Raw genomic sequence first — 54,245 nt, 5'->3', positions numbered from 1 at the left:
CGTAGCGATGGATCGGCCCCTCGACCGTGCGCGTCACCACCTCCCGCTGCGGGTGGTAGAGCGCCGCGTACTCCAGGATCGAGGGCAGCGTCAACGCCCGGTCCATCATCAGCGCCCGCATGGCGCGTCCTCCCTGAACTTGGTCAGGGAAAGGCTAGGCCGCCATCCGGGCCTTGAACACCCCGTCGGGCAGGCGCGCGGCGCGGGCGGGATGGATGAAGAAGTAGTCCTTCCACGGCAGGTCGGGGACCACGGAGTCCCGCTCCTCCAGCCGGCCGCCGTCGAGGGCGAACATGCGGTAGCCGCGGCTGCGGAACAGCTCGACCACGGCTTCCGCCGAACCGCCGAAACGGGCCTGGAGCATGGTGGGGTGGATCTCTATCAGCACGTGCGGCCGGTCGCGGTCGAGGATGCCCTTGGCGCCCTCCAGCGCCCGCAGCTCGGCGCCTTCGATGTCCATGCGGATGAAGTCGACGCGGCCGATCCCGTTCTGGGCGCAGTAGTCGTCGAGGGTGACCACCGGCGTCGGCTGGAGGTCCGCGCCCTTGTCCTGCAGGTCCGGGCGCGCCGCGCCCTCCGGCGCCTGTTCGGCCACGAAGGCGTAGGCGCGGCCCATTCGGCCGGACATCTTCTTCGGGGTGACCAGCAGCAGCTCGCCGGGCTTGTCGGCGACCGCGGCGTGGACCGGCGTCACCTGCCGCGCGATCCCGTGCCAGGCCATGCAGGTCCTCAGCACCTGGAAGGTGAAGGCCGACGGCTCGAAGGCGTGGATCGTCGCGTCCGGCGCCACCTGGGTCATGACATAGGTGTGCCGCCCGTCGCTGGCCCCCACGTGCAGGCAGACCGGCGCGCCGGACAGGAGGTCGGCCAGATACGGCGTCTCGGGCTCGTGCTTCGCCCACCTCAGGTTCCGCCGCCAGGCCCGGAAGGCGTGACCCAGCACGCGTAGCGAAGCCATAGAAAACCCTCTTCGGCGCCCCCGCGCCTGTCACACCCTTCTTAAGCGGGGTCGCGCACCACCGTCATCATGTAGTTGACGTCCGTGTCCGTGGACTGCGACCACCGGCCGCTGAGCGGGTCGAACGCCACGCCGTAGGGACCGTCCACCTTCACCGGCTCGCCGATGAGGAATTCCCGGATCTCCTCGGGCTTCAGGAACTTCTTCCAGTCGTGGGTGCCGGCCGGCAGCCAGCGCAGCACGTACTCGGCCCCGACCTTGGCCAGCGCGAAGGCCTTCAGGGTGCGGTTGAGGGTGGCCACGATCATCAGCCCGCCCGGCTTCAGCAGCCGCGCGCAGCTGCGCAGGTACTCGCCCGGGTCGGCCACGTGCTCGATCACCTCCATGTTGAGGATCACGTCGAACGGCGGCTCGCCGGCCTCCAGCAGCGCCTCGGCCGTGGAGCAGCGGTAGTCGATGTCGAGGCCCTGCTCGGCGGCGTGCGCCGAGGCCGTGCCGATGTTGCGCTCCGAGGCGTCGACGCCGGTGACCTCGAAGCCCAGCCGGCGCATGGGCTCCGACAGCAGGCCGCCGCCGCAGCCGATGTCCAGCAGGCGCAGGCCCTCGAACGGCTTGCGAAGCGACCCGTCGCGGCCGAAGCGGTAGAGGGCGTGGTCGCGGATGAAGGCCAGGCGGACCGGATTGAACTTGTGCAGGGGCGCGAACTTGCCCCGCGGGTCCCACCATTCGGCGGCGATGCGCGAGAACCGCTCGACCTCGGCAGGATCGATGCTCGAACGGACGGAGGCGGAGGAAGTCATGCCCCGTCATACCCTTGCGCGGCCTCCACATGAAGCATTTGTGCCCGTTGCGGACCCCTTATCGCGCCGCTAGAAGGTCCCGCTCTTTGCTGAGGGGGTTCGGCGCGGCGTGTCCCGGCTGGTGATGAAATTCGGCGGCACGTCGGTGGCCGACCTGGAGCGCATCCGCCGCGTGGCGAGGCTCGTGAACGCCGAGGTGGAGGCGGGCCACAAGGTGGCCGTCGTCGTCTCCGCCATGGCCGGCAAGACCAACGAACTGGTCGCCTGGACCGACGGCGCGGGCTCCGCCGCCCAGGGCCTGCCCGCCTCGGACGACGAATACGACGTGGTGGTGGCCTCCGGCGAACAGGTGACCGCCGGCCTGCTGGCCATGACCCTGCGCAACATGGGCGTGGCGGCCAGGTCCTGGCTCGGCTGGCAGATCCCAATCATCGCCGACGACGCTCACGGACGGGCGCGCATCGACGACATCCCGCCGGAGAAGCTGGCCGCCGCCATGGACGGCGGCGAGGTGGCCGTGGTCGCCGGCTTCCAGGGCGTCACCCGCGACGGCCGCATCGCCACCCTGGGCCGCGGCGGCTCCGACACCAGCGCGGTGGCCATCGCCGCGGCGCTGAAGGCGATCCGCTGCGACATCTATACGGACGTCGACGGCGTCTACACCACCGACCCGCGCATCGAGGCCAAGGCCCGGCGCCTCGGCAAGATCTCCTACGAGGAGATGCTGGAGATGGCGTCGCTCGGGGCCAAGGTCCTGCAGACCCGTTCGGTCGAGCTGGCCATGTCCCAGAACGTGCCGGTGCGGGTGCTTTCAAGTTTCGTCGAGCCGGGCGAAGCCCCCGGACAGGGCACCATCGTCTGCGACGAGGAGGAGATCGTGGAAAAGCGGATCGTGAGCGGGGTGGCCTACAGCCGCGACGAGGCGAAGATCAGCCTCTTCGGCCTGCCCGACCATCCCGGCGTCTCCTCGGAGATCTTCGGCGCCCTGGCCGACGCCAACGTCAACGTCGACATGATCGTCCAGAGCCATGCCCGCACCGCGGACACGGCGAACATGGAGTTCACCGTCGGCAAGCGCGACGCCCAGCGGGCCGTCGACATCGTCCGCGCCGCCCAGCCGAAGATCGGCTTCGACGACGTGCAGGTGAACGAGGACGTGGCCAAGGTCTCTGTGATCGGGGTCGGCATGCGCAGCCACGCCGGCGTCGCCAAGACCATGTTCTCGGCGCTCGCCGCCAAGGGCGTGAACATCCAGGTGATCTCCACCTCGGAGATCAAGATCAGCGTGCTGATCGACGCCGCCTACACCGAACTCGCCGTGCGCGCCCTGCACGCCGCCTACGGGCTCGACCAGCTCTAGCCGCGCGCCCGGCGGGCCGCCGCCGGCTTCCCCTGGCGGCGGGTCCGGGGGCAAGCTCGCCCCATGACGCCCCGCATCGTCCCGTTCGAGACGCTCACGCCCGGCCAGCGGGCCGAGGCCGCGCGGATCCTGCGCGAGGCCTTCGCGCACATGCCTTCGGCCTACGGCGGCCCCGGCGAGGCTGAGGACGAGGTCGCCACCTTCTTCGCGGACCCGGAACGGGAGGCGTTCGGCGCGCTCGACGGGGACCGGCTGCTGGGCTGGATCGGCCGGGTCGCCGCCTACTCCCACGCCTGGGAGCTCCATCCGCTGGTCGTCGACCCATCCGTCCAGCGGCGCGGGGTCGGCGCGGCGCTCGTGTCGGCCCTGGAGGGGGACGCCGCCGCGCACGGGGTGCTCACCCTCTACCTCGGCACGGACGACGACTTCGGCGGCACCAACCTGTTCGGCCGCGACCTCTTCCCCGACGTCGCCGGCAAGATCGCCGGCCTGGCGCCGACCCGCGGCCACCCCTTCGCCTTCTACCGGCGGCTCGGCTACGAGGTCGTGGGCCTCGTCCCCGACGCCAATGGGCCGGGACGGCCCGACATCCTCATGGCGAAGCGGCTCGCGCCGAGCCGGTGAGCCGCCAGGACGCCCAGGTCCCGATCAGCGCCAGCGGGATCACCGCGGCGAACACCCAGACCGAGGCGCCGCGGGCGCTCTCGGCGGTGAGGCCGTGGTGGAAGCCCGCCAGGTTGGCCGCGGCCCCGGAGATCGCCGCCCCCACCGCGGCCCCGGTCTGGCGCACCGCGGTGATCGCCGATGAGCCGATCGCACGGTCATCCTCCGACAGGGCCGCCATCACGCGCCGCCCCATGAAGCTCCACGAGAAGCCGAAGGCCGCCCCCATCAGGGCGCCGCCGGCCAGGACCCAGGCGAGCGGTCCATCGGCTGTGGCCCAGGCCAGGATCACCAGGCTCACCACCAGGCAGACGGCGCCGATGCGCACCCAGCGGGCGTCCCAGGTCCCGCTCACGTGGGCCACGGCCAGGGCCGCGAAGGTCCAGGCCAGGGACTCCACCCCAATCACATAGCCGGCCCACAGCGGCGACATGCCCCGCAGTTCCTGGAAGATCGGCGGCCCGTAGATGGCGAAGCCCATGGACGCCGCGGTCAGCCAGAACATCGCCTGGTAGCCCGAGCCCACCACGGTGCCGAGGTCGCCGGCCCGGTGCGGCAGGAGGCGCACCTTCGAGCGGTGGTCGATCCGGAAGACCAGGCCCAGCACGACCAGGCCCGCCGCGATCAGGGCGATGGAGAGGCCCGGACTCGGCAGCACGTCGGCCACGGCGATGGCGCCGACCCCCACGGCCAGCACGCCCAACTGCAGCCAGGGAACGCCGGGCCCGCCCGCGCCCCTGGACGTCCCGCTCAGCAGGAACGGCGCGGCCAGGCTGAAGCCCGCCGCCTGCAGGGCGAAAAGCCAGAAGACGTTCCGCCAGTCGCCGGTCTCGGCGAACACGCCCCCGACCAGCGGCCCGAGCAGGGTGGCGATCCCCCAGACGCCGGAGACGGAGGCGAACACCCGCGCCAGGTGCCGCTCGGGGAACATGAGCGCGATGGCCACCATGGCGAAGCCGGAGATCCAGCCCGAGCCCAGACCCTGGACCAGCCGGCCCGCGAGGAAGGTGCCGACGTCCGGCGCCATGGCGCTCATCACGCAGCCGGCGGTCATCACCAGGCCCGCCAGCCCCGTCGCCGCCCGCAGGCCGAACAGCTCCGACAGCCGCCCCGCGCTCGCCCCGGCCAGGATCGCGCCCACCAGGAAGCCCGCCGTGGCCCAGGCGAAGTATTGGTAGCCGCCAAGCTCCGCGCCGACGCTCGGCATGATGGTGGCGGTGACCAGGCTGTCGGCGGCGTTCAGCCAGACGCCCAGGCAGATGAGGGCGAAGCGCGGCAGCCGGCCCTCCGCGAGGAGGTCGCCCCAGCCCTTCGGATTCGGGATCGCCGCGTCCATTCGACCGTCTTCGCCTCGCCGTCACCCACGCCAGCGGGGGCGGCGTTGTGCAGCGCGCCGCGCCGGAAATCCAGACCCGTCCCCCGGCCCGCATCTCGCACGGCGGCCCCTGCTGCGGTCATGTGACCGCGGTCACGGCGCGCGGCGGCGCGGCGCCTCAGCGCGAGCGACTCGCGGCCGGCTGCGGCAGCTTGAAGTCCGGCGTCCAGTGGGTCGCCGTCCCGGCCGTGACGTACCAGCCGATCACCAGGGCGCAGATCAGGGCGCCGGGGACGTAGGAGCTGGTGCGCCGGTAGGTCCAGGCGCCGATCGCCCCGACCAGGGCCAGCAGCGGGACGAACTGGATCGCCACGATGGTGTTCAGCGGCTCGGACGGGGTGGCCAGGAAGCCCGTGGCGAACAGGGTCGCGTACTGGACCCCCACCAGCGCCAGGAAGCCCAGGCTCATGGCCAGCTTGCCGGTCGTCACCTGGCTCAGGAAGCCCTCGCCGCGCACCGCGAGGTCCGCCGCCAGCCCGCGGATCGCCACCAGGAAGAACAGGGTCCAGAGGACCACATAGGGGACCAGCGTCGCCCAGTCCTCGGCCCCCAGGGTCGGCAGCCCCAGCACCCAGAAACGGTAGTCGGTCTGGAACACCGCCTCGACCGCGACCAGCGACAGGTAGCCTACCCCCACCGTCACCAGCGCCGCGCCGGCCGACAGCAGCCAGCGGTTCACGAACACGGGCTTCCGTTTCCGGAACCTGCCGAGCACCAGGAAGATCAGCCCGTTCGCCAGCGCCCAGACCAGCAGCTGGTTCTGGATCCATTGTGGGAACAGCCGCATGGGGAAGAACACCTGCCCAAGCTTCATCGCCGGGTAGTAGGTCAGGGCCGGGATCAGGGCGGTGAGCGCGAACGCCAGCCACCAGCGCCCGTCCCGCCGCGCCGCCACCGGCTCGGCCGGACGGTTCAGCCCGGCGAAAAGCGGTGTCCGCAGCAGGATCTCGAAGGTCCCGAGCAGCAGCCAGGCGAAGCCCACGAAGGCGATCCCCGTGCCGACCTCCTTCCAGAGCCACACCTGCTCGCCGGCCGGCGGTCCCGCGGCCTCCCCGTCGAGGGTCTGCTGGAACCAGGCCACGGCCGGCGCCACCCCCGCCTTCGAGAAGTGCTCCCACGGATGGGTGATCGGCGGATTGTGCAGGACCCGCGCCCTGCCGTCCGCGATCGCGCCGTAGACCCGGCCCTCGACCACCGGCGCCGTCGTGCCGAACAGCGCCATCAGCCGCGGGGAGCGCTCGACGTCGGAGCCCTTCGGGACCTGCCACATCAGTTCCGCGAACTCGTCGTAGCCGCCGAACACCACGGCCAGGTTGCGCGGGCTCTCCGGCGCCTTCGCGCCGAGCAGGCCGGGCGTCGAGCCCTCCAGCACGATGGACCGGTAGCCGTCCGGCTGGGCCACCGCCGCGGCCAGGATCGGCCCGCCCCCCATGGAGTGGCCCTCCAGCCCGATGTTCTCCCGGTCCACGAACGGCAGGCCCTGCAGGTAGCGCAGGGCGGCGGGCCCGCCGAAGTCGGCCTGCGCCACCCCGCCCTGGGAGCGGCCGTGGCCGGTCATGTCCATGGCCAGCACCACGAAACCGCGCCGGGCCAGCTCGATGGCGAACGGGCTCTGCATCTCGCGGGTGTTGATGTAGCCGTGGCTGGCCAGCACCGCCGGCGCGGGATCCAGCGCCGTGGCGCTCTTGGGCACGTACAGCAGCCCGCTCTGGACGAGGCCGCCATCGCCCGCGAACCGTACGTCGCGCACCTCCACCTGGCCGCCCGCCGTCTGCACCCGATGGGCCAGGAAGCTCCCGCCCAGGATCAGCGCGAGGCCGAGCAGGAAGAAGCCGCATGTCCTGAGCATGGCGTGTCCCCCCGAACACGTGTTTTGTTGGCCGCGACGATGGGCCCGCGCGGCGGAAAGCTCAAGCGGGCGGGAGGACGGGGCGATGCGGGTGATGGTCTTGGGCGGCACGGGCTTCATCGGCCCGGCCGTGACGGAGCAGCTGGCCGGACTCGGGCACGAGGTCACGGCGGTCTCCCGGCGCGGCGGCTCGGGCGGCGGGGCGACCCATGTCGCGGCCGACCGTGGCGACGTCGGCAAGATCGCCGGGCTCGCCTCCGACCGCCGGGTCGAGGTGGTGATCGACCTGCTGGCCATGGCCCGGTCGTCCACCCAGCCCCTGCTCGACGCCCTCTCCGGCGTGGTCCGGCGCTATGTCCTCGCCAGCTCTGGCGACGTCTACCGCCAGTACGGCGCCCTGCACCGGCTGGAGACCACCCCGATCCGCGAGCGTCTGGACGAGGACGCGCCGCTGCGCACCCACCTGCATCCCTACCGTGGGGCCCAGCCCCGCGCCCCCGGCGATCCCGAAGCCTGGCTCGACCGTTACGACAAGGTGCCCATCGAGGCGGCCGTGCGCATGCAGGCGGGCCTGGAGCACGCGGTGGTCCGCCTGCCCATGGTCTATGGGCCGCGCGACCGCCAGCGGCGGTTCTCCTGGGCGCTCAGGCCAATGACCTCCGGCGAGCCGGTGCTGGAGCTGGACGCCGCCTGGGCCGACTGGCGGACGAGCTACGGCTATGTGGACGACGTGGCCTACGGCCTCGCCCTGGCGGCCACGCACCCCGCCGCCGCCGGCCGCACCTACAACCTGGGTCCCGTCGAGGCGCTCGATCACGCCGCCTGGGCGGCCCGTTTCGCCGAGGCCACCGGCTGGGACGGGGAGGTCCGCCGCCTGCCCCGCTCGGCGGCGCCCGAGAGCGTGCGCGCCGCGCTCGACGCGCTCGATCTCTCCGTGCCGATGGTCCTGGACAGCGGCCGCATCCGGACCGAGCTGGACTACGCCGAGCCCACCTCCCCGCAGGAGGCGATCGCCCGAACCCTGGCCGACGAGATCAAGCGAAGCCGGGCTTAACCGCGATCGCCCTATCCTCGCCATGCTCACGGCCCAGGCAGACGGGCCAATCGACGCAACGCGCCTCTTTCCGTCTCCGTCCGGACACGTAAAGCTGGTAGGGACGCCGCGCCGAAGCGGGAGAGGGAGGACGACGCCGCCAGATGGCGATTCCTGGGGTAGCCATACGGGGTCAGCGCAGCCTGCTGCGCCAGATCCGCGAAGCCCTCGCGGGCGGCGGCCCGGCGCAGGTGCGCCTGGACATGGTCGTGCGCATCATCGCGCGCTCCATGGTCGCCGAGGTATGTTCGCTCTACATGCGCCGCGCCAGCGGCGAGATGGAGCTGTTCGCCACCGAGGGCCTCGACCCCGGCGCCGTCCACCTCACCCGCATGCGGCCCGGCGAGGGCCTGGTCGGCGAGATCATGAAGGCCGGCCGGCCGCTGAACCTGGCCGACGCCCCCGAGCACCCGGCCTTCTCCTACCGGCCGGAGACCGGCGAAGACCCCTACCACGCCTTCCTCGGCGTCCCCCTGCTGCGCGGCGGCCGGTCCATCGGCGTGCTCGTGGTCCAGAACCGCACCGAGCGGGTCTACACCGAGGACGAGGTCGAGGACCTGCAGATCATCGCCATGGTGCTGGCCGAGATGGTGGCCGGCGGCGAGCTGATCGCCGAGGACGAGCTCAAGGGCGTCGAGATCGCGCCCCACCGGCCCGAGCGTCTCAAGGGCGCCAAGTTCGCGGACGGCCTGGCCTACGGCGTCGCCGTCCTGCACGAGCCGCCGGTCGCCCCCTCGCAGCTGCTGTCGGACGACGTGGCGGCCGAGGAGATCCGGCTGAAGACCGCGGTCGCCGCCCTGCAGGCCCAGATCGACACCATGCTGGAGGGCCAGCACGGCCTGGTGGAGGCCTCCTACGAGGTCCTCGAGACCTACCGCATGTTCGCCCACGACCGCGGCTGGAACCGCAGCCTCGAGGACGCGGTGCGCAACGGCCTGACCGCCGAGGCCGCCGTCGAGCGCGTGCGCTCCGAGCACCGGGCCCGCCTGGGCCAGGCCCGCGACCCGTATCTGCGCGAGCGCCTCCACGACCTCGAGGACCTCAACGACCGCCTGCTGCGCCACCTCTCCGGCGATGGCCACGTGGCCCGCGACCTGCCCGAGAACGCGGTCCTGATCGCCCGCAACCTCGGCCCCGCCGACCTGCTGGAATACGATCGCACCAAGCTGCGCGGCCTGCTGCTCGAGGAGGGCTCGGCCGCCAGCCACGCCGCGATCATCGCCCGGTCCCTCGACATCCCCTGCGTCGGTCGTCTGCCCGGCCTGCGCGACCGGGTGAGCGAGGGCGACCCGGTGATCGTCGACGCCGAGACCGGCGAGGCCTACCTGCGTCCGCGGCCGGACGTGGTGAAGGCCATCCAGGCGCGCATCGACGTGCGCCGGCAGCGCCGGGCCGAGTTCGCCAAGCTGCGCGAGACGCCCGCCTTCACCCGCGACGGCGCCAAGGTCACGCTGCTGATGAACGCCGGCCTCGACGTCGACCTCGACATCCTCGGCGAGACGGGCGCGGAGGGCATCGGCCTGTTCCGCACCGAGTTCCAGTTCATGGTCGCCGAGGAGATGCCGCGTCTGGACGCCCAGGCCGCCCTCTATGCCCGGGTGATGGACGCCGCCGGCGACCTGCCGGTGACCTTCCGCACCCTCGACCTCGGCGGCGACAAGGTGCTGCCCTACCTGGAGGCCGAGCGGGAGGACAATCCGGCGCTCGGCTGGCGGGCGATCCGCATGGGCCTCGACCGGCCGTCCCTGCTGCGCCTGCAGCTGCGCGCCCTGATCACCGCCGCCAAGGGCCGGGCGCTCCGGATCATGTTCCCGCTGGTGGCCAGCGTCGACGAGTTCCGCGCCGCCCGGGCCCTGGTGGACACAGAGATCGCCTGGGCCCTGCGGCGCGGCCGCAAGGCGCCGTCCCGCCTGGACGTGGGCGCCATGATCGAGGCGCCCTCGATCGTCTGGCACCTCGACGCCCTGCTGCCGATGACCGACTTCGTCAGCGTCGGGACCAACGACCTGATGCAGTACATGTTCGCCGCCGACCGCGGGAACCCGCGGGTCTCCGACCGTTTCGATCCGCTGTCGCCGCCCTTCCTCCGGGCCATGGAGCAGATCCAGCGCGGCTGCGCCGAGACCGGAACCCCGGTCAGCGTCTGCGGCGAGATGGCCGGCCGCCCGCTGGAGGCCTTCGCCCTTGTGGCCCTGGGCTTCGAGCGCCTCTCCATGCCGCCGGCCGGCGTCGGCCCGGTGAAGCAGATGGTGCTTTCCTGCGACCGCGAGGCAGCGCGACGCGGGGTTTCTGCGTTGCTGAAGAGCGGAGCCGGTTCCGTTCGCAACGAAATCGAAACTCTCGCGCGCAAAATCTATCTGGCGGTCTGAGGAGAGCCCGACCGACGTGACCGAATACCGCATTGAGCACAACCCCGACGCGTGGTACGCAAAGTTCTTCTCTAGAACTTCCGCGAGTCTTGGGTTCGAACGCCGCCGCGGTGAGATCACCGCTGCGCATGTCCGGGGGTGAGAGTGGCCATGCCGCTCGATACTGGTCGCATCGCCGATCTTGAAGTCGAACCGGTGAACGGCGGCGATCCTGGTCTTGTGGACTCCTACGCGCCCACGCTCCACTCCGGGGCGGATATTGGCGAGGCGCTGCGCACCGTCCGCGAATTCAGGGGCCTCTCTCTGGAGGAGCTGGCCGAGCGCACGCGGGTGCGGCGCAGCTACCTGTCGGCCATAGAGGAGATGCGGCTGGAGCAGCTGCCCTCGCGGCCCTTCACCATCGGCTACATCCGCTCCTACGCCCAGGCCCTGGGTCTCGACCCCGAGGAGGCCGTCTACCGCTTCAAGGCCGACGAGCCGGTGCTCGACGAGCCGCTTCGCGCTCCCGTCGGCGTGCAGGAGGACCGCGATCCGCGCCTCTCCGCCCTGATCGCCGGCGGCTGCGTGATCGTCGCGGCCATCTTCATGTGGAACATCGCCCAGCGGGCCATGATCGACGCCGCCCCGCCGCCGCCGCTGGCTCCGGAGAAGGCCGTGATCGAGGCGCTGACGGCGCAGCGGGACGGTCCGGTGACGCTCGGCGCGCCCCTGCCGGCGCCGGTCGAGTCCACCACGCCCCCGCTCTACGAGACGCCCGGCCTCGCCAAGGCCGGCGAGGACGGCATGGGCAACCTCGCCCCGCCGGCCATCCTGGGCGTCACCTCGGCGGACGCGCCGCCCCCGGACACTTCGCAGCTCGCCCCGGTGTTCAAGCCGGACGGCCGGATCTACGGCGCGCCGGTCGGCCAGCCGTCGTTCGTGACGCTGAAGGCGCTGAAATCGGGCGCCCTGATCATCCGCGGCGCCGACGGCTCGGTCTATTTCGCCCGCCAGCTCGACAAGGGCGAGGCCTACCGCATCCCGGCCATCAATGGGCTGATGGTGGACGTCTCCGAGCCGCAGGCCTTCCAGGTGTTCGCCGGCGGCCAGTCCCGCGGCTTCCTCCCCGCCGCCCTCTCCTCCGCCAGCAAGCTCGGCGGGTAGCGGCCGCCGCCCGACCGGCGGGTGTGATCGTGTGTCCGCTTGGGTTCTCTCCGGAAAGCCCCTATTTTCCGCGCGGCATGAGCACCCAGGACCACACCTCCGTCCGCCCCTGGCGGCAGATCCAGCGCCGGCCCAGCCGGAAGATCCGCGTGGGGTCCGTGGAGGTGGGCGGCGACGCGCCGATCACCGTCCAGTCGATGACCAACACCGTGACCGCGGACGCGGCCGCGACCATCGACCAGATCCGCCAGCTGGAGGAGGCCGGCGCCGACATCGTCCGGGTCTCCTGCCCCGACGAGGACTCCACCGCCGCGTTCCGAACCATCGCCCGGGCGGCGAAGGTCCCGCTGGTCGCCGACATCCACTTCCACTACCGCCGCGGCATCGAGGCGGCGGAAGCCGGCGCGGCCTGCCTGCGCATCAATCCGGGCAACATCGGCAGCCCCGACCGGGTGCGCGAGGTCATCCAGGCGGCCCGCGACAACGGCTGCTCCATGCGGATCGGCGTCAACGCCGGCAGCCTCGAGCGCGACCTCCTGGAGAAGTACGGCGAGCCCTGCCCCGACGCCATGGTCGAGAGCGCGCTGAACCACGCCCGCATCCTGCAGGACCACGACTTCCACGAGTTCAAGATCAGCGTGAAGGCGTCCGACCCGTTCATGACGGTGGCCGCCTACCAGATGCTGGCCGAGGCCATCGACTGCCCGCTGCACCTGGGCGTCACCGAGGCGGGCGCGCTGCGCACCGGCACGGTGAAGTCCTCCATCGGTCTCGGCGCCCTGCTCTGGGCCGGCATTGGCGACACCATCCGCGTCAGTCTCGCCGCCGATCCGGTGGAGGAGGTGAAGGTCGGCTTCGACATCCTGAAGTCGCTGGGCCTGCGCCATCGCGGCGTGAACATCATCGCCTGTCCGTCCTGCGCCCGGCAGGGTTTCAATGTGATCAAGACGGTGGAGACCCTGGAGGAGCGCCTGGCGCACATCTCCACGCCGCTGTCGCTGTCGATCATCGGCTGCGTGGTCAACGGCCCCGGCGAGGCGCTGATGACCGACCTGGGTTTCACCGGCGGCGGCAAGGGCTCGGGCATGGTCTATGTGGCCGGGCGGCCCGACCACAAGATGGACAACGAGGCCATGGTCGACCACATCGTCGGCCTCGTGGAGGCCAGGGCCGCCGAGATCGAGGCGGCGAGGTCGGCCGCCCTCGAAGCCGCCGAGTAGAAATCTGCGAAGTTGACGCCGGCGTCACCCTTGCACGTGCAACGCAACCGCTGTTAGCTGCGCGCCGACCTAAACGGGAGGGACAGATGTCCTCGGCTGACGGCAACTGGAAGATCACCATCAACACGCCCATGGGCGCGCAGGAAGTGAACGCTTCGATCACGACCAGCGGCGACACCTTCACCGGCAAGACTGAGGGCCGCATGGGCTCGCAGGAAGTCTCCGGCAAGGTGAACGGCGACACCCTCACCTGGAGCTCGGCGATCACGAGCCCGATGCCGATGACCCTGGAGTTCGAAGCCAAGGTCGACGGCGACAAGATGACCGGGAACGTCAAGCTCGGCGCCTTCGGCAACGCCCCGCTCTCGGGCGTCCGCGTCTAAGGCTCCACGCCGGACCGAAACAGGAAGGCCCGCTGCGGACACCGCAGCGGGCCTTTTCTTTGCCTCTCCGCAGGGCGGAAGGCGTAAGTCTAGTTGGCCGGGTTCACCGCATTGGCGGCGTCGCCCACCGCGTTGGCGGCGCCCGCGGCGCTGTCGGCCACGCTGGAGGCCGCGCTGGTCACGGCGTCGGTGCGGATCGCCTCCTGGCGGTTCGCGCTCAGCAGGAAGAAGGCGACGATCGCCACCAGCGCGAGCACGGCGATGCCGATGATCACGCCGCCGACGCCGGAGCCGCCGCGTTCCACATAGGTCGTGCCGCCGCTGTCGCGGTCGATGACCCGCTCGGTCGTGCCGTCCGGGTGCTCGGTCACGCGTTCGGTAGCCATTTCAAGTCTCCTCGTAGTCACCGTGGCCGTAACTCGGAACCGCGCCCTCCCGTTCCGGCGGGGTTTGGCATCGGCCCGCCCAGGCGCTAGAGGAGGCTCCCCTCCTTTCCGGGTGCGAAACCACGTGCGACTTCCTCAGGCCAGGCTCGACCAGGTGCTCGACCGCTTCCGCGAGATCGAGGCGCGCATGGGCGCGGCCACCGACGGGACCGAGATCGTCCGGCTCTCCAAGGAGCACGCCGAGCTGAAGCCGGTGGCCGACGCGGTCTCGCACCTCGAGCGCGCCCGCGCCGAGCTCCCCGAGCTCGAGGAAATGGCCTCCGGCGACCCGGAGATGGCGGCCCTGGCCCGCGACGAGCTGGAGGCGCTGAAGGAGCGGCTGCCGGCTCTGGAGCACGAGGTCGCCCTGCTGCTCGCGCCCAAGGACCGCGACGAGAACGCCTCGGCCATCCTGGAAGTGCGGGCCGGCACCGGCGGCGACGAGGCGGCCCTGTTCGCCGGCGACCTGTTCCGCATGTACCAGCGCTACGCGGCCAACCGCGGCTGGCGGGTGGAGATCGACTCCATCTCCGAGGGCGACGCCGGCGGCTACAAGGAGATCGTGGCCTCGATCACCGGCGACGGCGTGTTCGGCCGGCTGAAGTTCGAGAGCGGCGTCCACCGCGTGCAGCGCGTCCCGGCCACGGAGGCGCAGGGTCGCATCCACACGTCGGCCGCGACCGTCGCGGTCCTGCCCGAGCCGGAGGACGTGGAGATCGAGATCCGCGACCAGGACCTGCGCATCGACACCTACCGCTCGTCCGGAGCCGGCGGCCAGCACGTCAACAAGACCGACTCCGCCGTGCGCATCACCCACCTGCCGACCGGCATCGTGGTCACCAGCTCCGAGAAGTCGCAGCACCAGAACCGGGCCCGGGCGATGAAGGCCCTGAAGGTCAAGCTCTACGACCAGCAGCGCGAGGCGCTCGACTCGGCCCGGGCCGAAAGCCGCAAGAGCCAGGTGGGCTCCGGCGACCGTTCCGAGCGGATTCGCACCTACAACTTCCCGCAGGGCCGGGTGACCGACCACCGGATCAACCTGACCCTCTACAACCTGCCGAAGATCATGGAGGGCGAGGCGCTCGACGACGTCATCGGGCCGCTGATCGCCGAGGACCAGGCGGCCCGCCTCGCCGCCCTTGAGGAGGAGCTGGCTTAAAAACCCTCTCCCCCTGGGAGAGGGTAGGGTGAGGGCGGCTCCGAACCCGCCACCTCACCGCCGAGGGGCCGACTCCCACAGGCCGCGAGGATCCTCTCGCAAACCCCGCTGATGTCGCCCTCCACCTCTGCGTTCGCGAACCGCAGCACGTGGAAACCGAACCGCGCGAGATAGTCGGACCGGTCTGCATCGTATGCATCCCGCTCGCCGTGCGCCGCCCCGTCGAGTTCGACTATCAGCCGCGCGCGATCGCACAGGAAATCGACGATGAACGGGCCAAAGGGCGTCTGACGCCGCCACTTCCAGCCGCCGAGCCGATGCGCCCGCAGCGATTGCCAGAGCTTGGCCTCGGCCCGCGTCGGCTCGCGCCGCATCTGACGCGCGCGCTTCAGGAGAATGGCGGAACGAGAAGTGCGAACCTTGCCCATAAGTGAACAATACGAGAACATTGTTCAGCGTCAACCGGCAGCGCGACTTGACCCCTCGGCGGTGCTGATCCCCGACGGAGTCGCCCTCACCCTGCCCTCTCCCAAGGGGAGAGGGTTCCTCAGCGCCGGGCCCGAGCACCCACCGACAGGGTTCTATCCCCCGAACCGCTCGCGGTAGTCGCTGGGCGCCACGCCCAGCCGGCGGCGGAAGGCCCGGCGCAGGTTCTGCTCGTCCTGGAAGCCGCAGCCGCGGGCGACCTCCTTCAGGCTGCCGGCCCCGCTCTCCAGCCGCCGTCGGGCCTCCTCCAGCCGGAGCTTGCCGACCCAGGCGGCGGGTGTCGCGCCCGTCTCGGCCTTGAAGCGCCGGGAGAAGTGCCGCGGGCTCATGCCGGCGGCGTCGGCCAGCCGCTCCAGCGGCAGGTCCTCGTCGAGGTGCTCCAGAACCCAGAGCTGCAGCCGCCCGAACACGTCCTCCCGCCGCTCGGCTTCCAGGAAACGGCTGAACTGTCCCTGGCCGCCAGGGCGCTTGCGGTAGATCACCAGCTCCTGGGCCACGGCCACCGCCGTCGCCTTGCCCCAGTCGCGCTCGACCAGTTCCAGGGCGAGGTCCATGCCGGTCGTCACCCCGGCCGAGGTGAACACCCCGCCGCTCTCCACGAAGATGGCGTCCGGAGCGACCTCGCAGCCGGGGGCGATCGCCGCCAGCCGGTCGCAGTAGGCCCAGTGCGTCGTCGCCGCCCGCCCCTCCAGCAGGCCGGCGGCCCCGAGGATCAGGGCGCCGGTGCAGATCGAGCCCAGCCGCTCCACCCTGCCCGCCATGCCGCGCAGCCAGGCCAGCAGCTCGGCGTCCTCCGCCGCGCTGGCCCAGCCGATGCCGCCGGCCACCAGCAGGGTGTCGCAGGCGGGAAGGTCGCGGAAGCTGCGGGACGCCGTCAGCTCCAGACCGCTGGACATCCGCACCTGCCCGGCCTCCGCGGCCACGATCTCCACCGCATAGGCGGGCTCCGCACGGCCCCAGGTGTCGGCCAGCCAGCGGGCGGTGCGCGAGAACACCTCCAGCGGCCCGATCACGTCCAGCACCTGGGCGTCGGGAAAGGCGAGCATGGCCACGCGGTGGGTCATGGGCCGACGCTAGGCCCGCGCGGCCCCGGCCGGCAACGACCTTGGCCGGAATTGACGTCTCGTCGTCCTTCGCGCCACGCGCCGACGGGCGCAGGCTCCGCCGCAGCCTCAACCGGAGCCCTCGTCATGAACCGCCGCGAGCTCGTCGCCGCCTCGGCCGCCGCCTTCGCCGCCGCCCCGGCCCTTGCCCAGTCCGTCCCGCCCCTGCCGGCCTCGAAGATGATCAAGGTCGCCTTCCTGCTCGGCGACAACGCCAATGTCATCGACACCGCCGGCCCCTGGGAGGTGTTCCAGGACGCCATGCCCATGGTCGACGGACGCCACACCCACCCGTTCTTCCCGTTCACCGTCGCGCCCACGCTCGAGCCGGTGCGGATGACCGGCGGCCTGCTGGTGCAGCCGGCCTACTCCATCGACACCGTCCCGCAGCCGGACGTCATCGTGGTCCCGGCCCAGCGTTCCACCGAGGCCTCCCGCGCCTGGCTTCGGGCCGCGAGCGACAAGGCCCACATGACCATGAGCGTCTGCACCGGCGCCTTCCAGCTCGGCCGGATCGGCCTGCTCGACGGCCGGCCGGCCACCACCCACCACGCGTTCTTCGACGCGTTCGAGAAGGAGTTCCCGAAGGTGGCGCTGCAGCGCGGGCCGCGCTTCGTGGACAATGGCAGGATCGCCACCGCCGGGGGCCTGACCTCCGGCATCGACCTCGCCCTGCACGTGGTCGGCCGCTACTTCGGACCCGAGACGCAGAAGGCCACCGCCCGCTACCTGGAGCATGCGGGCGGCGACTGGCGGCAGGCCTAGCGTTGGGGACGCCTCGGTGGCGGCGGCGGCAGGGTCGGCAGGGGCGGGGGCGGCTCGCGCGGCCCGCGGCGGACCAAGTTGCCCACCTGCCGCCGGGTGGTTCCCCACAGGATGACCGCGCCCTTGCGCACCCCCACGAAGGCCAGGCCCACGCTGTCGGCCACCACCGCGCCGCGGTGGCCCATGGGCTTGGCCTCGCCGACGGTGGTGTCGAGCGCGGTCTGGTGCTCCACCTCGGCGTTGATCTCCGCGCCCAGCAGCAGGGCCATCACCGAGAACCAGATCCACACCAGGAAGCCGACCACGGCGCCCAGGGAACCGTAGGTGATCTGGAAGCGGGCGACGTTGTTGACGTACCAGGAGTAGCCCAGCGAGCCGCCCATCCAGATGGCCGCGGCCAGCATCGCCCCCACCGCCACCCAGCGCCACTGCGCCCAGCGCCGCGACGGGCCGAAGCGGTAGAGGATGGCGAAGGCGCCCGCGACGAGGACGTAGAGCACCAGCCAGCGCAGCGGGATCAAGAGCTCGCCCGCGCCGATCTGGTTGAGCGCCAGCGGCGCCGCCACCAGGACGGCGGTCACCACCGCCATGAACACCAGGGCCGCGAAGGTGAAGCTGTAGGTGGTGATGATCCGCAGCAGGTAGGGCCGCCGCTCCTTCTCCTCGTAGGTGACGTTGAGCGCGTCCACGAGCACCCGGATGCCGAGGCTCGCCGTCCAGAGCGAGAGCAGCACCGAGAGCGCGAAGGCGATGGACAGCTCCGCCGGCCGCTGGGTGGCCAGCCGGGTCATCTGGTCGCCGACGATCACCAGCACGTCGTGCGGCACGAAGGTGGCGAGTTGGTCCAGCTGCCTGCTCACCGTCCCCACGTCCGAGAATAGGCCGTAGAGCGAGACGAACACCGCCACCGCGGGCGCCAGCGCCAGCAGGACGTAGAAGGTCACGCCGCCGGCCAGGAAGGCGATCCGGTCGTTGCCGCTCTCGCGGTAGACGCGCCAGATGATGTCCTTCCAGCCCTTCCACGGGATCTGGAACGGCCAGGCGGCCAGCCGTCCCCGCCCCGGCTCGGTGAGCTCGAAGTGGTCCGGCGCGGCGATCTCCGGATTGGAGAGCCCGGGCGGCGGCCGGCGCGCGGCCTGGGCCCAGAGCGCGGTCATCGCCGCCAGCCCGAGCCACGGCGCGGCGCCCAGCAGGAGCCGGGAAAGGCCGCCGCCCCGGCCGGGCGGCTTGTCGTTCTGGGCGGGTCGCGCCACGGGGTGCTTCGCTTCCTCTCCAAGGCGGCGCTTGTCCGAACCCGCCGCCTGCGGCCTCCGTTCCCCTTGAAGCCAGCCGGCCGTTCCGGCAAGGGGCGTCCATGACCGGACATGTCGCCGCCATCTTCCGTCACCCGGTGAAGGGGTTCACCCCCGAGACCCTGCCGAACGCGGACCTGACCCCGGGCGAGGGCTTCCCCTTCGACCGCCTGTGGGCGGTGGAGAACGGTCCCTCGGGCTTCGATCCGGCGGCCCCGGCCTTCGTGCCGAAACAGAAGTTCACCGTCCTGATGTCGATCCCGCGCGTGGCCGCGGCGCGGACCCACTACGAGGAGGACACCGGCCTCCTGCACGCCCACGCCGAAGGCATGCCGGTCTTCTCCGGCAAGCTCGCCGACGAGGCCGGGCGCGAGGCCTTCTCTGCCTGGCTGACGCGCCTGCTGCCCGAGGACGACGTCCGCGGCCCCCTGAAGGTGGTGAAGGCGCCCGGCGCCTGGCGCTTCACCGACCACCCGCAGGGCCAGGTCTCGATCGTCAACCTGGCCAGCATCCGGGACCTGTCGCAGAAGATGGGCGTCGAGCTCGACCCCCTGCGCTTCCGCGCCAACCTCTACGTGGACGGCTGGGCGCCTTGGGTCGAGAACGAGTGGACGGGCCGTCCGATGATGCTGGGCTGGGCGAAGGCCGAGGTCTTCAAGCCCATCGTCCGCTGCGCCGCCACCCATGTGGACCCCACCACGGCCGAGCGCGACCTCGACGTGGTCAAGGCCCTGTTCGACAACTACGGCCACATGAACTGCGGCATCTACCTGAAGGTCACCGCGCCCGGCCGCGTCAGCGTGGGCGACGCGGTCACCTCGCCGGACGCCCGGCCCGTGGAGGCCCCGGCATGGGCCTGAACCTCGTCCAGGCGTGGACCCACGCGAAGAAGACCCTGGAGGACGCGGGCCTCGCCGGCCCGGTGATCGACGCGCGCCTCCTGGTCGAGGCCGCCGCCGAGGCCACCCGCACCGACATCGTCACCGATCCCTACCGCGCCCTGTCGCCGCAGCAGGAGGCGACCCTGGCCGATTACCTGGCGCGGCGGGTGAAGCGCGAGCCGGTCAGCCACATCCTGGGCCGCAAGGGCTTCTGGAAGATCATGCTGAACGTGAACCGGGACGTGCTCACGCCGCGGCCGGACACCGAGACGGTCGTCGACGTGATCCTGAAGCAGACCCCTGAGCACAGGGCCTTCTCGATCCTCGACCTTGGCGTCGGCTCCGGGGCCATCCTGCTGGCCATCCTCGCCGAGCGGCCGGCGGCGAAGGGCCTGGGCGTGGACGTCTCCGAAGAGGCCCTGGCCGTGGCGCGCGACAACGCCGCCCACCTGGGCCTCGCCGGCCGCGTCGCGCTGCTGCGCGGCGACTGGACGGAGGGCCTGGCGGACGCGAACTTCGACGTGGTGGTCTCCAACCCGCCCTATATCGCCAGCGAGGTGCTGGAGACCCTGGAGCCCGAGGTCCGCGACTGGGAGCCGCGCCTGGCGCTGGAGGGCGGCGCCGACGGCCTCGACGCCTACCGCCGCCTGGCCCCCGAGATCCTCCGCGTACTGAAGCCCGGCGGGATCTTCGCCGTGGAGATCGGCTACGACCAGAAGGACGCCGTCGAGGCGCTGTTCCGCGAGGCGGGCGCGGCCGACGTGCGGACCATCCGCGACCTGGCCGATCGGGACCGGGTTGTCGCGGGTTCGAAAAACCCCTTGGAAACGGGCGCTTGAGTCGCTACATCAGGTGTCGTCTCCACCCATGAAAGCCGGCTAGGCAGACGCGCCCCGACCAGGGCGCAGGCCGTCCCGGCAGGCGCGAGCTTCTCAAAAAGGCCTCTCGCTGAAGAGCTTCCGGGCGGAAGACGGGGAACTTAAGCGTCTTCAACAATCCATCCGGGCCAGGCGCCCGATCCCGCTGAAGGCTAGGGCACAGGCCGCCTCAGGGCCGCTCAGGAAAAGAGCAAACGGTTATCGAATAATGAGAGATTTCAAGGGTATGAAGCGTCAGCGCGGCCGCAATCGTGGCGGTGGCGGCGGCGGTGGGGGCGGCGGCAAGCCTCAACAGAACGCGAACCGGGCCTTCGACTCGAACGGCCCCGAGGGCGTGAAGGTCCGCGGCAACGCGCAGCACGTCTTCGACAAGTACCAGCAGCTGGCGCGCGACGCCGGCTCGGCCGGCGATCGGGTGCTCGCCGAGAACTACCTCCAGCACGCCGAACACTATTTCCGCCTGCTGCGCGCCATGCAGCCGCAGCGGCCCGCCTCCGACATCCTCGGACGCGACACCTTCTCCTCAGGCTACGATATCGACTTCGAGGACGAGGGCGCCCAGGCCCAGGCCGCCGCGGCCGACGAGGCCGCCGCCGCGGAGAGCGCCGCCAATCCCGAGGGCCAGGACGGCGACGCCCAGCAACGCCGCGACCGCGACGAGCGCAACCGTGACGATCGTCCCCGCGAGGGCCGCGACCGCGACGGTCGGGACCGGGATCGGGGCGAGCGCTTCGAGGGCCGCCGCGACGACCGTGGCGAGGGCGGCGGACGCCGCGACCGCTGGCGCGACCGCGACGACCGTCCCCGCGACGACCGTCCGCGCGCCGAGGACCGTCCCCGTGACGATCGGCCCCGTGACGATCGGCCCCGTGAGGATCGGCCCCGTGAGGATCGGCCCCGTGACGACCGCCCGCGCGGCGACCGGGACCGTGACGACCGCCGCGAGCGCCGCGACCGCGAGGAGCGCCCCGAGCGCGATCCGCTGGCCGTGGTCGAGCCCCGCGCCGCCGCGCCGCTGGCCGAGGAGCGTCCCTCCCCGGTCCTGCGCGACGCCGAGGGCGGCGAGAGCCACGCCCCCGCCTTCCTCCAGGCCCGCGCCGAGCCGCGCCCGGAAGCCGCTTCGGACGAGGAGGCTCCCGCCCGCAAGCCGCGCCGCCGCCGCGCCCCGCGCAGCTTCGAGGCCGGCGAAGGCGCGCCCTCGAACGAGTCCGAGGAAGCTTAAGGTCTGAGATCCCCTTCTCCCCTTGCGGGAGAAGGTGGCCCGCGCCGCGGGTCGGATGAGGGGTCGCACGAGAGATCGTGCGGCCCCTCTTCGTTTCTCCGGGCGACCGCTAGAAGCTGTAGGCCACGCCCAGCCGGAAGTTGCGGCCCGGCAGGGGCGCCAGGTCCTTCAGGAACGAGGCGTGCTCGCGGGCCTCGGCGTCGGTGAGGTTGCGGGCGTCCAGGAACACCTTGAAGCCGTCGTCCTTCAGCGGCCGCACGGTCAGCGAGGCGTTCAGCATCGTGTAGCCGTCGGTGGGCACCTCGAACTCGGCGACCCGGTCCTGCTCGCCCACGCGCCGGGCCTCGAGCTGGCCGGTCCACCAGCCGCCTTCGAACACGCCGCGCAGGGCCGCCGACCAGGGCGGGATCCGCGCGGGCGCGCCCAGGTCGGTGTCGCCGCGGACGTAGTCGGCCATGGCCTCCAGCCGGAAGCTGCGCCCGGCGTCGGACCACAGCCTGTACGAGACCTCCGTCTCGAAGCCGTGGAAGGTGGCGTCGGTCTGCACGTAGCGGAACACCGGCAGGCCGGACTCCTCGTCCGCCACGCCCGTCGGCCGCAGGTCGATGAAGCCCTCGTAGCGCACGCCGAACAGGTGGACGTCCGCCGTCCAGCGGTCGGAGCCGTAGTGGGCGGTGGCGTCCAGCGACCAGGAGACCTCCTGGTCGAGGTCCGGATCGCCCACCTCGAATCCGCGGGTCGCCGGGTGCGGTCCGCTGGCGAACAGCTCCTCCTGGGCCGGCGCCCGGCTGGTCCGCGACCCCGACAGGCTGAAGAACCAGCCGTCCGCCGGCCGCACGAAGGCGCCGAGCGAGGCCGAGACGTTGGTGAAGTCGCGCTCGCCGGCGACGCTGTCGAGGCTGCGGTTGTCGACGCGCAGGCCGCCCTCCACGCCCCAGCCCTCCCGGTCGTAGCGCTGCAGGACGAAGGCGCCCCACTCCCTGGTCGTGGTGGCCGGGACCAGCGCCTCCTCGCCCACGGCGTCGAAGTCGCGCGACAGGGCCTGGAAGCCCACCGCCCCCTGCCAGCCGTCGCGGTCGGGTTGCACCAGCTCCAGCCGGCCCTCCCAGCCCTCGGAGAAGAAGCGGGTGGCCGGCGCGCCGTCCTCCAGCTCCACGTGGGTGTAGTCGGCGTAGCCGCCGGCGAAGCGCAGCTTCTCGAACGGGCCCAGGGCCATGTCGTACTCGCCGCGCAGGTCGTAGCGGGTCTGCTCCAGCTCGATGGCGACGCCGGCTTCCTCGCCCTCGTGGCCCTCCTCCGCCTCGCCGTCCTCGTGCTCGTGCTCGTCGTGCTCGTGGGCGTGGCCCGGCACGCCATAGGTCGTCTCGGTCCGCTTGACGGAGAAGCCCAGGTAGCCGCGGTCCTTCACATAGGCGAGGCCCGCGCCGTAGGAGCTGAGCTCGGTCGAGGTGTTCTCCACCACGGAGTCCGCCGGGCCCGGCCACTCCTCGCCGTCGGCCTCCATCAGCCGGCGCGACTCCGGGTGGGTGGGGACGTCGTAGTCCTCGGTCTCCCGGCGAACGCCGTCCAGGGTGACCACGAACGGCCCCGCGCCGGCCTTCAGCGAGGCGGTGGCCATCCGGCCCTCGTCCACGGTGGAGCCAGAGGCCATCACCCGGCCCTCCAGCCCCTCCACCGGGACCCGCGGGATGCGGTCGTCGATCACGTTGACGATGCCGCCGATCGCCGAGCCGCCGTAGGCGAGCGCCGAGGGGCCGCGCAGCACCTCGATCCGCTCCGCCTCCTGCGGGTCGGTGGCCACGGCGTGGTCGGGCGACAGGGCGCTGGCGTCCACCTGGCCCAGGCCGTTGGACAGGACCAGCACCCGCGGCCCGGCCAGGCCGCGGATCACCGGCCGGCTCGCGCCGGGCCCGAAGAAGGTGGAGCGCACGCCCGGCAGGCCGCTCAGCACGTCGCCCAGCCCGCCCACCGGGGCGGTGTCCAGCTCCTCGCGCTTGAGGATGTTGACGCTGGTGGTCGCCGAGCCGATCGACACCGGATAGGGGGCGGCGGTCACCACCACCTCGTCCAGGTCCTTCGGCGCGGCGGCGTGGGCGCCTTCAGCGGCGGTCAGGGCCGTGACGGCGGCGGCGGCGAACAGGGCGGCTCGCGACATTGACCCTCCTGGGGACTTGAAAACGGGATCAGGTGTTATGAAGTAACAGTACCGTTATGAAATAACATAACGGGTCGTCAAGGCCGTTGCGGCCCGGGGCGGAGCGGAGTTAGCTGACGGCCATGGGAGATGCGTGCCACCACGAGGACGGTGTCCATCCGGGCCTGAAGGGTCCGGCGCTGCGTCGTGCGCTCGGCGCGGCCGAGACGCGCTGCGCGGAAACCCAGGAGCGGCTGACGGCCCCGCGCCGCCGGGTGCTGGAGCTGCTGCTGGAATCCGACGCGCCGCTGAAGGCCTACGACCTGATCGCCGCCTTCGGGGAGGCCGGCGAGCCCGCCAAGCCGCCCACCGTCTACCGCGCCCTGGAATTCCTGGAGCGCCTGGGCTTCGCCCACCGCATCGAGAGCCTGAACGCCTATGTGCCCTGCCGCCTGGAAGGCGACGGCCACCTGGCCGCCTTCCTGATCTGCGACTGCTGCGGCGCGGCGGAGGAGTTCGAGCCCGACCTCGCGCCGGCGCTGGCCGCCGCCGGCGCCGCCGGCTACGCGGTGCGCACGGTGACCCTGGAGGCCCGCGGCCGCTGCCCGGCCTGCGCGGAGGGCTGAACCCGGCCGCGGCGCGGACGTTCAACCAGCCCATGCGCAAGCAGATCTACCTCGACTGCGACGGCGTGCTCGCCGACTTCGACAGGGGCGCCGAGAAGGTGCTTGGCCTGCATCCCCGGGCCTTCGAGAAGCGCCATGGCCTGGGCCAGTTCTGGAAGCGTCTGGCCGCGGCCGACGGCTTCTTCGAGACCCTCGAGCCCCTGCCCGACGCCTTCGAGCTGTTCGAGGCGGTGCGGCACAGGAACCCGATTATCCTCACCGGCCTGCCGCGCGGAAACTGGGCCGAGCCGCAGAAGCGCCGCTGGGCGGAGCAGCACTTCCCGGGCGTCGAGGTGATCACCACCTCGGCCGCGCTCAAGCGCGAGCACTGCCACCCCGGGGACGCCCTGGTCGACGACCGCGACAAGTTCCGCCACCTCTGGGAGGCCGAGGGCGGAGTCTTCATCCATCACAAGGACGCCCGCAGCTCGATCGCCGAGCTGCGGGCGAAGGGATTCATCTAGGATCCGGGGCTCACCAGAAGACCAGCCGCACGACCTGGATCACCCGGCCGGTGAACCGGTCCACCAGGATGGCGTCGTAGCCCACGCGCACCCAGTCGTAGCCCGGCGGCGGCATGGGAAGGCCGTAGTCCCACCAGCTCCACAGCCGGTAGCCCTCGTCGTACCAGCCGCGCGGCAGCACGTCGCCGTAGCTCCACAGCCGGACGTAGAAGCCCGACGGCGGACGCCAGACGTGGCCCCGGTAGCGGTGGCGGCTGTTGTACACCGGCGGATAGTGGCGGCGGTCCCAGCGGGGGTGGTTCGGCGGCGGCCGGCGGCCGTCGCGGTCGCCGTCCCAGCGCCGGTCCCCATCGCGGCGGCCGTCCCGGTCCCCGCTCCAGCGCCCGTCGCCGTCACGGCGGCCATCGCCATCCCGGGGGCCGTCTCCGTCGCGTCGCCCGTCACGGTCACGGCGTCCGTCGCCGTCGCGGTCACGGCGGCCGTCGCGGGCCTGGCCCGCGCCGTCGAACCGGCGGGCGTCGCGCAGCTCGGTGCGGTCCTCGTGGTCCTGGCGGTCGAAGCCGGTCAGGCCCGAGACGTCGGCGTCGCCGTCGCGGTCGACCCAGACGCCGCGGCCCACCGGCCGGCCCTGGCCGTCGCCGCCGCGCCGGCGGCCCTCGCCCCCGCGCGCCTCGCCGCCCCGCCGACGTTCCCCGCCGGAGGCCTGGGGCGCGCTGGGCGCCTGAGCGGCTTCCGCGGCCTGAGGCGGACGGGGCGGCGTCGCCGGACGCTGCTGGACGCCGCGCGCCGCGGGCCGCTGGGGCCGGTCGCCGCCGGCGCCCACGTGGCCGCGCGGCTCGCGGTCCCGGTCCCGCTCCTGCGCGATCGCCGCGCCGCTGGCGCCGGCCAGCAGCAGGAGGCTCAGCGCCATGATCCTGGTCTTCATCGTGTTCATCCTCCGCGGCCGCGTCACGGCCGGGGCAAGTCCGCTCGGTTGCAGGATTGGCGCCGGTTCAATGAACCGTGCTTGAACGCCGCGGCCGGCCGCGCCAACTCTGCGGCGCGAGGCGAAGAGGATCACCCGTGGCTGCGACCCCCAACGATGTCCTGGGCTTCTGGCGCAACGCCGGTCCGGAGAAGTGGTACGCCAAGAGCGCCCGGTTCGACGAGGCGATCCGGCTGAAGTTCGAACCGGTCCACCACCGCGCCGCCCGCGGGGAGTACGACGCCTGGGCCGCGAGCCCCGAGGGCGCGCTGGCGCTCCTGATCCTGCTCGACCAGTTTCCCCGCAACCTCTACCGCGGCTCGGCCCACGCCTGGGCCACCGACCCCAAGGCGCGCGCGGTGGCCCGCGCCGCCACGGAAGCCGGCTTCCACCGCAAGGTCGAGCCCCTGCTGGCGCAGTTCTTCGTCCTGCCCTTCGAGCATTCGGAGGACCTTGCCGATCAGGACTACGCCCTGGCGTTGGCCGGGGACCTCGACGATCCGGAGGTTCTGAAGTGGGTGCGCATCCACCGCGACATCATCGCGCGGTTCGGACGCTTCCCGCACCGGAACCCCGCCCTCGGGCGCGTCACCACGCCCGAGGAGCAGGTCTTCCTGGACGAGGGCGGCTTCGCCGGCTGAGCCGGCCCGCCCTCGAAATCGCCCGCCAGGGGCTAGTGGTCGTGGCCGGCCTCGGCCTTCACGCCGGTGGTCGGCGCGGCCTTCTCCACCTTCACGGTGCGGCAGCTCTTCTTGGCCATGCGCGAGCCGCTGACCGCGGGACGCTCGGTGCAGACCTTCTTGGTCTTGGCCTCGCCCTTGGCGTCGAGGGCGGGCGTCTGGGCGGTGGACTCCACGGGAGCCTGGGCGGTCTTTTCGACGGCCGCGGCTTCCGGAGCCGCGGCGATGGCCAGGGCGGCCAGGGCGGAGACGAGGAACATCTGTGTACGAACCTGAATTGGGAAGGATGGAACGCCCTTAGCGGGCTGACCGCGGCGCGCCAAGTTGCAAAGCCTTAATTTGCGACGAACGGACGCTCCGATGCCTGTGGATGGCTCATCGGCGCCTAGGGATTCCGATTCGCGAATCGGGGCACCCTCACCTGACCATGAACGCCGCCGTCTCCATCGCCGCCCGCTACGAGGCCGACCAGGACCACCCTGAGCGGCAGTACCTGGACCTGCTGGAGGACATCCTCGCCAACGGCGTCCAGCGCGGCGACCGCACGGGCACCGGCACGCTCGGCGTCTTCGGGCGGCAGATGCGCTTCGACCTCTCGAAGGGCTTCCCGCTCCTCACGACCAAGAAGCTGCACCGCAAGTCGATCATCCTGGAGCTGCTCTGGTTCCTGCGCGGGGACACCAACGTCCGCTGGCTGCAGGAGCGCGGCGTCTCCATCTGGGACGAGTGGGCGGACCGCGAGACCGGCGAACTGGGCCCGGTCTACGGCAAGCAGTGGCGCTCCTGGTCCGCGCCGGACGGCCGGGTGATCGACCAGATCGCCGCCGTGGTGGAGGGCCTGAAGTCCAACCCCAACAGCCGCCGCCACATCGTCTCGGCCTGGAACCCGGCCGAGGTGGAGGACATGGCCCTGCCGCCCTGCCATTGCCTGTTCCAGTTCTTCGTGGCCGACGGAAAGCTCTCCTGCCAGCTCTACCAGCGCTCGGCCGACGTCTTCCTGGGCGTGCCCTTCAACATCGCCAGCTACGCCCTCCTGACCCTGATGATGGCGAAGGTGACGGGGCTGGAGCCCGGCGAGTTCGTGCACACCCTGGGCGACGCCCACCTCTACCTGAATCACCTCGACCAGGCGCGCCTGCAGCTCTCCCGCGAGCCCCTGCCGCTGCCGGTGATGCACGTCGCCGACAAGGACGACCTTTTCGCCTTCGACTACGAGGACTTCCAGCTCGAGGGCTACCGCGCGCATCCCTCCATCGCCGCGCCGATCGCCGTCTGACCATGACGCTCGCCGAGATCAGCGAGGCGGCGGCCCGGATCTCCGACATCTACGCGGGCAAGTACGCCATCGACCGCGACGACGACTGGTTCCTGCTGAAGCTCCAGGAGGAGCTGGGCGAGCTCTCCCAGGCCCACCTGCGCCTCTCGTCCCGAGGCCGCGGCGAGGCCAGCGAGCAGGACCGCGCCGACGAGGCCGCCGACGTGCTCTGCATGCTGCTCCTCTACTGCCGCCGCTTCGGCGTCGACCCGCAGGCGGCGGTCCAGCGGAAATGGCTGAGCTGGCTGGAGCCCCCACCGCTCGCCCCGGCGGAAGCCGGGGCCCAAGCCGAGTCGGTGGACTAGCCCGCGCACTGCCGATCAACCCAGGACGCCGTTTGGGTCCTGGCTTCCGCCGGCATGAGCGGATGGTTTAGATCGACGCCATGTCCCAGATCATCCTCTCCGCCGGCCCCATCGCCCGCGACCGCAACGGTGTCATCGGCAGGGACGGGACCCTGCCCTGGCGGCTGAAGTCCGACATGGCGATCTTCAAGGCCGTCACCATGGGCAAGCCGGTGATCATGGGCCGCAAGACCTGGGACAGCCTGCCCAGGAAGCCCCTGCCCGGCCGCACCAACATCGTGCTGACCCGCGACGGCTCGTTCGAGACCAAGAACGCCATCGTCTGCGAGGACTTCTCCGAAGCCCTCCAGATCGCCCGCGAGCAGGCCGAGGAGGACCGCGCCGAGGAGGTCTGCGTGATCGGCGGGGCCTCGCTCTTCGAGCTGGCCCTGACCCGGGCCAGGCGTCTCTACCTCACCGACGTCGACGCCGAGGTGGAGGGCGACGTCCGCCTGTCGCCGATCGACGAGAGCCGCTGGCGCGAGGTGCGCCGCGAGGCTTACCCTGCGTCAGAAACCGACGAGTTCCCCTTCGTCTTCCGCGTGCTGGAACGCCTATAGTCCGGCCAGACGACAAGGGAGGGACACGGATGGACTACGAACTGGTCGCCGAGGGCTTCGAGTTCCCCGAAGGGCCGATCGCCATGGCCGACGCCTCGGTGATCCTCACCGAGATCAAGGGCCAGCGGCTCACCCGCGTGCGGCCGGACGGCTCGAAGGAGACCGTGGTCGAGACCGGCGGCGGCCCGAACGGCGCGGCCATCGGGCCGGACGGCGCCATCTGGATCACCAACAACGGCGGCTCGTTCCAGTGGCTCGACAACCAGGGCCTGACCATCCCCGGCCCCACCCCGCCCGAGCACCAGGGCGGCATGATCCAGCGCTTCGACCTGCGCACCGGCGAGCTCTCCACCATCTACGAGGCCTGCGACGGTCGCCGGCTGATCGGCCCCAACGACATCGTCTTCGACCGCACGGGCGGCTTCTGGTTCACCGACCACGGCTGCTCGACGCCGGAGGGGCGGAAGTTCGGCGCGCTCTACTATGCGAAGACCGACGGCTCCCACATCAGCCGCCAGCGCGACCACATCATCTCCCCCAACGGCGTCGGCCTCTCGCCGGACGAGAGCGTCGTCTACGTGGCCGACACCCAGCTCGGCCGGCTGTGGGCCTTCGACGTGGCCGAGCCCGGCGTGCTGGCGCCCCCGGCAGGCTTCGCTCCGGGGCGCGTGATCTGCAACCTGCCCGGCTACCAGCTCCTCGACAGCCTCGCCGTGGAGGCCTCGGGCAAGGTCTGCGTGGCGACCATCATCAACGGCGGCGTCACCGCCTTCGACCCGGACGGGACCACCGAGCACTTCCCGATCCCGGACCTCGTCACCACCAACATCTGCTTCGGCGGCGCCGACATGATGGACGTCTGGATCACCGCCTCCTCCACCGGCAGGCTCTACAAGGCTCGCTGGCCGCGTCCCGGCCTGAAGCTGAACTTCAACGGGTGAACCCGCCCAAGCTTGACAGTTGAGGGGAACGTTCCGGTGCTTCGGACGCTTCGCCGTATGAAGGGGCGGAGCTTGGCGTTAGGACCGCCGGCGAACCTGTGAGACCGGATATGGACACCGAGAAGCCTCGAACGACGGAGCAGGCTTCCACTGGTGTCGCCGGCCTCGACGACATCCTCGCCGGCGGCTTCGCCCGCGACCGCGTCTACCTGCTGGAAGGCAGTCCCGGCACCGGCAAGACCACCGCCGCCATGAGCTTCCTGCGGGCAGGCGCCCAGGCCGGCGAGCGCACGCTCTACATCACCCTGTCGGAAACCGAGGAGGAGCTGCGCGACACCGCCCGCTCCCACGGCTGGGACCTGGACGGCGTGGAGGTCTTCGAGCTCGTCCCGCCCGAGAGCCTGCTCGACGAGCAGCAGCAGCAGAGCCTGCTCTATTCCTCGGACCTGGAGCTGGGCGAGACCACCCGGATGATCTTCGAAGCCGTCGAGCGCATCCGGCCGGGCCGGGTGGTGATCGACAGCCTCTCGGAGATCCGCCTGCTGGCCCAGAGCTCCCTGCGCTACCGCCGCCAGGTGCTGGCCCTGAAGCACTACTTCGCCCGCCGCGGCGCGACGGTCCTGCTCCTCGACGACCTGACCACCGACACCCTCGACAAGACCGTCCACAGCGTCGCCCACGGCGTCATCCGTCTGGAGGAGCTGGCGCCGGAATACGGCGCGGAGCGGCGGCGCGTCCGGGTCGTGAAGTATCGCGGCCGCAGGTTCCGCGGCGGCTTCCACGACTTCACCATCAAGACCGGCGGCCTGGAGGTCTATCCGCGGCTGATCTCCTCGGAGCACAAGACCCGGTTCTCCCGGGACCCGTTGCCCAGCGGGGTCGAGGGCCTGGACGAGCTGCTCGGCGGCGGCATCGAGCGCGGCTCCAGCTGCCTGATCCTGGGGCCCGCGGGCACGGGCAAGTCGCTCGTCACCTTGCACTTCGCGCTCGCCGCCATCCACCGGGGCGAGCGCGCGGCCCTGTTCGTCTTCGACGAGGAGCTGGGCCTGCTGTTCAACCGCGCCAAGTCCCTCGGCATCGACCTGGAGCCGCTGGTGGAGACCGGGCAGTTGCTCGTCCAGCAGGTGGACGCCGCCGAGCTGTCGCCCGGGGAGTTCACCGCGCGCGTCCGCCACTGCGTCGACGCGAGCGGCATCAAGACCGTCGTCGTCGACAGCCTCAACGGCTACCAGGCCGCCATGCCCGAGGAGCAGTTCCTCGTCCTGCACATCCACGAGCTCCTGCAGTACCTGAACCGCCAGGGCGCCTCGACCTTCCTCACCGTCGCCCAGCACGGCCTGGTCGGCGACATGAAGGCGCCGGTGGACGTCACCTACCTCGCCGACACCGTGCTCCTGCTGCGCTACTTCGAGGCCGCGGGCCAGGTGCGCCGGGCGATGTCGGTGATCAAGAAGCGCTCGGGCCAGCACGAGAAGACCATCCGCGAGTACGAGATCGGCGGAGAGGGCCTGATGGTCGGCCCGCCGCTCGTCGAATTCCAGGGCGTGCTGCGCGGGGTGCCCAACTTCGTGGGCCACGGCGCTGGCCTCATGGGCGAGCCCTCCGCATGACGATCGGCACGTCCGGCTCCGGGCGTGTGCTGGTCCTCGCCCCGCTCGGCCGCGACGCGGCCATCGCCCGGGCGATCCTGCAGGAAGCGGGGCTGACGGCCACCGTCTGCACCGACCTCTCGAGCCTCGTGGCCGAGCTCGACCACGGCGTCGGGGCCGCGCTCGTGGTGGAGGAGGCGCTGCAGGGCCCGGATTTTCCGGCGCTCGGCCACTGGATCGAGCACCAGCCGGCCTGGTCGGACCTGCCGATCGTGGTGCTCGCTCCGCGCGGCGGCGGGCTGGAGCGCAATCCCGCCGCCCGCCGGCTCTCCGGCGCGCTCGGCAACGTCGCCTTCCTGGAGCGGCCCTTCCACCCCACCACCCTGGTGAGCGTCGTGCAGACCGCCCTGCGGGGCCGCCGGCGCCAGTACGAGGCCCGCGACCGCCTGCAGGCCATCCGGGAGGCCGAGGAACTGCTGGAGCGCCGGGTGGAGGAGCGCACCGCCGAGCTGGCGTCCGCCAACAGCCAGCTTGCCGGCCAGATCGCCGAGCGCGAGCGCATGGAATCGGCCCTGCGCCAGTCGCAGCGCCTGGAGGCGGTCGGCCAGCTCACCTCCGGCGTCGCCCACGACTTCAACAACCTGCTGATGGTCGTGCTGGGCAACATCCGCCAGATGCAGAAGACCGAGGCCGATCCGGCCCGTCTCCGGCGCCTGGAGATGATCGGCCAGGCCGCGGAGCGGGGCGCCCAGCTCACCGCCCAGATGCTGGCCTTCTCGCGTCGCCAGAAGCTGGAGCCGCGGGTCGTGGACCTCAACGAGACCGTGGCCGGGATGCACGACCTGCTGCAGTCCACCATGGGGGGCAGTGTCCGGATCGAGACCCGCCTGCAGCCGGACCTCTGGGCGTCGATGATCGACCCCACCCAGATCGAGCTGGCGATCCTCAACCTCGCCATCAACGCCCGCGACGCCATGGAGGTGGGCGGCGACCTGCGGGTCGAGACCGCCAACGTCACCGTGGGCCCGCCCGAACGGCCGGAGGATCCGCCCGCCGGCGAGTTCGTCGTGGTCTCCGTCACCGACACCGGCTCGGGCATGACCGAGGAGGTGCGGGGCAAGGTGTTCGAGCCGTTCTTCACGACCAAGGAGGTCGGCAAGGGCTCGGGCCTGGGCCTGGCCCAGGTCTACGGCTTCGCCAAGCAGTCCGGCGGCGGCGTCCGCATCGAGACGGTCCCCGGCGAGGGCACGGCCGTGAGGATCTACCTGCCCCGCGCCACGGGCCAGCGCCCCGACGCGGCGGCCGCGCCGGCGGCCGAGCCGCACATCGCGCCCCGCAACGTCCGGGTCCTCGTGGTCGACGACGACAGCGCCGTGCGCGAGGTGACCGCGGGGATCCTGGGCGACCTGGGCTATGGGGTCATCGAGGCCGGCAGCGGCGGGGCGGCCCTGGACGTCCTGGACCGCGAGCCCGGCGTGGACCTCGTGCTGCTCGACTTCGCCATGCCCGGCATGAACGGCGCCGAGGTGGCGCGCGAGGCGCGCGCGCGGCGGCCCGACGTGCCGATCCTCTTCGTCACCGGCTACGCCGACACCGCGGCCCTGGAGGAAGCCGGCGAGGACGGCATCCTGCGCAAGCCCTATCTGGAGCGCGACCTGGCCGCCAAGCTGAAGGCCGCCCTGACCCCGCCCGGACGGACCTAGCCGGCGCCGAGGATGGCGCGGCGGCGGGCGAGGCTCTCCGGCGGCCATTCCTTCTGCATGTCGTAATAGACCTCGAACGCCCGAGCCCCCTCCGGCAGCCGCACCCACGGCAGCTTTGAGCGCGTGAAGATGTGCACGTCCGGGGGGAGCGCGGCGGGGTCATCCAGCGTCGTGGCGCGCAGGAAGCTCATCACCCTGCGGTCCCCGTAGTCGCTCCACAGCGTCGTGCCGCACGCCGTGCAGCGATAGACGAGGTGCGGCCGGCCGCTGTCCGTCGGCAGGCGGGTGGGCCGGACCTCTCCCGACTGCACCTCGATGCGGTCGGTCTCGATGAGCGCGTTGATCGCAAACGCGCTGCCCACCTGCCGCTGGCAGTCGGCGCAGTGGCAGCAGTGCACGAACATCGGGCCGCTCTTCAGACGGTAGCGCACCGCTCCGCATGCGCAGCCGCCGGCGAGACCAGCCATTTCGATCCCCGTTTGTTCCCGTGGCCGGACACTGGCGAAGCCCAGCTTCGCTGTCCAGCCTCTTCCCCTCCGCCCCGTTCCGGCGCAAGACTTAGGTGAACGGCGGTCACCCAACGGGCCGCCCCGGGGAGGACCAGCCATGGACGACGGCTCCATCGACGTGAAGCGCGCGGCGCGGGAAGCGGCCTATTCGATGCCGCTCGACCAGATCAATCCGGCCGACCCGGAGCTCTTCCGCACCGACACCATGTGGCCCTACTTCGAGCGCCTGCGGAAGGAGGACCCGGTCCACTGGGCGGAGTCCGGCTTCGAGGACGTCGGGCCCTACTGGTCGGTCACTAAGTACAACGACATCATGGCGGTGGACACCAACCACGAGGTCTTCTCGTCGGAGCCGACCATCGTCCTCCCCGACCCGGCGGAGGACTTCACCCTGCCGATGTTCATCGCCATGGACCCGCCCAAGCACGACGTGCAGCGCAAGACGGTCCAGCCGATCGTCTCGCCCAACAACCTTGCCTATCTCGAGCCGATCATCCGCGAGCGGGCGGCGAAGATCCTCGACGACTGCCCGATCGGCGAGGAGTTCGACTGGGTGGACAAGGTCTCCATCGAGCTCACCACCATGACGCTGGCGACCCTGTTCGACTTCCCCTGGGAGGACCGCCGAAAGCTCACCCGCTGGTCCGACGTGGCCACCGCCTCGCCGGACTCGGGCCTGTTCAGCTCCACGGATCCCGAGGTCGCCGAGCAGGAGCGCCGCGCCGAGCTGTTCGAGTGCGTCGACTACTTCATGCGGCTGTGGAACGAGCGGGTGAACGCCCCGCCCAAGCCGGACCTGATCTCCATGCTGGCCCACGGGGAGTCCACGCGGAACATGGACCGCATGGAGTACCTCGGGAACCTGATCCTGCTGATCGTCGGCGGCAACGACACCACCCGCAACACCATCTCCGGCTCGGTCCTGGCCCTGCACCAGAACCCCGACCAGGACCGCCGCCTGCGCGAGGATCACGGCCTCATCCCGTCGATGGTCTCCGAGACCATCCGCTGGCAGACCCCGCTCGCCTACATGCGCCGCACGGCCAAGCGCGACTTCGAACTGGGCGGAAAGACCATCCGCGAAGGCGACAAGGTCGCCATGTGGTACGTCTCGGGCAACCGCGACGAGGAGGTCATCGAGCGGCCCAACGACTACTGGATCGAGCGGCCCCGGGTGCGCCAGCACCTGTCCTTCGGCTTCGGAATCCACCGCTGCGTGGGCAACCGGCTCGCCGAGCTGCAGCTGAAGATCATCTGGGAGGAGATCCTCGCCCGCTTCCCGAAGATCGAGGTGGTGGGCCCGCCCCGCCGCGTCCTCTCCTCCTTCGTGAAGGGCTACGAGCGCCTGCCCGTGGTCATCCCGACGCGGAATTGACGCAGTCGTCCGGCAGGGTTTCAGTCGCACCGCTCAGGTCGGGGGACCGGAGGAGACGCACCATGATCTACGCCCCACTCGGCGCCGCCGCCCTGGCGCTTGCGCTTGTCGCCCTGCCCGCGCAGGCGCAGGACGGCGGCCGCCCGCTCAGCGCCCACCTGACGGGCACGGCGGAGAAGCCGAACCCCGGCGACCCCGACGGCTCGGGCCACGCGACCTTCCGCGTCAACGTCGGCCAGTCGCAGGTCTGCTGGGATCTGATGGTCGAGAAGATCGCCGCGGCCACCGCCGCTCACATCCACAAGGCCGGCCCCGACGCCGCGGGCCCGCCCGTGGTCCCGCTGACCGCCCCCGGCGCCGACGGCAAGAGCTCCGGCTGCGCCACGGCCTCGGCCGAGGTCGTGAAGGACATCCTGCAGAACCCCGGCGGCTATTACGTCAACGTCCACAACGCCGAGTTCCCGCCGGGCGCGATCCGCGGCCAGCTCTCCAGATAGTCCTCGGCAGGCGGCGCCTTAATGGCGCCGCTTGTTTCCCTATGATGGCAACCCCCCGCCGCGAGCGCACGTTTGCGCACGGCACTGGGGCGGTCTACCGGACGAGAGAGGTCTAGATGCTCAAGAAATTCGTGCTGCTCGGCGCTGCGGCGGCGCTCGCGGCCTGCACCACCGTTGATCCCTATACGGGCCAGCCGGTGCGCGACAACCGCGCCACCGGGGCGATCCTCGGGGCTCTGGCCGGCGCCGGCCTGGGCTACGCCACCAACACCAGCAAGAGCGAGGAAGGCCGCCAGAACGCGCTGATCGGCGCCGGCGTCGGCGCGCTCGGCGGCGCGGCCGTCGGCCACTACATGGACCGCCAGCAGGCGCAGCTGCGCGAACAGCTCCGCGGCTCCGGCGTCGACGTCACCCGCCAGGGCGACGACATCGTGCTCAACGTGCCCGGCGACATCACCTTCGCCTACGACCGCGCCGACATCCGGCCCGAGATGCGCGAGCCCCTCGAGAGCATCGCCCGCACCCTGCGCGACTATCCCTCCACCACCGTGGACGTGATCGGCCACGCCGATTCCACCGGCTCGGACGACTACAACCAGGCGCTTTCCGAGCGACGCGCCTCCTCGGTCGCCACCTATCTCACCGACCGCGGCGTGATGCGCGAGCGGCTGTACATCGCCGGCCGCGGCGAGAGCCAGCCGAAGGCGTCCAACGACACCGACGCGGGCCGCGCCCAGAACCGCCGGGTGGAGATCATCCTGAAGCCGCTGCGCGGCTAGGTCAGGCGCCGAACAGCCAGTCGCCGGTCAGGGAGGAGAGCTGGACGCCGACCAGCACCACCTGGCCGGCGACGCCCATGCTGACCACCACGTCGGCGCCGCTCTGCGCCACGCTGTAGGTCGTGCCCGGCAGCAGGTTCACCCGGTCGCCCTCGGCCCGGTTGAAGTCGAGGATCCGGTCGATCCCGGCGTCGGCGTGGCTGTGGAAGATGTCCGCGCCCGCGCCTCCGCTCAGGGTGTCGTCGCCCCGGTCGCCGGCCATCCAGTCGTCGCCCGCGCCGCCGGCCAGGGTGTCGTTCCCCTGTCCGCCGCGCACGATGTCCGCGCCCTCGCCGCCCTCCAGGGTGTCGGCGCCGAGGTTGCCATAGACGATGTCGCCGCCGGCCTCGCCGAACAGGCGGTCGTTGTCCTTGCCGCCGACCACCCAGTCGTCGCCGTCGCCGCCCCAGGCCACGTCGTCGCCCATGTTGCCGTGGATGTCGTCGAACGCCGCGCCGCCGGTGATGCTGTCGTTCCCCTCGTCGCCGCGCAGGAAGTCCTCCCCGTCGCCCCCGGCGATGGAGTCGTTCCCCAGCCGCCCGTAGATGGCGTTGGCCGCGGCGTTGCCGGTGACGGTGTCGGAGCCGGAACCCGCGATGACGTTCTCGATCACCGTGCCGTACGCCGTCGCGACGTTGCGGCTCCAGGTATAGGTGTTGGCCTCCGCGAAGGCCTGGTTGAGGAAGCTGGCGTAGCCGGCGCCGTAGATGCCGATCCAGTAGGCGGCCTGCGCCTGGCCCGACCAGTAGGCGATGCTCGAGAAGGCGCCGGGCGTCAGGTCCACGATCGAGGCGCGGCTGTGCGCCGACAGGTCGAAGGTGTCGATCCCGCCGGTGTCGTAGACGGTCTCGAAGATCGCGCTGGCCTGCGACCAGCTGTAGGTGCTGTCGCCGGCCCCGGCGGTGAGGTCGGCTCCGTACTTGGACTGGATGGCCACGATGTCGAACAGCATCGGCGTGGACGGCATGACCAGGGCGCCTCGCCATTCGATCCCGCCCGCCGTCGCCGAGACGGTCTTGAGGTAGGCGTCGCCGGCGTCGTCGTACGACATGATCGTGTAGCGCTGGTTGTCGTACTCCGCCGGCAGCGTGGTCTCGCCCTCAAACGGGTGCTTGAGGCCGAGCGCATGGCCCAGTTCGTGGATCAGGGTGTGGAAGTCGTCCGTCGTCGGCGTGAAGGCGCTGGGCTTGGTGGACTCGTCGAGCCAGATGTCACCCGCCCAGGTCGGGCCCAGGCCGAAGGTCGGCGCGCCGTAGGCATAGGCCACGGCGCCCTCGGCGAAGTCGTCCACGTCGGTGAAGGCGACGCGGATCTGGCCCGGCGTCTGCTGGTCGTTGGTCTCGCTGAAGCCCGGGGCGATCAGCCGGTCCCAGGCCGCGATCGCGGTGCGGAAGGCGACCGCCTGAGCCGCGTTCAGCACGCCGTAGTCGGCGTTGTCCTGCTCGTCGCCCGCGGGATAGCCCGCCCAGGTGCTGCCCAGGCCCGGAATGCTGAAGGTGATGGTCGATCCGACCCATTCGCCGGGCTCGACAAGGGAGGAAATGATCTGCTGCGTCGTGATAGGCAAGGCCGCCCCCGCGGTGGAAACGGCCCCAGCCTACCCGAAATCCTTTCCAGAACCTCCCCCAGCCGGGGGAGGCGCAGCGTCGCGCCGGCTCAGAGCCCCAGCACCATCTTGGCCATGATGTTGTGCTGGATCTCGTTCGACCCCGCGTAGATCGAGGTCTTGCGGTAGTTGAAGTACATGGGCGCGACGGTGGCCGCATAGTCCGGCCCGGCGCGGGCCACGTTGGTCCGCCCGTCCAGCTCGGCCCAGGTGTCGCGCACGAAGGGCTGGGCGTAGATCCCCGCCGCCTCCAGCGCCAGCTCGGTCATCGCCTGCTGCATCTGGCTGCCTTCCAGCTTCAGCATGGAGGAGACCGCCCCCATGGCCTCGCCGTTCGCCCGGCCGGCGAACACCCGCAGTTCGGTGGCGTTCAGCGTGCCCATCTTGATCTCGATCTCGGCCAGCTTCCGCCGGAAGTCGGGATCGTCGATCATCCGCCCGCCGCGCCCGTTCTGCTCCACGGCCGCGATCTTCTTGACCTTGTTGAGCATGTTGGAGAGGCCGGGCGCATAGGCGTTGCCGCGCTCGAACTGCAGCAGGTACTTGGCGTAGGTCCAGCCCTGGCCTTCCTCGCCGATGCGGTTGGAGACCGGCACGCGGACGTTGTCGAAGAAGACCTGGTTGATCTCCTGGTCGCCCTCCGGCGGGCCGTCGAGCGTCGGGATCGGCACGATCTGGATGCCGGGCGTCTTCATGTCGAGCAGCAGGAAGGAGATCCCCTGCTGGCGGATCGCCTCGTTGGAGGTCCGGACCAGGCAGAACATCCAGTCCGCCCACTGGGCGTAGGTCGTCCAGGTCTTCGAACCGTTGAGGACATAGTGGTCCCCGTCCCGCTCGGCCTTCAGCGCCAGGGAGGCCAGGTCCGAGCCGGAGCCGGGCTCGGAATAGCCCTGGCACCACCAGACGTCGGTGGAGAGGATCTTCGGCAGGTGCTGGGCCTTCTGCTCCGGCGTGCCGAAGGCCATGACCACGGGCGCGCACATCCGCAGGCCCATGTTCGAGGTGGAGGGCGCCCCGGCCAGCGCCATCTCCATGTCGAAGACGTACTTCTTGCCGAGGCTCCAGCCCGTGCCGCCGTACTCCACGGGCCAGTCGGGCGCGATCCAGCCCTTCTCGTGCAGCCGCTTCAGCCAGCGGACCTGGCCGTCCTTGTTGATGTGGCCGTTCTTCGACTGGGCCATGCGCGCGCGCATGTCGTCGTCGAAGGCGTCGGCGATGAAGGCCCGGACCTCGTCCCGGAACGCGAGGTCCTCAGCGGTGAACTCGAGGTCCATGGCCATGGCCCATCACCCCACGCCGTCCAGGTATTCGACGTTCGGCGCACCCGCGAGCACGCCCATGAACTTCGGACCCGCCGCCTTGAAATAGGGCGTGCCGCCGTGGTGCTTCAGCGCGTCCTCGTCCTTGTAGAGCTCGAGCACCTTGTAGGTGTTGGGCTCGGTCCGGCTCTTGGTCAGCTGATAGGCGATGTTGCCGGGCTCGTTGGCCCGGACCTGCTGCTGCAGCTCCCCGAAGAAGGTCTCGAACTCCTGGCCCTTGCCCTCCTGGATCTTCAGCGTCGCGATCACCCCGATGGTCATGCCGTCCTCTCCCAACGTTTGTTTGAAGGGCCGACGGTAGAGGCGGCGCCCGGCGTCGGCAAGCGCGTCCCTAGGGAAGGGCGTCCTTTCCCGCACGTTGGCGCAAGCTGGATCGCACAAGACGGAGAACCACGGAATACACGGACCAGACGGAAAGAGGCGGCGCCGAGAGAGCCTCAGCCGGGTTGCCCATCGGGATCGCGCGCCTGCGGCGCGCAGACGATCATCGCGAAGCGGAGCAAATAGCCCGCCTTCCCTGTGGTCCGTGTAGTCCGTGGTTCCTGAACTGCGGCGGAGCCCGCGCCCCGGCCGTCGCGAGGATGGGCGGACCCTAGCTGCGTTCGTTCCAGCCGTAGGCGACCCAGTGGTGGCCGCCGAGGTGGCGGGCCTCGATGATCCCGTCGGCGCGCTGGCGGGCCCGGGCGGTGCGGCGGGCGCGCATGGCGAGGCCGGCGAACGCCAGCAGGGCCGAAGCCATGAGGGCGATCACCGCCACGGTGGCGGCGAAGAACACCGCGAGCACGACGCCCACCACCACCGCCGCGGCGGTGGCCAGCGTGGCGCCCACCACAGCGAGGCTGCGGAGCGCGGATCCGTGGCGGGCGGCGAAGTCTTTCACCATGGCGTCCTCACGTGGGCCCTCTGGGCAGGGCCTTGAACCAACTATGTCGGCCTGCGGGTCCCGGCCGTCAATAATCTATGAGGGTTAAGACCCGTTTTGGGCTGTCATGCCGCCCCTTCGAGCGCCCAGGCCCGGCGCTCGCGCATGATGGCGTCGAAGGCGGCGTTGATCGCGGCGGCCTTGGCCTCGGCCACCTCGATGAATTCGCTGGGCAGGCCCCGGCCTCGGGCCCGGTCCGGGTGCGCCTCGGAGAGCTGCGCCTTCCAGGCGGCGCGCACCGCCTCGTCGGTCGCGTCGTGGGCGACGCCGAGAACGGCGTAGGGATCGTCCTTCTCCGCGCCCAGGTGGATGGCCCTGATCCGGCGGAAGGTCAGCGGGCTCTGGCCGAACAGCTCCGACACCCGCTCCAGATAGGCGAGTTCGTCGGCGGTCACCGCCCCGTCGGACGTCGCCACGTAGAACAGGCCGTCCAGCACGTCCTCGAGGATCTGCGGACAGTGGCGGTAGCGCTTGGCGAGCCGCCGCGCGTAGCTCTCGAAGCCGCGGGTGGTCTGGCGGGCGAGCTGGTACAGCCGCCGCACATTGCCCTGGCTGCCGTCCTCCGGCTGGAAGACCTGGGCGAAGGCGGAGTATTCGTCGGCGTGCGCGTTGCCGTCGGCCTTGGCGAGCTTCGCGCCGAGCGCCGTCACGGCCGTGGAGAAGGCCGGGTCCTCGCCGGGCAGCCCGGGCGGGCATTCGGCGCATTCCGCCTCGTCGAGGTTGCGGACCGCCAGCCCCGCGATTTTACGCCAGAAGCTCATCGGAGTAAGTCCAGCCTTAAGACCATGGCGCCGCCATGACAATTCATCGGGACGTTAAGTTTTGGACAGGCGGTGGAGTTTCTGGATCGATCGCGGCGGCACCTTTACCGACGTGATCGGCAGGGCCTCCGATGGTCTTGAGACCTCCACAAAGCTTCTTTCCGCCTCCCCAGCCTATACGGACGCGGCCGTCGAAGGGATGCGCCGCCTCCTGGGCGCGGGTCCGGACGAGCCCTTCCCGGCCGGCCGGGTGGACGCCATCAAGATGGGCACCACCGTGGCCACCAACGCGCTCCTGGAGCGGGCCGGCGCGAAGACCCTCCTCGTCACGACCGAAGGCTTCGCCGACGCCCTGGTGATCGGCGACCAGTCCAGGCCTGCGCTCTTCGCCCTGGTCATCCGCCGGCCGGAGCCGCTCTACGCGGGCGTGGTCGACGCCGACGAGCGGCTCGCCGCCGACGGCTCCGTCGTCCGCCCGCTCGACCGTGAGGCCCTCGCCACGAAGCTCCGGGCCGCCATCGCCGAGGGCTATGCGTCCTGCGCGGTCGCCTTCATGCACTCGGACCTGAACCCGGCGCACGAGCTCGCCGCCGGCGAGCTGGCCCGCGAGGCCGGCTTTCCCTTCGTGGCGCTCAGCCACGAGGTCTCGCCCCTGCCCCGCTTCGTGCCGCGGGCCGAGACCACCGTCGCCGACGCCTATCTCACCCCGATCCTCCAGGCCTATGTCCGCCGCGTGGCCGACGCCGTGGCCGGGGCGCCGCTCTATTTCATGACCTCCGCCGGGGGCCTGGTGCGCGCCGGGGCCTTTCGCGGCCGCGACGCCGTGCTCTCCGGCCCGGCCGGCGGGGTGGTGGGCGTCGCCCGCACGGCCCGCCAGGCCGGCCGCGACGCCGTTCTCGGCTTCGACATGGGCGGCACCTCCACCGACGTCTGCCGCTACGCCGGCCGGCTGGAGCGCCGCGACACCGCCCGTGTGGCCGGCGCGCGCCTGCGCACCCCGATGCTGGACGTGGAGACCGTGGCGGCCGGCGGCGGCTCGGTGCTCACCTTCGACGGCATGCGGGCCCGGGCCGGTCCCGCCAGCGCCGGCGCCCAGCCCGGGCCGGCATGCTATGGCCGGGGCGGACCTGCCGCCGTCACCGACGCCAACCTCGTCCTCGGCCGCCTCGACCCGCGGCGCTTCCCGCAGGTGTTCGGGCCTGACGGCGACGCGCCGCTGGACGCCGGCGCCGCCCGCGCCCGCCTCGCCGAGCTGGCGCAGGCCATGGGAGCCGACAGCGTCGAGGCCGCCGCCGAGGGCTTCGTCGCCGTGGCGGTGGAGCAGATGGCCCAGGCGGTGCGCCGGATCTCCACCGAGCGCGGCTTCGACCCCCGCGAGCACGCCCTCACCGCCTTCGGCGGGGCCGCCGGCCAGGTGGCCTGCCAGACCGCGGAGGCGCTCGGCGTCACCGAGGTGCTCTGCCCCAGGTACGGCTCGGTCCTCTCCGCGTGGGGCATCGGCCAGGCGGACGTCACCGCGCTGCGGCAGGCCGGGCTGGAGCAGCCGCTCTCGCCCGAGGGCCTGGCCGCCGCCACGGACCTTCTCGACGGGATCGAGACCGAGGCCCGCAGGGCGCTCGCTGATCAGGGCGCGGAGGCGGGCGCCGTCCGTCGGACGCTACGCCTGCGCTACGACGGCGCCGACGCCGAACTCCCCGTGGAGGCCACGGACGCCGGCTCCGCCAAGGCCGCCTTCGAGGACGCCCACCACCGCCTCTTCGGCTTCACCGAGCCCGGCCGGACGATCCTCATCGCCGCGGTCGAGGCCGAGGCCACCTCCTCCGCTCATCCCCGCGAAAGCGGGGACCCAGGCTTTTTCCGTCCGGCGGGACCCCAAGCCGCCGAGCAGGCCGACGCGCCGCAACCATCAGAACACCTGGGTCCCCGCTTTCGCGGTGATGAGCGGGTTTCCATGTACGCCCTCGGCGCCTGGCATGACGCCCCGGTCATCCCCGCCGACACCCTCACCGCCGTCGATGGTCCCGCCCTGGTGGTCCGCCCCGACACCCAGATCGCCGTCCTGCCCGGCTGGCGCGCCACGGCCGACGCCGACGGCCTGGTGCGCCTTACCCGCACCAGCGCCGCCCAGACGCAGCAGATCGCCCTCGACCGGCCCGATCCGGTCACCCTGGAGCTGTTCAACCGCCGCTTCATGGGCGTCGCCGAGGCCATGGGCGCGGCTCTGGAGCGCACGGCGCATTCGGTGAACATCAAGGAGCGGCTCGACTTCTCCTGCGCCCTGTTCGACGCCGACGGCGGCCTCGTCGCCAACGCCCCGCACATGCCGGTGCACCTGGGCTCCATGGGCGCCAGCGTCCGCGCCGTCCGCGACCGCCACCCGGTGCTGAAGCCCGGCGAGGCCTACGCCCTGAACAACCCCTACGCCGGCGGCACCCACCTGCCCGACATCACCGTGGTCATGCCGGTGTTCATGGCGGAGACGGACGCCCGGCCGGCCTTCTACGTCGCCGCCCGCGGCCACCACGCCGACGTGGGCGGGGTGCAGCCGGGGTCCATGCCGCCGTTCTCGACCACCATCGAGGAGGAGGGCGTCCTGCTCGACGCCCTGCCGATCATGCGGGAGGGCCGCTTCCTGGAAGCCGAGACCCGCGGCGCGCTCGCAGCCGGCCGCTTCCCGGCCCGGGCGCCGGACCGCAACCTCGCCGACCTCAAGGCCCAGATCGCCGCCTGCCAGGCCGGCGCGGCGGCCGTGGCCCAGATGATCCGCACCTACGGCCCGGAGGCGGTGGCCCGCTACATGGCCTTCGTCCAGGAGAACGCCGCCCAGTCGGTCCGCCGCGCGCTCGGCCGGCTCTCGGACGGCGAGGCCCGCGTGCCGATGGACGGCGGCGGCGAGATCGTCGTCCGCACCACGGTGGACGCCGCGAACGGCGAGGCGGTCCTCGACTTCACCGCCTCGGCCGATCAGCTGCCCTCCAACTTCAACGCCCCGTCGGCGATCGTCGACGCCGCGGCCCTCTACGTCTTCCGCACCCTGGTGGACGACGACATCCCGCTGAACGCCGGCTGCCTGAAGCCGCTGAAGATCCTCACCCGCGACGGCTCCATGCTGGCGCCCCATCCCCCCGCCGCCGTGGTCGCCGGCAACGTCGAGACCAGCCAGCACGTGGTCGACGCCCTCTATGCCGCGCTCGGCGTCATGGCCAACGCCCAGGGTTCGATGAACAACTTCACCTTCGGCGACGAGGCCCGGCAGTACTACGAGACGATCTGCGGCGGCGCCGGCGCGACGGCGAATGCGGACGGGACCAGCGCCGTCCACACCCACATGACCAACTCCCGCCTCACCGATCCGGAGATCCTGGAGCGCCGCTTCCCGGTCCGGGTGGAGACTTTCGCGATCCGCCACGGCTCCGGCGGGGCCGGCGCGCGCAGGGGTGGCGACGGCGCGGTGCGGCGCGTCCGCTTCCTGGCGCCCATGGAGGCCGCGCTGCTATCCTCCCGCCGTGAGCACGCGCCACAGGGCCTGGCCGGCGGCGGGCCCGCCCTTCCCGGCCGGCAGCGTTTGCTCGCCGCCGCGGGCGAGGCTACTGAACTTCCTGGCTGCTTCTCCGTTACAGTGAAGCCAGGGGACGCCATCGAGATCGAGACCGCGGGGGGCGGAGGGTTCGGTCGCGTGGGCTGCCCGAAAATCGCTGAATTTCAGGATGATGACTGACGGTATGACCGCGCTTGCACTTGCTCTGGCCCTGCTGGCCCAGGACCCCGCCGCCGCCACCGTGACCACGGCCCCCGCGCCGGCCGCTGCCGAGGCTCCCGCAGACACCCACCCGACCGGCGCGCCGAAGGAGGACTATCCCTTCGTCGCCTGGTGCTACGGGGCGCTCCGCGGCTACCTCGACCTGCACGACGAGATGCTGCCCGAGGTCCGGCGCATCGAGTCCGCCTACCGCCCGCCGAACCGCAGCCTCGCCGAGGACATGAAGGTCTACGCCGACCAGCAGACCTACGGCCAGGCCAAGCTCAAGGACTTCCAGGCCGCGATCACCGCCGCCGAGAAGGCCAGCCTGCGCCCGATCAACCAGCAGGGCGCCGCCGCCGTCCGCCAGGGCCGCGCCATCTGGAACGCCGGGCCCGAGGTGAAGAAATCCACCGTCGCCCAGATGTGGATGAGCTGGGCCCTGCCGGCCAAGTGCGAGACGGTCGCCGCCGACCTCGAGAAGCGCGCGGCCCTCATGGGCGCCACCTTCAAGGTCAATGCGCTCGAGGAGGAGGCCCCGGCGGCGGAGGCGGCGCCGGCCGAGACGCCCGCCAACTGAGCCCTCCTTTCCGCCCGCGGCGGAAGGAAGTTCGCAAACTCAGTATACTGAACGGCGTTCAGTCGCCTTTCGTTAAGCGGTGGGCGGCTACGGCTTAGCCTATGTTGGCGTTCGTTCTTGCGTACGTGGCGGGCATCAATGCCGCTGCGCTGGCCGTGTTCGCGGCCGACAAGCGCAACGCCCGCAGCCGTAAGCGCCGGTTCCGCGAGCGCCACCTCCTGGCGCTCGCCGCGCTCGGCGGCTCGCCCGGCGCCGTCGCGGCCCAGCGGCTCCTGCGCCACAAGACGCGGAAGGAGCCGTTCCGCACCTGGCTCGGCCTGATCGTCTTCGTCCAGCTCGTGGCGGTCTGCGGCTGGCTGGCCTACCGGCTCATGTAGGCCGCGAGCCTCGCCAGGCCCTCGGCGTTCTTCTCCGGCCGGGCGGCGAAGCACCAGCGCAGCCAGCCCTCGCCCTCCGTCCCGAACGCCGAGCCCGGCGCGAGCCCGAGCTTCGCCTCGGCGATCAGGGTGCGGGCCAGGTCCACCGAGTTCTCGCAGCCGGCGATGCGGAAGAAGGCGTACATGCCGCCGTCCGGCTCCGGCGCCTCGACGCCCGGAATCTCGCGCAGGCCGCCCAGCACCTGGTCCTTCGCCGCCGTCAGCTCCGCCCGCAGCGCGGCGATCCAGGGCTCGCCCTCCTCCAGCGCCGTGACCGCCGCGTGCTGCACGAAGTCGGGCGCGCAGGAGGTGTTGTACTCCAGGAGGACGCCCACCGGCTCGACCAGCGCCGGGGGCAGCACCATCCACCCCAGCCGCCAGCCGGTCATCCGCCAGGCCTTGGAGAAGGAGTTGACGCTGATCAGCCGGTCCTCGGGCTCGGCCAGCTCCAGGAACGAGGCGGCGTGGTCGCGCCCGAAGGTCAGCCGCTCGTACACATCGTCGGCGACCAGCCAGATCCCGTAGCGGCGGCAGCGCTCCAGGATCGCCGCCCGGTCCGCCGCCGGCAGGGTCCAGCCGGTGGGGTTGTTCGGCGAGTTCAGGAACAGGGCGCGGGTGTCGGGCGTCAGCGCATCCATCAGCCGGTCGAGGTCGAGCCGCCAGCGCCCCTGCGCCGCCTCCACCGCCAGCGTCTCCACCTGGCCCGACAGGATGCGGGGGATCTCCGCGACGTTGGGCCAGACCGGCCCGGTGACCACCACCCGGTCGCCCGGCGAGACCACCGCCTGGGCGGCGATCATCAGCCCGCTGACGCCCGCCGAGGTGACCGCCAGCCGGTCCGCGTCCACAGGCCGCCCGTGCAGCCTCGTGAGATAGGCCGCCAGCGCCGCGCGCAGCTCCGCCCGGCCGAGGTTGTGGGTGTAGTAGGTGCGGCCCGACATCAGGGCCTCGGCCGCCGCGCGGCGCACCGGCTCCGGCGTCGGCAGGTCGCCCTCCCCGAACCAGAACGGCAGCACGTCGGCCCGCCCCAGCGCCGCATTGGCCACGTCCCGGATCTGGGACGATCGAAGGGCCAGGACCTCGGGGCGCGCGACGGGCGGGTACATGGGGGCTGCTACCCCGCCGCCCGCTTCTGCGCCAGGGCGCAGCAGGCGGCCGAGCCGATCGGCCCCTGCTCGTCGTAGAGCAGGCACTCGCCGATGCCGACGCCGTCGGTGGAGCCGTGGTTGATCACCTCGAAGCCGACCCACTCCGTCGCGGGCTCGCGGTGCAGGTACACGGTGATGTCGGTGTTGATGTACTCCAGCCCCTTGTCGCCGGCGTTGGCGAAGGGGCTGGCGAAGTCGGCGGCCACCGCCACCCGGGTGAACGGCGTCAGCGGCCGGCCCTCGACCAGCTCGCGCACCTCGCTCATCCAGGTCTTCCGCGGCCCCACGGTGCCGAAGGCGCCGGTGATCGGCCGCATCGCCCACATCCCGCCCATGCCCATGCGCGGGTCCTGCGGGACCGGGATGTCGGCCGGCTTCGGCGCGTCCCAGGTCTCCGGTTTCCAGACGGTCCCCGTGGTGGCCTCCGTGCGCCGCAGGAGCTGGCAGGTGGCCCGCCCCGCCGAGACCCCGCCGGAGACGAACTCCGCGTCGATCACCTTGATCCGGTAGCCGTCGCGCACCACCCGCGTGGTCACCTCCACGGGCGACAGGTCCGGCAGCCGGTACATGTCCACGGTCAGCCGCGCGGGGATGTATTCCGGCCCGCCGTACAGCCGCTCGATCTCGTGGCCCAGCAGGCCGATGATCACCCGCCCGTGCAGCGAGTTCGGATTCCACGGTCCGCGGCTGGCGGGGGTGGGGACGTAATGGTCCCCGTCGATTCGAAAGAAAGGTTCGTTCTGCATGGGGCGGGACCATGCCGGACGTTCCCGGGCGCCAGCAACCCTCTCCCCCTGGGAGAGGGATTCAGCCCAGTGCCGGCTCGGCGTCGGAGTCGACGGCAGGGTCCGGTTCCTCGCCGCGGGCGAGGATGGCGGTCACGGCCATGTCGCCGGTGACGTTGCCGACGGTGCGGAAGATGTCCGGGATCACCTCCACCGCGATCAGGATCGGCAGGAGGTCCAGCGGCAGGCCCAGGACGAGGCAGATCGGCCCCGTGGACATGAAGAACGACACCTGGCCCGGCAGGCCCACCGAAGCCACGCTGACCGCCAGCGCGATGATCACCGCGCCCAGGTACTGCACCGCGGTGGGCTCGATCCCGTAGACCTGAGCCACGAAGATCGCCACGCCCAGGTTGGCGACCGGGCTGGTCAGCTTGAACACCGAGACCGCCAGCGGCAGGACGAGGCCGGTGATCCGGTCCGGCACGCGCAGCTGGTCGCGGCTCTGCTCGATCATCGCCGGCAGGCAGGCGATCGAGGACTGGGTGGCGAAGGCCGTCACCTGCACGGGCCCCAGCGCCCGCAGCCACTGGCCGAGCGGCACGCGCCCGATGACCACCGCCGCGGACAGCGCCACCAGGATGATCCCCACCTGCGCCAGCACCACGGCGGCGATGTAGTGGCCGATGATCCCGGCCGCCCCGACCCCGGCCCGCAGGCCCACGCCCAGGCACAGCGCGAACACGCCCACCGGCGCGGCCCACAGCACCCAGCGGACGATCTCCACCATGGCCGCGGAGATGGAATCGAAGAACTCCGTCAGCGCCCGGCGACGCGGCTCGGCCAGGCGGGTCACGGCGAAGGCGAAGAAGCCGGCGAACACCACCAGCGGCAGGATGGAATCCTCGGCGGCGGCCTTCACCGGATTGGTGGGGGCCAGGGCCTTCACGAACTCGCCGAAGCTCGGCGTGGCCTGCACCTCGGCCGGCGGCGGCGGCGCCCCGGCGGTGAGCGCCGCGGCCCCGGCCTCGCTCACCGGCCAGACCGCGTAGAGCCCGTTGCTGAACAGGATGCTCCAGGCGCAGCCGATCAGCAGGAAGCCCAGGAACCAGGCCAGGGCCCGCACGGCGAGCCGGCCGGTCGCCGCCGCGTCGGCGACGCTGGCGATGCCCACCACCAGCACCGAGAACAGGAGCGGCACCACGGTCATCCGCAGGCCGTTGAGCCAGAGCGTGCCGATCGACTCCACGCCCTCGATCAGCCCCCGCAGGCCGTCGCCTCCGTAGGCCGCCGCGGCCGCGCCCAGTCCCAGCCCCGCCACGAGCGCGATCAGCACCCGCACGCTCAGCGATCGCAGCATGTGTGGAATGGCTCCCGGCCCCGTCGAACCGTGGACCGTATCTCATCCGGCCAATGCAGCGAACTTCCTTTCCCACCGCGGGTGGGAGAGGGGACCGTCGGCCGAGCGCGAGTGGTCCCCCTCTCCCACTTGGTGGGAAGGGGGCGCCTCCCTACGGCTTCAGCACCACCTTGATGCAGCGGTCCTGCTTGTCGCGGAACATCTTGTAGAGCTCCGGCCCCTTGCCGAGCGGGGCCACGTGGGTGACCACGAAGGTCGGGTCGATCTCACCCTCGTCGATCCGCCGCAGCAGGTCGTCGGCGTACTTGCGCACATGGGTCTGGCCGGTGCGCAGCGTCAGGCCCTTGTTCATCAGCGCGCCCATCGGGATGGCGTTGCTGAGCCCGCCGTAGACGCCCGGCACCGAGACCCGGCCCGCCGCCTTGCAGGCCATGATCGCCTCGCGCAGGGCCACCGGCCGCTCCGTCTCCAGCTTGAAGGCGGTCTGCACCCGGTCGATCAGTTCCAGCACCGCCGTGGGGCCATGCGCCTCGATGCCGACGGCGTCGATCACCACGTCCGGTCCGTGCCCGTCGGTCATCTCCTTCAGGGTGTGGATCACATTGATCCCCCGACGGTCGAGGGGCTCGGCGCCCAGGCGCGCGGCCATTTCCAGCCGCTCGGGGACGTCGTCGATGGCGATCACCCGCTTGGCGCCCATCACCTTGGCCGACAGCACGGTCATCTGGCCGACCGGGCCCAGGCCCCAGACGGCCACCGTGTCCTCGGGCCCGACGTTCACCTGCTCGGCCGCCTGCCATCCGGTCGGCAGGATGTCGGACAGGAACAGGTACTTCTCGTCCTCGCCGGCCTTGGGCACCTTGATGCAGGTGGTCGCCGCATAGGGCACGCGCAGGTACTCGGCCTGGCCGCCGGCGTAGCCGCCCGTGATGTGTGAGTAGCCGAACAGCCCCGCCGTGGTGTCGCCGAAGAAGGCCATCGCTAGGTCGGCGTTGCGGTTGGTCGTCTGGCAGGCCGAGAAGTTCTGCTTCAGGCACTGCTCGCACTCGCCGCAGGTCATCTGGAACGGGACGACGACCCGGTCGCCGACGTTCAGGCCCCGGGCCTTGGCCTCGGCGCCGACCTCGACCACCTCGCCCATGGGCTCGTGGCCCAGGACGTCGCCCACGCACATGGTCGGCACGAAGCCGTTCATAAGGTGCAGGTCCGAGCCGCAGATGCAGGTCGAGCTGATCTTGATGATGGCGTCCTTCGGGTCCTCGATGATCGGATCGGGGACTTCCTCGCAGCGCAGGTCCTTCTTCCCCTGCCAGCAGATCGCTTTCATGGTCTTTGGCTCCTACTCGCAGTTGCGCTTGACGGTGCTCATGCGCACCGCGGTGACGAGGTCGAGCGCCGTGACGGCGAGCACCAGCCCCAGCGCCGCCTTGGCGTTGCCGCGCTTCGGGTTCTCCGGCTTGTCCAGGGAGGCCAGCACGGCGATGTCGCAGAGGTCGCCGGCCACCCGGGCCCACAGCATCTCCGACTTGGTGGGATCCCCCGCCAGGGTGAAGCCGGTCCACAGCTCGCGTGCGCCGAACAGCGCCTGCACGACCGGCGCGGAGGACTCCACCCCGAGCGTGCGCTTCACGCTGTTGGGGAACAGCAGGCCCCAGAATCCGAGCCCGATGGCCGTCTGGCCGATCATGTACGAGAGCTGCGGCGACACGGCCGGCTTCGCGCGCACCCGGTCGGCGAAGAGGCTGGCGCGATGCTGGCCGATCGGCAGGGTCATGGGCGACGGCGCGCCGAAGCTGCGCCGTTCGGCGGGTCTGGAAGAGGTCTCGGGGCGCGCCGCGCCGGGCGCGGTCCCCCTGGCGCTGTAGGTGTCAGCCGCGGTCATGAATGGCTCCCGTCGAGTCCCCCGACGAGGGCCCAAGCGGCCACGCCGCCCGAATGTTCCAGCCTTGGCTTTTGAAAGACTTAGCGTCGCCGGTGCGGGTGCAGCATGTGCTCGGTGCCCCGCTGAATCGCCTCGTAGCACTCGCAGGATGTGCGCTCGAGCGCCGTCCGGTCCTCCACCGTGATCTTGCCGCGGACATAGGAGATCACGCCGCGCGCCTGCATCTCCGAGGCGATGGCGGTCACCGTGGTCCGCTGCACCCCAAGCATGATCGACAGGTGCTCCTGGGTGAGCGGCAGCAGGTCCGAGGCGAGCCGGTCCTGGGTCAGGAGCAGCCACCGCGCCAGCCGCTGCTCGGCCGAGTGCAGGCTGTTGCAGGCCGTCGACTGCGCCGATTGGATGATGGTCGCCTGGGCGTGGTGGACGATGCAGCGGGTGAGCTTCGGGCTCGCCTCCGCCGCCTCGCGCAGCCGCTCGAGCGGCAGCCGCCAGGCCCGTCCGCTCACCTGCACGATCATCCGCTCGTAGGAGATAGGCGAGCCCAGCGCGTGCAGCAGGCCGTAGCCGCTCTCGCGCCCGATCGTGCGGCTCTCCACCTGGGCGCCGTCGCGCATGACGGTGACGATCGACAGGATGCAGTCGATCGGCAGGTAGACGTCGACGATCGTCTTGCCGGCCTCGTCCAGCAGCTCGTTGCGCTGCAGCGCCACCTCGGCCAGGTGCGGCCGAAGCGCCGCGAGGTCGCCGGGTTCAAGACTGTCCAGGAAGTGGTTGCTCCACGCCATGGCCTTCACAACGCAGAACCCAGGCCGTCGGGTTCAGACGCGACGGGGCGAGGGAACGGCGGCCTTCCTGGGTTGGTTCAGGGGACTGTCCTGTTCCTGAAGACATGGTCTGACCTTGAGCGATCCCTTCTCCGAACCGATGACCGTGACCGCCGTGGACGGCGAGGTCGTGGTCCTGGGCCCCGATGCGGTGGGCGTCTCCCTGACCCCGGATTCCGCCGAGGAGTCGGCGCGCCGGCTGCTCCGTTGCGCCGAGGAGGCGCGCCGCACGGGAACCGGCCCCCGCGACGAAATGGCCTGAGGCGCTATGTCGGAAGGCGGGCAGACGCGCTCGTCTCACGTCGGTATCCCTGTGCGCGGACGGGGAAGGAAACGTGGGCGAACTGCTTCTTTATGCGCTGGACGAGGCGGGCGAGACCGCCTTCGCCGAACAGCTGCCGGCGGCTGAGCGGGGCAACGCCCGGGGGCTGGCCGAGGCCAGGTTGCGCGACCACCACGCCGTCGAGGTCTGGGACGGGCCGCTCTGCATCCTGCGCCTGCGCCGCCGGCCGGCGGCGACGGCCTGAGACACCAAAAAGCAAGCCGCGGGGCGGATCGAACCTGCGCCTCAGCCGTTATCCCAGCTCACCCCAAAGGAGAGCCGATGGCGCACGCCCGCAAGCAGCTACCCGTTTTCCCCGGCGCCGGCGAGCTCCGCTACCGGGGTTTCAAGGGCCAGGTGGACTACGAGATCCTGGGCGAGCCGGCCAGCCTCAGGCTCGGGCCCGCGCGGCTGCGGGGCTCCATCATCGCCACGCCGGAGATCGCCGCCGAGGCGTTCCGCGAGGGCGAGGGCGTGCTGACGCTGGAGAACGGCGCGACGTTCCGTCTCGTGATGCTCGGCCACACGACCGGCAGCGAAAAGGCCTACTTCGAGATGCGGGTCTAGCCCGCCGCGGCTTCGCACACATGCGCGGCGGGGACGCCGGCCCGCGCCAGGGTGAAGACCAGCAGGTCTTCCTCCCAGAGTTCCGCGCACTGGCCGTCCGGCCGCTGGGCGAGAAGCTCGCCGGCGCGCTGGATCGCCTCTTCGCGGGTCAGGTCGGGCAGAACCTCGAAATGAGGAACGCCGCTCGACGATCTGTGCACGTAGCAGAGATAAGGCATGACGGACTCCCTCGATGCTGGCGGGAGCTGACCCTTGTGACGGGCCCTGTCTCTCGGTCGCCGGCGGCCAGACGCCACAGCCGACGATGAGGCATTGTGCGCCCGCGATCCGCCGATCCCAAGCGAATTCAGGTTCTCCCTGAATATTCCCGGCCGCGCGGACACTAAGTCAGGTACCCGCCATAGCAGCCAGCTTAACAATTGCTGACCGCCGACTAGGGGAGGATGGTCGGAGACTTAACCGGCTCTCGCCTGGTAGCGCACGGAGAGCGCCGCGCCGGCGTCGCCCACGTCGGCCTCGCGCAGCCGCCGGGCGACCTCGTCGAGCGCCAGGATCTGCCGGTCGAACCGCGCGACCTCCTCGCCCTGCTGCTGGACGATCCATGTCCCGGCCTGTTCGATCACCTCGAACTTCATCGAATACGCCCCTAGGTACTACGGGACGTGCGATAGGCGGCTTCGGGTTAACACACCAACTGCGTGCAGCCCGCGACGCCTGCTACCGGTTGTCGCAGGCGCGAACTATCGCATAGCGCGAACCGGGACCTCCACGTCGCAGACACTGAAGTCCGCCCCCCTCGCCGCCTTCAGCTCGCCGACCCGGCGGGCGAACGCCGGCCCGCGCTCGTTCAGCACCTCCAGCGCCGGCCGCTCCGCGGGCGGCAGGTCGGCGGCGACCCGCACCCGCACCATCCGGTCGGGGTCGGCCGGCGGCTCGCCCACCTTGATCGCGCGCACGACGTCCAGCCCCTGCACCACCCGGCCCCACACCGCGTAGTCTCCGTCGAGCCGGCGGGCCGGAGCGCGCATGAAGAAGATCTCGGAATTGGCGGTGCCGGGGTCGGCCTGCCGGCCCATCCCCACCACGCCCGCGCAATAGGCGCCCCAGGCCCGCACCAGCCGGTCCGGGGCGCGGGCGGCCTCGGCCTCCGACACCGCCTCGAACGGCGCCGAGCCCACGAACCCCGCCACCCCGTCGCTGCGGCGCACGACCACAGCCTGCGGCCCGCCGGGCGTCAGCTTGAAGGTGAACTCCGGCGGCAGGTCCGGATGCCTGGAGGTCCCGCCATCCCTGTTGTCCGGGTTGCCGGTCTGGTCGACGAAGCCGTCGATCACCCGGTGGAACAGGAGGCCGTCGTAGACGCGCTCCCGCGCCAGCAGCTTCACCCGCTGCACCGCCAGCGGCGCGAATTCCGGCCGCATCTCGACCACGATCCGCCCCTTGGACGTGTCTACCACCAGGGTGTTCTCCGCCGCCAGCGGCCGCCAGTCGGACGGCGCGGGCGCCTGGGCGGAGAGCAGGATGGCGGCGGCGGCGAGCACGGCTCTCCTCATCGAATCTCCCCCTCTCCCGTTTGCGGGAGAGGGTAGGCTGAGGGCGGCGCCGGCGTCACGTCATGAACCATCGTGGGCCCCGGATCCGCGGGTCCCGCCCGAGCGCCCGGCTCCAGGTCCTCCGCCGCCCTCATCCCGGCCCTCTCCCGCTCGCGGGAGAGGGGGATGCTCTCAGAACTTCCGGCAGAGCACGTCGCGCAGCACCGGGGAGCGGCCCACGATCTGGCCCTCCGGCCCCAACGCCCGCGGCGCCCGCTCGCTGGAGTCGAAATAGACCGCGGGCCCCAGGCCCTGCCGGCGGCAGAAGCTGTTGGCGCCGTTCGAGCCGGCCGCCAGGTCCATGCCGCGCACGGTCGGCCGGGCGAAGAAGACGCTGTGCGCGCCCTCCACGCCGCGGGTGTCGGGCCGCCCGCCGCCGGGGCCCCAGCCGCCGCCCGGCCGGTCGTCGTCCCAGCCGGGCCGTCCCTCGCCGCCGCCACGGCCGACGGGTTCGAGCGAGGTGATCCGCTCGGCCAGGGCCAGGGTGTTGAGCTCGGGGA

Annotated in this window: 58 protein-coding genes (1 of these 58 running past the window's edge); 30 read left to right on the top strand and 28 right to left on the bottom strand. The window is 71.5% G+C overall.

Features of this window, described 5'->3' with window-relative positions; all coding sequences use genetic code 11:
* The 3 genes in view from V7Z97_RS06525 to ubiG are tightly spaced (at most 41 nt apart) and all read right to left on the bottom strand, a layout consistent with a single transcriptional unit that may run on beyond the window.
* Positions 1-121 carry the 5' end (the start) of a long-chain fatty acid--CoA ligase gene (locus V7Z97_RS06525; RefSeq protein WP_334162235.1) on the bottom strand. 1,496 nt of this gene lie to the left of the window's left edge, so 121 of the gene's 1,617 nt are visible here — the first part of the coding sequence; its start codon is at positions 119-121; its stop codon lies beyond the left edge, outside the window.
* Between the two features lie 33 nt (positions 122-154).
* On the bottom strand, positions 155-958 hold the full coding sequence (locus V7Z97_RS06520; protein WP_334162234.1) for an FkbM family methyltransferase: 804 nt from the start codon (positions 956-958) through the stop codon (positions 155-157).
* A gap of 41 nt (positions 959-999) precedes the next feature.
* Positions 1,000-1,758, bottom strand: a complete 759-nt coding sequence (gene ubiG / locus V7Z97_RS06515; protein ID WP_334162233.1) for a bifunctional 2-polyprenyl-6-hydroxyphenol methylase/3-demethylubiquinol 3-O-methyltransferase UbiG — start codon at positions 1,756-1,758, stop codon at positions 1,000-1,002.
* Between the two features lie 109 nt (positions 1,759-1,867).
* Between ubiG and V7Z97_RS06510 the strand changes: the two genes are divergently transcribed.
* Together V7Z97_RS06510 and V7Z97_RS06505 are read left to right on the top strand one after the other, a co-directional pair.
* Complete coding sequence (locus tag V7Z97_RS06510; RefSeq protein WP_334162231.1) at positions 1,868-3,118, top strand: aspartate kinase; 1,251 nt, start codon at positions 1,868-1,870, stop codon at positions 3,116-3,118.
* Between the two features lie 63 nt (positions 3,119-3,181).
* Positions 3,182-3,742, top strand: coding sequence for a GNAT family N-acetyltransferase (locus V7Z97_RS06505; protein ID WP_334162228.1), 561 nt, complete (start codon positions 3,182-3,184; stop codon positions 3,740-3,742).
* On the opposite strand, the gene V7Z97_RS06500 is transcribed toward V7Z97_RS06505, so the two are convergent.
* Positions 3,711-5,117 carry an MFS transporter gene (locus V7Z97_RS06500; RefSeq protein WP_334162227.1) on the bottom strand — a complete coding sequence of 469 codons (1,407 nt, stop codon included), beginning with the start codon at positions 5,115-5,117 and terminating at the stop codon, positions 3,711-3,713. The two genes, V7Z97_RS06505 and V7Z97_RS06500, sit on opposite strands and share 32 nt — an antisense overlap.
* Positions 5,118-5,274: 157 nt before the next feature.
* Positions 5,275-7,005, bottom strand: coding sequence for an alpha/beta hydrolase (locus V7Z97_RS06495; protein WP_334162225.1), 1,731 nt, complete (start codon positions 7,003-7,005; stop codon positions 5,275-5,277).
* 85 nt (positions 7,006-7,090) lie between these two features.
* On the opposite strand from V7Z97_RS06495, the gene V7Z97_RS06490 reads away from it, so the two are divergent.
* From V7Z97_RS06490 to V7Z97_RS06470, 5 genes are all read left to right on the top strand, one after another.
* Positions 7,091-8,059, top strand: a complete 969-nt coding sequence (locus V7Z97_RS06490; RefSeq protein WP_334162224.1) for an NAD-dependent epimerase/dehydratase family protein — start codon at positions 7,091-7,093, stop codon at positions 8,057-8,059.
* Between the two features lie 143 nt (positions 8,060-8,202).
* A complete protein-coding gene (gene ptsP, locus V7Z97_RS06485; RefSeq protein ID WP_334162222.1) occupies positions 8,203-10,467 on the top strand; it encodes a phosphoenolpyruvate--protein phosphotransferase in 2,265 nt (754 codons plus the stop codon).
* Positions 10,468-10,617: 150 nt separating this feature from the next.
* Positions 10,618-11,610, top strand: a complete 993-nt coding sequence (locus V7Z97_RS06480) for a helix-turn-helix domain-containing protein (RefSeq protein ID WP_334162220.1) — start codon at positions 10,618-10,620, stop codon at positions 11,608-11,610.
* Positions 11,611-11,687: 77 nt separating this feature from the next.
* Positions 11,688-12,830: a flavodoxin-dependent (E)-4-hydroxy-3-methylbut-2-enyl-diphosphate synthase gene (gene ispG, locus V7Z97_RS06475; protein ID WP_334162219.1), complete on the top strand. Its 1,143-nt coding sequence runs from the start codon at positions 11,688-11,690 to the stop codon at positions 12,828-12,830.
* Positions 12,831-12,916: 86 nt separating this feature from the next.
* Positions 12,917-13,213: a hypothetical protein gene (locus V7Z97_RS06470; protein ID WP_334162218.1), complete on the top strand. Its 297-nt coding sequence runs from the start codon at positions 12,917-12,919 to the stop codon at positions 13,211-13,213.
* 89 nt (positions 13,214-13,302) lie between these two features.
* On the opposite strand, the gene V7Z97_RS06465 is transcribed toward V7Z97_RS06470, so the two are convergent.
* Positions 13,303-13,599 (bottom strand): hypothetical protein, encoded by a 297-nt coding sequence (locus V7Z97_RS06465; protein WP_334162217.1) that lies wholly within the window; start codon positions 13,597-13,599, stop codon positions 13,303-13,305.
* 124 nt (positions 13,600-13,723) lie between these two features.
* Here V7Z97_RS06465 and prfA point away from each other — a divergent pair, with 124 nt between their 5' ends.
* Positions 13,724-14,797: a peptide chain release factor 1 gene (prfA, locus tag V7Z97_RS06460; protein WP_334162216.1), complete on the top strand. Its 1,074-nt coding sequence runs from the start codon at positions 13,724-13,726 to the stop codon at positions 14,795-14,797.
* On the opposite strand, the gene V7Z97_RS06455 is transcribed toward prfA, so the two are convergent.
* Positions 14,794-15,171 (bottom strand): endonuclease domain-containing protein, encoded by a 378-nt coding sequence (locus tag V7Z97_RS06455; protein WP_334162330.1) that lies wholly within the window; start codon positions 15,169-15,171, stop codon positions 14,794-14,796. The two genes, prfA and V7Z97_RS06455, sit on opposite strands and share 4 nt — an antisense overlap.
* Positions 15,172-15,378: 207 nt before the next feature.
* Positions 15,379-16,347, bottom strand: coding sequence for a GlxA family transcriptional regulator (locus tag V7Z97_RS06450; RefSeq protein ID WP_334162215.1), 969 nt, complete (start codon positions 16,345-16,347; stop codon positions 15,379-15,381).
* Between the two features lie 126 nt (positions 16,348-16,473).
* On the opposite strand from V7Z97_RS06450, the gene V7Z97_RS06445 reads away from it, so the two are divergent.
* Positions 16,474-17,151: a DJ-1/PfpI family protein gene (locus V7Z97_RS06445; protein ID WP_334162213.1), complete on the top strand. Its 678-nt coding sequence runs from the start codon at positions 16,474-16,476 to the stop codon at positions 17,149-17,151.
* Here V7Z97_RS06445 and V7Z97_RS06440 read toward each other — a convergent pair.
* Positions 17,148-18,404: a YihY/virulence factor BrkB family protein gene (locus tag V7Z97_RS06440; RefSeq protein WP_334162211.1), complete on the bottom strand. Its 1,257-nt coding sequence runs from the start codon at positions 18,402-18,404 to the stop codon at positions 17,148-17,150. The two genes, V7Z97_RS06445 and V7Z97_RS06440, sit on opposite strands and share 4 nt — an antisense overlap.
* A 101-nt stretch (positions 18,405-18,505) precedes the next feature.
* Here V7Z97_RS06440 and V7Z97_RS06435 point away from each other — a divergent pair, with 101 nt between their 5' ends.
* From V7Z97_RS06435 to V7Z97_RS06425, 3 genes are all read left to right on the top strand, one after another.
* Entirely contained in the window at positions 18,506-19,303 is a 798-nt protein-coding gene (locus V7Z97_RS06435; RefSeq protein WP_334162210.1) for an MOSC domain-containing protein, read from the top strand.
* On the top strand, positions 19,294-20,163 hold the full coding sequence (gene prmC, locus V7Z97_RS06430; protein ID WP_334162208.1) for a peptide chain release factor N(5)-glutamine methyltransferase: 870 nt from the start codon (positions 19,294-19,296) through the stop codon (positions 20,161-20,163). Before V7Z97_RS06435 ends, prmC begins: the two co-directional genes overlap by 10 nt.
* A 265-nt stretch (positions 20,164-20,428) precedes the next feature.
* A complete protein-coding gene (locus V7Z97_RS06425) occupies positions 20,429-21,424 on the top strand; it encodes a DUF4167 domain-containing protein (protein ID WP_442958019.1) in 996 nt (331 codons plus the stop codon).
* Positions 21,425-21,533: 109 nt separating this feature from the next.
* Here V7Z97_RS06425 and V7Z97_RS06420 read toward each other — a convergent pair whose 3' ends face one another.
* Positions 21,534-23,579, bottom strand: a complete 2,046-nt coding sequence (locus V7Z97_RS06420) for a TonB-dependent receptor (RefSeq protein ID WP_334162206.1) — start codon at positions 23,577-23,579, stop codon at positions 21,534-21,536.
* A 122-nt stretch (positions 23,580-23,701) separates the two neighbouring features.
* On the opposite strand from V7Z97_RS06420, the gene V7Z97_RS06415 reads away from it, so the two are divergent.
* Together V7Z97_RS06415 and V7Z97_RS06410 are read left to right on the top strand one after the other, a co-directional pair.
* Positions 23,702-24,184, top strand: a complete 483-nt coding sequence (locus tag V7Z97_RS06415; RefSeq protein ID WP_334162205.1) for a Fur family transcriptional regulator — start codon at positions 23,702-23,704, stop codon at positions 24,182-24,184.
* Between the two features lie 32 nt (positions 24,185-24,216).
* Positions 24,217-24,687 carry a 5' nucleotidase, NT5C type gene (locus V7Z97_RS06410; protein ID WP_334162203.1) on the top strand — a complete coding sequence of 157 codons (471 nt, stop codon included), beginning with the start codon at positions 24,217-24,219 and terminating at the stop codon, positions 24,685-24,687.
* Positions 24,688-24,697: 10 nt separating this feature from the next.
* Here the strand turns inward: V7Z97_RS06410 and V7Z97_RS06405 are convergent, their stop codons facing one another.
* Positions 24,698-25,612 carry an RcnB family protein gene (locus tag V7Z97_RS06405; protein WP_334162202.1) on the bottom strand — a complete coding sequence of 305 codons (915 nt, stop codon included), beginning with the start codon at positions 25,610-25,612 and terminating at the stop codon, positions 24,698-24,700.
* A gap of 137 nt (positions 25,613-25,749) precedes the next feature.
* On the opposite strand from V7Z97_RS06405, the gene V7Z97_RS06400 reads away from it, so the two are divergent.
* Positions 25,750-26,292, top strand: coding sequence for a DUF924 family protein (locus tag V7Z97_RS06400; RefSeq protein WP_334162200.1), 543 nt, complete (start codon positions 25,750-25,752; stop codon positions 26,290-26,292).
* A gap of 32 nt (positions 26,293-26,324) precedes the next feature.
* Here the strand turns inward: V7Z97_RS06400 and V7Z97_RS06395 are convergent, their stop codons facing one another.
* Positions 26,325-26,591, bottom strand: a complete 267-nt coding sequence (locus V7Z97_RS06395) for a hypothetical protein (RefSeq protein WP_334162199.1) — start codon at positions 26,589-26,591, stop codon at positions 26,325-26,327.
* A 167-nt stretch (positions 26,592-26,758) separates the two neighbouring features.
* Here V7Z97_RS06395 and V7Z97_RS06390 point away from each other — a divergent pair, with 167 nt between their 5' ends.
* The 6 genes from V7Z97_RS06390 to V7Z97_RS06365 all read left to right on the top strand — a co-directional run bounded on the left by V7Z97_RS06390 (position 26,759) and on the right by V7Z97_RS06365 (position 32,783).
* Positions 26,759-27,607, top strand: coding sequence for a thymidylate synthase (locus V7Z97_RS06390; RefSeq protein ID WP_334162198.1), 849 nt, complete (start codon positions 26,759-26,761; stop codon positions 27,605-27,607).
* Positions 27,608-27,609: 2 nt separating this feature from the next.
* Positions 27,610-27,951 carry a phosphoribosyl-ATP pyrophosphohydrolase gene (locus V7Z97_RS06385; RefSeq protein ID WP_334162197.1) on the top strand — a complete coding sequence of 114 codons (342 nt, stop codon included), beginning with the start codon at positions 27,610-27,612 and terminating at the stop codon, positions 27,949-27,951.
* Positions 27,952-28,031: 80 nt separating this feature from the next.
* Complete coding sequence (locus tag V7Z97_RS06380; RefSeq protein WP_334162196.1) at positions 28,032-28,550, top strand: dihydrofolate reductase; 519 nt, start codon at positions 28,032-28,034, stop codon at positions 28,548-28,550.
* Between the two features lie 29 nt (positions 28,551-28,579).
* Positions 28,580-29,491, top strand: coding sequence for an SMP-30/gluconolactonase/LRE family protein (locus V7Z97_RS06375; protein WP_334162195.1), 912 nt, complete (start codon positions 28,580-28,582; stop codon positions 29,489-29,491).
* Positions 29,492-29,601: 110 nt separating this feature from the next.
* A complete protein-coding gene (locus tag V7Z97_RS06370; protein WP_334162194.1) occupies positions 29,602-31,101 on the top strand; it encodes an ATPase domain-containing protein in 1,500 nt (499 codons plus the stop codon).
* Positions 31,098-32,783, top strand: coding sequence for a response regulator (locus V7Z97_RS06365; protein WP_334162192.1), 1,686 nt, complete (start codon positions 31,098-31,100; stop codon positions 32,781-32,783). Before V7Z97_RS06370 ends, V7Z97_RS06365 begins: the two co-directional genes overlap by 4 nt.
* On the opposite strand, the gene V7Z97_RS06360 is transcribed toward V7Z97_RS06365, so the two are convergent.
* The gene (locus tag V7Z97_RS06360; protein ID WP_334162191.1) at positions 32,780-33,250 is read right to left on the bottom strand and encodes a GFA family protein; all 471 of its coding nucleotides are present in this window, start codon (positions 33,248-33,250) and stop codon (positions 32,780-32,782) included. The two genes, V7Z97_RS06365 and V7Z97_RS06360, sit on opposite strands and share 4 nt — an antisense overlap.
* A gap of 139 nt (positions 33,251-33,389) precedes the next feature.
* Between V7Z97_RS06360 and V7Z97_RS06355 the strand changes: the two genes are divergently transcribed.
* The 3 genes from V7Z97_RS06355 (at position 33,390) to V7Z97_RS06345 (ending at position 35,943) form a co-directional block, all read left to right on the top strand.
* Complete coding sequence (locus tag V7Z97_RS06355) at positions 33,390-34,667, top strand: cytochrome P450 (RefSeq protein ID WP_334162190.1); 1,278 nt, start codon at positions 33,390-33,392, stop codon at positions 34,665-34,667.
* Between the two features lie 62 nt (positions 34,668-34,729).
* Positions 34,730-35,164: a CHRD domain-containing protein gene (locus tag V7Z97_RS06350; protein WP_334162188.1), complete on the top strand. Its 435-nt coding sequence runs from the start codon at positions 34,730-34,732 to the stop codon at positions 35,162-35,164.
* A 116-nt stretch (positions 35,165-35,280) separates the two neighbouring features.
* Positions 35,281-35,943, top strand: coding sequence for an OmpA family protein (locus V7Z97_RS06345; RefSeq protein WP_334162186.1), 663 nt, complete (start codon positions 35,281-35,283; stop codon positions 35,941-35,943).
* A gap of 1 nt (position 35,944) precedes the next feature.
* Here V7Z97_RS06345 and V7Z97_RS06340 read toward each other — a convergent pair whose 3' ends face one another.
* From V7Z97_RS06340 to V7Z97_RS06320, 5 genes are all read right to left on the bottom strand, one after another.
* Entirely contained in the window at positions 35,945-37,549 is a 1,605-nt protein-coding gene (locus tag V7Z97_RS06340; RefSeq protein ID WP_334162185.1) for a M10 family metallopeptidase C-terminal domain-containing protein, read from the bottom strand.
* 89 nt (positions 37,550-37,638) lie between these two features.
* A complete protein-coding gene (locus V7Z97_RS06335; RefSeq protein ID WP_334162329.1) occupies positions 37,639-38,862 on the bottom strand; it encodes an acyl-CoA dehydrogenase family protein in 1,224 nt (407 codons plus the stop codon).
* A gap of 12 nt (positions 38,863-38,874) precedes the next feature.
* Entirely contained in the window at positions 38,875-39,168 is a 294-nt protein-coding gene (locus V7Z97_RS06330; RefSeq protein WP_334162184.1) for a putative quinol monooxygenase, read from the bottom strand.
* A gap of 331 nt (positions 39,169-39,499) precedes the next feature.
* Complete coding sequence (locus tag V7Z97_RS06325) at positions 39,500-39,790, bottom strand: hypothetical protein (RefSeq protein WP_334162182.1); 291 nt, start codon at positions 39,788-39,790, stop codon at positions 39,500-39,502.
* Between the two features lie 104 nt (positions 39,791-39,894).
* Positions 39,895-40,590, bottom strand: coding sequence for a DnaJ family molecular chaperone (locus V7Z97_RS06320; RefSeq protein ID WP_334162181.1), 696 nt, complete (start codon positions 40,588-40,590; stop codon positions 39,895-39,897).
* A 61-nt stretch (positions 40,591-40,651) separates the two neighbouring features.
* Here V7Z97_RS06320 and V7Z97_RS06315 point away from each other — a divergent pair, with 61 nt between their 5' ends.
* From V7Z97_RS06315 to V7Z97_RS06305, 3 genes are all read left to right on the top strand, one after another.
* Positions 40,652-44,308, top strand: a complete 3,657-nt coding sequence (locus tag V7Z97_RS06315) for a hydantoinase B/oxoprolinase family protein (protein ID WP_334162180.1) — start codon at positions 40,652-40,654, stop codon at positions 44,306-44,308.
* A gap of 4 nt (positions 44,309-44,312) precedes the next feature.
* The gene (locus tag V7Z97_RS06310; RefSeq protein WP_334162178.1) at positions 44,313-44,909 is read left to right on the top strand and encodes a hypothetical protein; all 597 of its coding nucleotides are present in this window, start codon (positions 44,313-44,315) and stop codon (positions 44,907-44,909) included.
* Between the two features lie 101 nt (positions 44,910-45,010).
* A complete protein-coding gene (locus V7Z97_RS06305) occupies positions 45,011-45,286 on the top strand; it encodes a DUF1294 domain-containing protein (RefSeq protein ID WP_334162177.1) in 276 nt (91 codons plus the stop codon).
* Here the strand turns inward: V7Z97_RS06305 and V7Z97_RS06300 are convergent.
* The 6 genes from V7Z97_RS06300 to V7Z97_RS06275 all read right to left on the bottom strand — a co-directional run bounded on the left by V7Z97_RS06300 (position 45,271) and on the right by V7Z97_RS06275 (position 51,225).
* A complete protein-coding gene (locus V7Z97_RS06300) occupies positions 45,271-46,431 on the bottom strand; it encodes a pyridoxal phosphate-dependent aminotransferase (protein ID WP_334162176.1) in 1,161 nt (386 codons plus the stop codon). The genes V7Z97_RS06305 and V7Z97_RS06300 overlap by 16 nt on opposite strands.
* Before the next feature lie 8 nt (positions 46,432-46,439).
* Positions 46,440-47,219 carry a thioesterase family protein gene (locus V7Z97_RS06295; RefSeq protein WP_334162174.1) on the bottom strand — a complete coding sequence of 260 codons (780 nt, stop codon included), beginning with the start codon at positions 47,217-47,219 and terminating at the stop codon, positions 46,440-46,442.
* A gap of 61 nt (positions 47,220-47,280) precedes the next feature.
* Positions 47,281-48,558, bottom strand: a complete 1,278-nt coding sequence (locus V7Z97_RS06290) for a dicarboxylate/amino acid:cation symporter (RefSeq protein WP_334162173.1) — start codon at positions 48,556-48,558, stop codon at positions 47,281-47,283.
* Positions 48,559-48,709: 151 nt separating this feature from the next.
* On the bottom strand, positions 48,710-49,885 hold the full coding sequence (locus V7Z97_RS06285) for a zinc-dependent alcohol dehydrogenase (RefSeq protein WP_334162171.1): 1,176 nt from the start codon (positions 49,883-49,885) through the stop codon (positions 48,710-48,712).
* 12 nt (positions 49,886-49,897) lie between these two features.
* On the bottom strand, positions 49,898-50,440 hold the full coding sequence (locus V7Z97_RS06280) for a hypothetical protein (RefSeq protein ID WP_334162170.1): 543 nt from the start codon (positions 50,438-50,440) through the stop codon (positions 49,898-49,900).
* A gap of 80 nt (positions 50,441-50,520) precedes the next feature.
* Positions 50,521-51,225 carry a Crp/Fnr family transcriptional regulator gene (locus V7Z97_RS06275; protein WP_334162169.1) on the bottom strand — a complete coding sequence of 235 codons (705 nt, stop codon included), beginning with the start codon at positions 51,223-51,225 and terminating at the stop codon, positions 50,521-50,523.
* 115 nt (positions 51,226-51,340) lie between these two features.
* On the opposite strand from V7Z97_RS06275, the gene V7Z97_RS06270 reads away from it, so the two are divergent.
* From V7Z97_RS06270 to V7Z97_RS06260, 3 genes are all read left to right on the top strand, one after another.
* Positions 51,341-51,526, top strand: a complete 186-nt coding sequence (locus V7Z97_RS06270; RefSeq protein ID WP_334162168.1) for a hypothetical protein — start codon at positions 51,341-51,343, stop codon at positions 51,524-51,526.
* Positions 51,527-51,599: 73 nt separating this feature from the next.
* Positions 51,600-51,791 carry a hypothetical protein gene (locus tag V7Z97_RS06265; RefSeq protein WP_334162167.1) on the top strand — a complete coding sequence of 64 codons (192 nt, stop codon included), beginning with the start codon at positions 51,600-51,602 and terminating at the stop codon, positions 51,789-51,791.
* 77 nt (positions 51,792-51,868) lie between these two features.
* Positions 51,869-52,153: a hypothetical protein gene (locus V7Z97_RS06260; RefSeq protein WP_334162166.1), complete on the top strand. Its 285-nt coding sequence runs from the start codon at positions 51,869-51,871 to the stop codon at positions 52,151-52,153.
* Here V7Z97_RS06260 and V7Z97_RS06255 read toward each other — a convergent pair.
* From V7Z97_RS06255 to V7Z97_RS06240, 4 genes are all read right to left on the bottom strand, one after another.
* Complete coding sequence (locus tag V7Z97_RS06255; RefSeq protein ID WP_334162165.1) at positions 52,150-52,371, bottom strand: hypothetical protein; 222 nt, start codon at positions 52,369-52,371, stop codon at positions 52,150-52,152. The genes V7Z97_RS06260 and V7Z97_RS06255 overlap by 4 nt on opposite strands.
* 237 nt (positions 52,372-52,608) lie before the next feature.
* Positions 52,609-52,788, bottom strand: coding sequence for a hypothetical protein (locus V7Z97_RS06250; RefSeq protein WP_334162164.1), 180 nt, complete (start codon positions 52,786-52,788; stop codon positions 52,609-52,611).
* A gap of 105 nt (positions 52,789-52,893) precedes the next feature.
* On the bottom strand, positions 52,894-53,706 hold the full coding sequence (locus V7Z97_RS06245; protein ID WP_334162163.1) for a peptidylprolyl isomerase: 813 nt from the start codon (positions 53,704-53,706) through the stop codon (positions 52,894-52,896).
* Positions 53,707-53,877: 171 nt separating this feature from the next.
* Positions 53,878-54,245: hypothetical protein (locus tag V7Z97_RS06240; RefSeq protein WP_334162162.1), on the bottom strand; the 368-nt coding region annotated here is incomplete at its 5' end.

It is taken from the genome of Phenylobacterium sp. (genome assembly GCF_036821595.1).
Lineage (GTDB): Bacteria > Pseudomonadota > Alphaproteobacteria > Caulobacterales > Caulobacteraceae > Phenylobacterium.
This window is presented reverse-complemented; position numbering and strand designations above follow the sequence as displayed.

Bases quoted from the DNA above. Each gene is read 5' to 3' on its own strand.
- V7Z97_RS06480 (WP_334162220.1), top strand. From the start codon at position 10,618: ATGCCGCTCGATACTGGTCGCATCGCCGATCTTGAAGTCGAACCGGTG.
- V7Z97_RS06345 (WP_334162186.1), top strand. From the start codon at position 35,281: ATGCTCAAGAAATTCGTGCTGCTCGGCGCTGCGGCGGCGCTCGCGGCC.
- V7Z97_RS06285 (WP_334162171.1), bottom strand. From the start codon at position 49,885: ATGAAAGCGATCTGCTGGCAGGGGAAGAAGGACCTGCGCTGCGAGGAA.
- V7Z97_RS06410 (WP_334162203.1), top strand. From the start codon at position 24,217: ATGCGCAAGCAGATCTACCTCGACTGCGACGGCGTGCTCGCCGACTTC.
- V7Z97_RS06425 (WP_442958019.1), top strand. From the start codon at position 20,429: ATGAAGCGTCAGCGCGGCCGCAATCGTGGCGGTGGCGGCGGCGGTGGG.
- V7Z97_RS06245 (WP_334162163.1), bottom strand. From the start codon at position 53,706: ATGAGGAGAGCCGTGCTCGCCGCCGCCGCCATCCTGCTCTCCGCCCAG.
- V7Z97_RS06415 (WP_334162205.1), top strand. From the start codon at position 23,702: ATGGGAGATGCGTGCCACCACGAGGACGGTGTCCATCCGGGCCTGAAG.
- V7Z97_RS06420 (WP_334162206.1), bottom strand. From the start codon at position 23,579: ATGTCGCGAGCCGCCCTGTTCGCCGCCGCCGCCGTCACGGCCCTGACC.
- prmC (WP_334162208.1), top strand. From the start codon at position 19,294: ATGGGCCTGAACCTCGTCCAGGCGTGGACCCACGCGAAGAAGACCCTG.
- V7Z97_RS06275 (WP_334162169.1), bottom strand. From the start codon at position 51,225: ATGGCGTGGAGCAACCACTTCCTGGACAGTCTTGAACCCGGCGACCTC.
- ptsP (WP_334162222.1), top strand. From the start codon at position 8,203: ATGGCGATTCCTGGGGTAGCCATACGGGGTCAGCGCAGCCTGCTGCGC.
- V7Z97_RS06500 (WP_334162227.1), bottom strand. From the start codon at position 5,117: ATGGACGCGGCGATCCCGAATCCGAAGGGCTGGGGCGACCTCCTCGCG.
- V7Z97_RS06325 (WP_334162182.1), bottom strand. From the start codon at position 39,790: ATGGTGAAAGACTTCGCCGCCCGCCACGGATCCGCGCTCCGCAGCCTC.
- V7Z97_RS06310 (WP_334162178.1), top strand. From the start codon at position 44,313: ATGACCGCGCTTGCACTTGCTCTGGCCCTGCTGGCCCAGGACCCCGCC.
- V7Z97_RS06320 (WP_334162181.1), bottom strand. From the start codon at position 40,590: ATGAGCTTCTGGCGTAAAATCGCGGGGCTGGCGGTCCGCAACCTCGAC.
- V7Z97_RS06305 (WP_334162177.1), top strand. From the start codon at position 45,011: ATGTTGGCGTTCGTTCTTGCGTACGTGGCGGGCATCAATGCCGCTGCG.
- V7Z97_RS06435 (WP_334162210.1), top strand. From the start codon at position 18,506: ATGACCGGACATGTCGCCGCCATCTTCCGTCACCCGGTGAAGGGGTTC.
- V7Z97_RS06470 (WP_334162218.1), top strand. From the start codon at position 12,917: ATGTCCTCGGCTGACGGCAACTGGAAGATCACCATCAACACGCCCATG.
- V7Z97_RS06355 (WP_334162190.1), top strand. From the start codon at position 33,390: ATGGACGACGGCTCCATCGACGTGAAGCGCGCGGCGCGGGAAGCGGCC.
- V7Z97_RS06405 (WP_334162202.1), bottom strand. From the start codon at position 25,612: ATGAAGACCAGGATCATGGCGCTGAGCCTCCTGCTGCTGGCCGGCGCC.
- V7Z97_RS06295 (WP_334162174.1), bottom strand. From the start codon at position 47,219: ATGCAGAACGAACCTTTCTTTCGAATCGACGGGGACCATTACGTCCCC.
- V7Z97_RS06395 (WP_334162199.1), bottom strand. From the start codon at position 26,591: ATGTTCCTCGTCTCCGCCCTGGCCGCCCTGGCCATCGCCGCGGCTCCG.
- V7Z97_RS06375 (WP_334162195.1), top strand. From the start codon at position 28,580: ATGGACTACGAACTGGTCGCCGAGGGCTTCGAGTTCCCCGAAGGGCCG.
- V7Z97_RS06250 (WP_334162164.1), bottom strand. From the start codon at position 52,788: ATGAAGTTCGAGGTGATCGAACAGGCCGGGACATGGATCGTCCAGCAG.
- V7Z97_RS06290 (WP_334162173.1), bottom strand. From the start codon at position 48,558: ATGCTGCGATCGCTGAGCGTGCGGGTGCTGATCGCGCTCGTGGCGGGG.
- V7Z97_RS06350 (WP_334162188.1), top strand. From the start codon at position 34,730: ATGATCTACGCCCCACTCGGCGCCGCCGCCCTGGCGCTTGCGCTTGTC.
- V7Z97_RS06335 (WP_334162329.1), bottom strand. From the start codon at position 38,862: ATGGACCTCGAGTTCACCGCTGAGGACCTCGCGTTCCGGGACGAGGTC.
- V7Z97_RS06255 (WP_334162165.1), bottom strand. From the start codon at position 52,371: ATGCCTTATCTCTGCTACGTGCACAGATCGTCGAGCGGCGTTCCTCAT.
- V7Z97_RS06280 (WP_334162170.1), bottom strand. From the start codon at position 50,440: ATGACCGCGGCTGACACCTACAGCGCCAGGGGGACCGCGCCCGGCGCG.
- V7Z97_RS06445 (WP_334162213.1), top strand. From the start codon at position 16,474: ATGAACCGCCGCGAGCTCGTCGCCGCCTCGGCCGCCGCCTTCGCCGCC.
- V7Z97_RS06390 (WP_334162198.1), top strand. From the start codon at position 26,759: ATGAACGCCGCCGTCTCCATCGCCGCCCGCTACGAGGCCGACCAGGAC.
- V7Z97_RS06385 (WP_334162197.1), top strand. From the start codon at position 27,610: ATGACGCTCGCCGAGATCAGCGAGGCGGCGGCCCGGATCTCCGACATC.
- V7Z97_RS06300 (WP_334162176.1), bottom strand. From the start codon at position 46,431: ATGTACCCGCCCGTCGCGCGCCCCGAGGTCCTGGCCCTTCGATCGTCC.
- V7Z97_RS06380 (WP_334162196.1), top strand. From the start codon at position 28,032: ATGTCCCAGATCATCCTCTCCGCCGGCCCCATCGCCCGCGACCGCAAC.
- ubiG (WP_334162233.1), bottom strand. From the start codon at position 1,758: ATGACTTCCTCCGCCTCCGTCCGTTCGAGCATCGATCCTGCCGAGGTC.
- V7Z97_RS06465 (WP_334162217.1), bottom strand. From the start codon at position 13,599: ATGGCTACCGAACGCGTGACCGAGCACCCGGACGGCACGACCGAGCGG.
- V7Z97_RS06360 (WP_334162191.1), bottom strand. From the start codon at position 33,250: ATGGCTGGTCTCGCCGGCGGCTGCGCATGCGGAGCGGTGCGCTACCGT.
- V7Z97_RS06370 (WP_334162194.1), top strand. From the start codon at position 29,602: ATGGACACCGAGAAGCCTCGAACGACGGAGCAGGCTTCCACTGGTGTC.
- V7Z97_RS06330 (WP_334162184.1), bottom strand. From the start codon at position 39,168: ATGACCATCGGGGTGATCGCGACGCTGAAGATCCAGGAGGGCAAGGGC.
- V7Z97_RS06455 (WP_334162330.1), bottom strand. From the start codon at position 15,171: ATGCGGCGCGAGCCGACGCGGGCCGAGGCCAAGCTCTGGCAATCGCTG.
- V7Z97_RS06365 (WP_334162192.1), top strand. From the start codon at position 31,098: ATGACGATCGGCACGTCCGGCTCCGGGCGTGTGCTGGTCCTCGCCCCG.
- V7Z97_RS06520 (WP_334162234.1), bottom strand. From the start codon at position 958: ATGGCTTCGCTACGCGTGCTGGGTCACGCCTTCCGGGCCTGGCGGCGG.
- V7Z97_RS06495 (WP_334162225.1), bottom strand. From the start codon at position 7,005: ATGCTCAGGACATGCGGCTTCTTCCTGCTCGGCCTCGCGCTGATCCTG.
- ispG (WP_334162219.1), top strand. From the start codon at position 11,688: ATGAGCACCCAGGACCACACCTCCGTCCGCCCCTGGCGGCAGATCCAG.
- V7Z97_RS06450 (WP_334162215.1), bottom strand. From the start codon at position 16,347: ATGACCCACCGCGTGGCCATGCTCGCCTTTCCCGACGCCCAGGTGCTG.
- V7Z97_RS06505 (WP_334162228.1), top strand. From the start codon at position 3,182: ATGACGCCCCGCATCGTCCCGTTCGAGACGCTCACGCCCGGCCAGCGG.
- V7Z97_RS06260 (WP_334162166.1), top strand. From the start codon at position 51,869: ATGGCGCACGCCCGCAAGCAGCTACCCGTTTTCCCCGGCGCCGGCGAG.
- V7Z97_RS06490 (WP_334162224.1), top strand. From the start codon at position 7,091: ATGCGGGTGATGGTCTTGGGCGGCACGGGCTTCATCGGCCCGGCCGTG.